Annotated in this window: 53 protein-coding genes and 1 pseudogene (1 of these 54 running past the window's edge); 34 read left to right on the forward strand and 20 right to left on the reverse strand. The window is 65.9% G+C overall.

All coding sequences use genetic code 11. The features are described 5' to 3' along the window. The 5 genes and pseudogenes from DMX06_RS17675 to DMX06_RS17695 form a co-directional block, all read left to right on the forward strand. A pseudogene (locus DMX06_RS17675) lies at positions 1–183 on the forward strand (catalase); the annotation flags it as partial. Continuing rightward, positions 180–713, forward strand: coding sequence for a cytochrome b (locus DMX06_RS17680; RefSeq protein WP_110738632.1), 534 nt, complete (start codon positions 180–182; stop codon positions 711–713). The pseudogene DMX06_RS17675 and the gene DMX06_RS17680, both read left to right, overlap by 4 nt. A gap of 78 nt (positions 714–791) precedes the next feature. Continuing rightward, positions 792–1,997: an MFS transporter gene (locus tag DMX06_RS17685; protein WP_110738633.1), complete on the forward strand. Its 1,206-nt coding sequence runs from the start codon at positions 792–794 to the stop codon at positions 1,995–1,997. A gap of 79 nt (positions 1,998–2,076) precedes the next feature. Continuing rightward, a complete protein-coding gene (locus DMX06_RS17690) occupies positions 2,077–2,622 on the forward strand; it encodes a cupin domain-containing protein (RefSeq protein ID WP_110738634.1) in 546 nt (181 codons plus the stop codon). 7 nt (positions 2,623–2,629) lie between these two features. Next, on the forward strand, positions 2,630–2,917 hold the full coding sequence (locus DMX06_RS17695) for a DUF7693 family protein (protein ID WP_110738635.1): 288 nt from the start codon (positions 2,630–2,632) through the stop codon (positions 2,915–2,917). Positions 2,918–3,163: 246 nt separating this feature from the next. On the opposite strand, the gene DMX06_RS17700 is transcribed toward DMX06_RS17695, so the two are convergent. Then, the gene (locus DMX06_RS17700; protein ID WP_110738636.1) at positions 3,164–3,763 is read right to left on the reverse strand and encodes a 2-hydroxychromene-2-carboxylate isomerase; all 600 of its coding nucleotides are present in this window, start codon (positions 3,761–3,763) and stop codon (positions 3,164–3,166) included. Between the two features lie 27 nt (positions 3,764–3,790). Further along, positions 3,791–4,522: an SDR family oxidoreductase gene (locus tag DMX06_RS17705; protein ID WP_110738637.1), complete on the reverse strand. Its 732-nt coding sequence runs from the start codon at positions 4,520–4,522 to the stop codon at positions 3,791–3,793. An 89-nt stretch (positions 4,523–4,611) separates the two neighbouring features. On the opposite strand from DMX06_RS17705, the gene DMX06_RS17710 reads away from it, so the two are divergent. From DMX06_RS17710 to DMX06_RS17730, 5 genes are all read left to right on the forward strand, one after another. Further along, positions 4,612–5,175, forward strand: coding sequence for a TetR/AcrR family transcriptional regulator (locus tag DMX06_RS17710; protein WP_110738638.1), 564 nt, complete (start codon positions 4,612–4,614; stop codon positions 5,173–5,175). Then, a complete protein-coding gene (locus tag DMX06_RS17715; RefSeq protein WP_110738639.1) occupies positions 5,162–5,755 on the forward strand; it encodes an eCIS core domain-containing protein in 594 nt (197 codons plus the stop codon). Before DMX06_RS17710 ends, DMX06_RS17715 begins: the two co-directional genes overlap by 14 nt. A 395-nt stretch (positions 5,756–6,150) precedes the next feature. Beyond that, positions 6,151–7,392 (forward strand): multidrug efflux RND transporter periplasmic adaptor subunit MexE, encoded by a 1,242-nt coding sequence (mexE, locus tag DMX06_RS17720; protein WP_110738640.1) that lies wholly within the window; start codon positions 6,151–6,153, stop codon positions 7,390–7,392. 12 nt (positions 7,393–7,404) lie between these two features. Then, complete coding sequence (locus tag DMX06_RS17725; RefSeq protein ID WP_110738641.1) at positions 7,405–10,584, forward strand: efflux RND transporter permease subunit; 3,180 nt, start codon at positions 7,405–7,407, stop codon at positions 10,582–10,584. Beyond that, the gene (locus tag DMX06_RS17730; protein WP_110738642.1) at positions 10,581–11,996 is read left to right on the forward strand and encodes an efflux transporter outer membrane subunit; all 1,416 of its coding nucleotides are present in this window, start codon (positions 10,581–10,583) and stop codon (positions 11,994–11,996) included. The genes DMX06_RS17725 and DMX06_RS17730 overlap by 4 nt, the downstream gene beginning before the upstream one ends. Before the next feature lie 243 nt (positions 11,997–12,239). Here DMX06_RS17730 and DMX06_RS17735 read toward each other — a convergent pair whose 3' ends face one another. Continuing rightward, entirely contained in the window at positions 12,240–12,479 is a 240-nt protein-coding gene (locus DMX06_RS17735) for a helix-hairpin-helix domain-containing protein (protein WP_110738643.1), read from the reverse strand. A gap of 88 nt (positions 12,480–12,567) precedes the next feature. Between DMX06_RS17735 and DMX06_RS17740 the strand changes: the two genes are divergently transcribed. Beyond that, on the forward strand, positions 12,568–13,185 hold the full coding sequence (locus DMX06_RS17740) for a LysE family transporter (RefSeq protein ID WP_110738644.1): 618 nt from the start codon (positions 12,568–12,570) through the stop codon (positions 13,183–13,185). Between the two features lie 3 nt (positions 13,186–13,188). On the opposite strand, the gene DMX06_RS17745 is transcribed toward DMX06_RS17740, so the two are convergent. Together DMX06_RS17745 and DMX06_RS17750 are read right to left on the reverse strand one after the other, a co-directional pair. Beyond that, positions 13,189–13,584 carry a hypothetical protein gene (locus DMX06_RS17745; RefSeq protein WP_028689374.1) on the reverse strand — a complete coding sequence of 132 codons (396 nt, stop codon included), beginning with the start codon at positions 13,582–13,584 and terminating at the stop codon, positions 13,189–13,191. A 57-nt stretch (positions 13,585–13,641) separates the two neighbouring features. Then, positions 13,642–14,343, reverse strand: a complete 702-nt coding sequence (locus DMX06_RS17750) for an NUDIX hydrolase (RefSeq protein ID WP_110738645.1) — start codon at positions 14,341–14,343, stop codon at positions 13,642–13,644. A 143-nt stretch (positions 14,344–14,486) separates the two neighbouring features. On the opposite strand from DMX06_RS17750, the gene DMX06_RS17755 reads away from it, so the two are divergent. From DMX06_RS17755 to pdxR, 10 genes are all read left to right on the forward strand, one after another. After that, positions 14,487–15,137: a nicotinamidase gene (locus DMX06_RS17755; RefSeq protein ID WP_110738646.1), complete on the forward strand. Its 651-nt coding sequence runs from the start codon at positions 14,487–14,489 to the stop codon at positions 15,135–15,137. After that, a complete protein-coding gene (gene pncB, locus DMX06_RS17760; RefSeq protein ID WP_110738647.1) occupies positions 15,134–16,333 on the forward strand; it encodes a nicotinate phosphoribosyltransferase in 1,200 nt (399 codons plus the stop codon). The genes DMX06_RS17755 and pncB overlap by 4 nt, the downstream gene beginning before the upstream one ends. Positions 16,334–16,519: 186 nt before the next feature. Beyond that, the gene (gene ppnN, locus DMX06_RS17765) at positions 16,520–17,893 is read left to right on the forward strand and encodes a nucleotide 5'-monophosphate nucleosidase PpnN (RefSeq protein ID WP_110738648.1); all 1,374 of its coding nucleotides are present in this window, start codon (positions 16,520–16,522) and stop codon (positions 17,891–17,893) included. A 241-nt stretch (positions 17,894–18,134) separates the two neighbouring features. After that, a complete protein-coding gene (locus DMX06_RS17770) occupies positions 18,135–18,785 on the forward strand; it encodes a TIGR04211 family SH3 domain-containing protein (protein ID WP_110738649.1) in 651 nt (216 codons plus the stop codon). A gap of 82 nt (positions 18,786–18,867) precedes the next feature. Then, positions 18,868–20,088: a M20/M25/M40 family metallo-hydrolase gene (locus DMX06_RS17775; protein ID WP_110738650.1), complete on the forward strand. Its 1,221-nt coding sequence runs from the start codon at positions 18,868–18,870 to the stop codon at positions 20,086–20,088. Positions 20,089–20,094: 6 nt separating this feature from the next. Beyond that, a complete protein-coding gene (glcD, locus tag DMX06_RS17780) occupies positions 20,095–21,594 on the forward strand; it encodes a glycolate oxidase subunit GlcD (RefSeq protein WP_110738651.1) in 1,500 nt (499 codons plus the stop codon). Continuing rightward, positions 21,594–22,640 (forward strand): glycolate oxidase subunit GlcE, encoded by a 1,047-nt coding sequence (gene glcE / locus DMX06_RS17785; RefSeq protein WP_110738652.1) that lies wholly within the window; start codon positions 21,594–21,596, stop codon positions 22,638–22,640. Before glcD ends, glcE begins: the two co-directional genes overlap by 1 nt. Positions 22,641–22,649: 9 nt before the next feature. Continuing rightward, positions 22,650–23,906, forward strand: coding sequence for a glycolate oxidase subunit GlcF (gene glcF, locus DMX06_RS17790; RefSeq protein ID WP_110738653.1), 1,257 nt, complete (start codon positions 22,650–22,652; stop codon positions 23,904–23,906). Between the two features lie 165 nt (positions 23,907–24,071). Next, entirely contained in the window at positions 24,072–24,413 is a 342-nt protein-coding gene (locus DMX06_RS17795) for a hypothetical protein (RefSeq protein WP_110738654.1), read from the forward strand. A gap of 256 nt (positions 24,414–24,669) precedes the next feature. Beyond that, positions 24,670–26,103, forward strand: coding sequence for a MocR-like pyridoxine biosynthesis transcription factor PdxR (gene pdxR / locus DMX06_RS17800; protein ID WP_110738655.1), 1,434 nt, complete (start codon positions 24,670–24,672; stop codon positions 26,101–26,103). Here pdxR and DMX06_RS17805 read toward each other — a convergent pair. Next, positions 26,096–27,289 carry a cyanate transporter gene (locus DMX06_RS17805; protein WP_110738656.1) on the reverse strand — a complete coding sequence of 398 codons (1,194 nt, stop codon included), beginning with the start codon at positions 27,287–27,289 and terminating at the stop codon, positions 26,096–26,098. The genes pdxR and DMX06_RS17805 overlap by 8 nt on opposite strands. Then, positions 27,286–27,744 (reverse strand): nucleoside deaminase, encoded by a 459-nt coding sequence (locus DMX06_RS17810; protein WP_110738657.1) that lies wholly within the window; start codon positions 27,742–27,744, stop codon positions 27,286–27,288. The genes DMX06_RS17805 and DMX06_RS17810 overlap by 4 nt, the downstream gene beginning before the upstream one ends. Positions 27,745–27,940: 196 nt before the next feature. Here DMX06_RS17810 and DMX06_RS17815 point away from each other — a divergent pair, with 196 nt between their 5' ends. Then, entirely contained in the window at positions 27,941–28,378 is a 438-nt protein-coding gene (locus DMX06_RS17815; RefSeq protein WP_050706207.1) for a carboxymuconolactone decarboxylase family protein, read from the forward strand. A 55-nt stretch (positions 28,379–28,433) separates the two neighbouring features. Here DMX06_RS17815 and argE read toward each other — a convergent pair whose 3' ends face one another. Together argE and DMX06_RS17825 are read right to left on the reverse strand one after the other, a co-directional pair. Beyond that, positions 28,434–29,594, reverse strand: coding sequence for an acetylornithine deacetylase (argE, locus tag DMX06_RS17820; protein WP_110738658.1), 1,161 nt, complete (start codon positions 29,592–29,594; stop codon positions 28,434–28,436). Beyond that, positions 29,587–30,264 carry a DUF1028 domain-containing protein gene (locus DMX06_RS17825; RefSeq protein ID WP_110738659.1) on the reverse strand — a complete coding sequence of 226 codons (678 nt, stop codon included), beginning with the start codon at positions 30,262–30,264 and terminating at the stop codon, positions 29,587–29,589. Before DMX06_RS17825 ends, argE begins: the two co-directional genes overlap by 8 nt. A 403-nt stretch (positions 30,265–30,667) precedes the next feature. On the opposite strand from DMX06_RS17825, the gene DMX06_RS17830 reads away from it, so the two are divergent. Next, a complete protein-coding gene (locus DMX06_RS17830; protein WP_110738660.1) occupies positions 30,668–31,984 on the forward strand; it encodes a flavin-containing monooxygenase in 1,317 nt (438 codons plus the stop codon). Beyond that, positions 31,984–32,400, forward strand: a complete 417-nt coding sequence (locus DMX06_RS17835) for a RidA family protein (RefSeq protein ID WP_110738661.1) — start codon at positions 31,984–31,986, stop codon at positions 32,398–32,400. The genes DMX06_RS17830 and DMX06_RS17835 overlap by 1 nt, the downstream gene beginning before the upstream one ends. Positions 32,401–32,495: 95 nt before the next feature. Here the strand turns inward: DMX06_RS17835 and DMX06_RS17840 are convergent, their stop codons facing one another. The 6 genes from DMX06_RS17840 to DMX06_RS17865 all read right to left on the reverse strand — a co-directional run bounded on the left by DMX06_RS17840 (position 32,496) and on the right by DMX06_RS17865 (position 42,006). Continuing rightward, a complete protein-coding gene (locus DMX06_RS17840) occupies positions 32,496–33,383 on the reverse strand; it encodes a pirin family protein (RefSeq protein ID WP_110738662.1) in 888 nt (295 codons plus the stop codon). A 183-nt stretch (positions 33,384–33,566) separates the two neighbouring features. Further along, the gene (gene pgm, locus DMX06_RS17845; RefSeq protein ID WP_110738663.1) at positions 33,567–35,204 is read right to left on the reverse strand and encodes a phosphoglucomutase (alpha-D-glucose-1,6-bisphosphate-dependent); all 1,638 of its coding nucleotides are present in this window, start codon (positions 35,202–35,204) and stop codon (positions 33,567–33,569) included. Positions 35,205–35,283: 79 nt separating this feature from the next. Next, entirely contained in the window at positions 35,284–37,539 is a 2,256-nt protein-coding gene (locus DMX06_RS17850; RefSeq protein WP_110738664.1) for an ATP-dependent DNA helicase, read from the reverse strand. Further along, entirely contained in the window at positions 37,536–39,188 is a 1,653-nt protein-coding gene (locus DMX06_RS17855; protein WP_110738665.1) for a VRR-NUC domain-containing protein, read from the reverse strand. The genes DMX06_RS17850 and DMX06_RS17855 overlap by 4 nt, the downstream gene beginning before the upstream one ends. Before the next feature lie 117 nt (positions 39,189–39,305). Continuing rightward, entirely contained in the window at positions 39,306–40,706 is a 1,401-nt protein-coding gene (locus DMX06_RS17860) for a hypothetical protein (protein WP_110738666.1), read from the reverse strand. A 277-nt stretch (positions 40,707–40,983) separates the two neighbouring features. Beyond that, positions 40,984–42,006: a zinc-dependent alcohol dehydrogenase family protein gene (locus DMX06_RS17865; RefSeq protein WP_110738667.1), complete on the reverse strand. Its 1,023-nt coding sequence runs from the start codon at positions 42,004–42,006 to the stop codon at positions 40,984–40,986. A gap of 207 nt (positions 42,007–42,213) precedes the next feature. Between DMX06_RS17865 and DMX06_RS17870 the strand changes: the two genes are divergently transcribed. The 3 genes from DMX06_RS17870 to DMX06_RS17880 all read left to right on the forward strand — a co-directional run bounded on the left by DMX06_RS17870 (position 42,214) and on the right by DMX06_RS17880 (position 44,050). After that, entirely contained in the window at positions 42,214–43,128 is a 915-nt protein-coding gene (locus DMX06_RS17870; protein ID WP_110738668.1) for a LysR family transcriptional regulator, read from the forward strand. 143 nt (positions 43,129–43,271) lie between these two features. Further along, positions 43,272–43,589 (forward strand): type II toxin-antitoxin system PrlF family antitoxin, encoded by a 318-nt coding sequence (locus tag DMX06_RS17875; protein ID WP_110738669.1) that lies wholly within the window; start codon positions 43,272–43,274, stop codon positions 43,587–43,589. Further along, on the forward strand, positions 43,589–44,050 hold the full coding sequence (locus DMX06_RS17880; RefSeq protein ID WP_110738670.1) for a type II toxin-antitoxin system YhaV family toxin: 462 nt from the start codon (positions 43,589–43,591) through the stop codon (positions 44,048–44,050). The genes DMX06_RS17875 and DMX06_RS17880 overlap by 1 nt, the downstream gene beginning before the upstream one ends. A gap of 363 nt (positions 44,051–44,413) precedes the next feature. On the opposite strand, the gene DMX06_RS17885 is transcribed toward DMX06_RS17880, so the two are convergent. The 3 genes from DMX06_RS17885 to DMX06_RS17895 all read right to left on the reverse strand — a co-directional run bounded on the left by DMX06_RS17885 (position 44,414) and on the right by DMX06_RS17895 (position 47,049). Further along, positions 44,414–44,923: a flavin reductase family protein gene (locus DMX06_RS17885; protein WP_110738671.1), complete on the reverse strand. Its 510-nt coding sequence runs from the start codon at positions 44,921–44,923 to the stop codon at positions 44,414–44,416. A gap of 86 nt (positions 44,924–45,009) precedes the next feature. Then, a complete protein-coding gene (locus tag DMX06_RS17890; RefSeq protein WP_110738672.1) occupies positions 45,010–46,038 on the reverse strand; it encodes a methionine synthase in 1,029 nt (342 codons plus the stop codon). A 27-nt stretch (positions 46,039–46,065) separates the two neighbouring features. After that, a complete protein-coding gene (locus DMX06_RS17895; protein WP_110738673.1) occupies positions 46,066–47,049 on the reverse strand; it encodes a DUF1852 domain-containing protein in 984 nt (327 codons plus the stop codon). Positions 47,050–47,197: 148 nt separating this feature from the next. On the opposite strand from DMX06_RS17895, the gene DMX06_RS17900 reads away from it, so the two are divergent. Further along, positions 47,198–48,127, forward strand: a complete 930-nt coding sequence (locus tag DMX06_RS17900) for a LysR family transcriptional regulator (protein WP_110738712.1) — start codon at positions 47,198–47,200, stop codon at positions 48,125–48,127. Between the two features lie 77 nt (positions 48,128–48,204). Here the strand turns inward: DMX06_RS17900 and DMX06_RS17905 are convergent, their stop codons facing one another. After that, complete coding sequence (locus tag DMX06_RS17905) at positions 48,205–50,106, reverse strand: potassium transporter Kup (RefSeq protein ID WP_110738674.1); 1,902 nt, start codon at positions 50,104–50,106, stop codon at positions 48,205–48,207. A 291-nt stretch (positions 50,107–50,397) separates the two neighbouring features. On the opposite strand from DMX06_RS17905, the gene DMX06_RS17910 reads away from it, so the two are divergent. The 4 genes from DMX06_RS17910 (at position 50,398) to DMX06_RS17925 (ending at position 53,507) form a co-directional block, all read left to right on the forward strand. Next, the gene (locus DMX06_RS17910; protein ID WP_110738675.1) at positions 50,398–50,931 is read left to right on the forward strand and encodes a DUF3455 domain-containing protein; all 534 of its coding nucleotides are present in this window, start codon (positions 50,398–50,400) and stop codon (positions 50,929–50,931) included. 91 nt (positions 50,932–51,022) lie between these two features. Continuing rightward, positions 51,023–51,562, forward strand: coding sequence for a sigma-70 family RNA polymerase sigma factor (locus DMX06_RS17915; RefSeq protein ID WP_110738676.1), 540 nt, complete (start codon positions 51,023–51,025; stop codon positions 51,560–51,562). Then, the gene (locus DMX06_RS17920; RefSeq protein ID WP_110738677.1) at positions 51,559–52,254 is read left to right on the forward strand and encodes an anti-sigma factor; all 696 of its coding nucleotides are present in this window, start codon (positions 51,559–51,561) and stop codon (positions 52,252–52,254) included. The genes DMX06_RS17915 and DMX06_RS17920 overlap by 4 nt, the downstream gene beginning before the upstream one ends. Before the next feature lie 323 nt (positions 52,255–52,577). Then, positions 52,578–53,507 carry a malate dehydrogenase gene (locus DMX06_RS17925; RefSeq protein ID WP_110738678.1) on the forward strand — a complete coding sequence of 310 codons (930 nt, stop codon included), beginning with the start codon at positions 52,578–52,580 and terminating at the stop codon, positions 53,505–53,507. Between the two features lie 7 nt (positions 53,508–53,514). Here DMX06_RS17925 and DMX06_RS17930 read toward each other — a convergent pair whose 3' ends face one another. Then, entirely contained in the window at positions 53,515–54,402 is an 888-nt protein-coding gene (locus DMX06_RS17930; protein ID WP_110738713.1) for a MerR family transcriptional regulator, read from the reverse strand. Between the two features lie 153 nt (positions 54,403–54,555). On the opposite strand from DMX06_RS17930, the gene DMX06_RS17935 reads away from it, so the two are divergent. Then, a complete protein-coding gene (locus DMX06_RS17935; RefSeq protein WP_110738679.1) occupies positions 54,556–55,002 on the forward strand; it encodes a PAS domain-containing protein in 447 nt (148 codons plus the stop codon). Between the two features lie 105 nt (positions 55,003–55,107). Beyond that, positions 55,108–55,514: the 5' portion of a nuclear transport factor 2 family protein gene (locus DMX06_RS17940; protein WP_110738680.1), read on the forward strand. 16 nt of this gene lie beyond the right edge of the window; 407 of the gene's 423 nt are visible here — the first part of the coding sequence; it begins with the start codon at positions 55,108–55,110; its stop codon lies off the right edge, out of view.

Here is a 55,514-nt window from a genome sequence, read left to right on the forward strand (position 1 = left end):
GTGCTGGAGCGGGTGGACGGCCCCGAACAGGGCGCCTGCCGCGACCTGAACTTCGACCCGCTGATCCTGCCCCACGGCATCGAGCCGTCCGCCGACCCGATCCTCGCCGCCCGTTCGGCCGCCTATTCGGTGTCGTTCAACCGCCGTAGCCACGAAACACTGAGCGAAGGAGCCCGCCCATGACCCCCACCGCCTTCCATCCCCTGGCCCGCCTGCTGCACTGGCTGATGGCCGCGCTGATCCTGGCCATGCTGTTCATCGGCGTGAACATGATCGGCGACCTGTCGCCACGGCATCCGCTGCTGGTCGAGCTGCACAAGGCGACCGGCTTGGCCTTGCTGGTGCTGGCGATCCTGCGCATCGCCCTGCGCCTGGGCCTGCCACACCCGCCGCTGCCCGGCGACCTGCCCCGGCTGCAACGGCTGGCCGCCGGCGCCTCGCACCTGTTGCTGTACGGCCTGATGCTGGCCATGCCGCTGCTCGGCTGGGCGATGCTTTCGGCCGGTGGCTATCCGCGGCCCCTGCAACTGCCCGCCATTGCGCCCCACGACTTGCAACTGTATGCCGTGCTGCGCCAGGGCCACGGCTGGGCAGGCTACCTGCTGTTCGCCACCGTGTTGCTGCACCTGGGCGCGGCTTTGGTGCATGCCCTGGTGCGCCGCGACGGCGTCTTGCGTAGCATGTGGCCAGGCCCGCTGCGCCGCGGTGAATGAGCACTGCCGGGGTCGACATATGTAAATAATTATTACTAACATTGGCGCTCATTTCGTCGAACTGCCCCGGACTGCCTAATGAACGTCGCAAAGGACCCTGCCGCTTTGACCCCGGCCAGCACGCTGGACCTGCGTCCACTGATGCTGGTGAACATGGCCTGCACCATGTCGATGATGGCCTTCGTCGCCCTGATCGGCCCCATCGCCCGCCTGCTGGGTATGGCCACCTGGCAGGCCGGCGCGGCGGTGACCGTGGCCGGCGTGGTCTGGGTGCTGCTGGCCCGGCCCTGGGGGCGCCTGGCCGACCGCTATGGCCGGCGCCGCGTGCTGCTGCTGGGCAGTGGCGGCTTCACCCTGGCCTATTGGGTGCTGTGCCTGTTCATCGACGGCGCATTGCGCTGGCTGCCTGGCGCGAGCGTGGCGTTCTTCGGGCTGATGCTGGCCCGCGGCCTGATCGGTGCCTTCTATGCTGCGCTGCCGGTAGGTGGCAACGCGCTGATCGCCGACCATGTCGAGCCCCAGCGCCGGGCCCGGGCCATGGCCTCGCTGGGCGCGGCCAATGCCGTCGGCCTGGTGGTCGGGCCGGCACTGGCCGCGCTGCTGTCGCGCTACAGCCTGAGCCTGCCGTTCTATGCCATGTCGCTGCTGCCGGCCACGGCGTTCGTGGTGCTGCTGTTCAAGCTCAAGCCCCAGCCACTGGCACACGTCCATGCGCCCAATCCGGTGCGCCTGTCCGATCCACGCCTGCGCCGCCCGTTGCTGGTGGCCTTCAGCGCCATGCTGAGCATCACCGTGTCGCAGATCGCCGTCGGTTTCTTCGCCCTCGATCGCCTGCGCCTGGAGGCCGGCGACGCCGCCCAGGCCGCGGGCATCGCCCTGACCTGCGTGGGCGTGGCGCTGATGCTGGCGCAGGTGTTCCTGCGCAGGCTCGAGTGGCCGCCGGCGAAAATGATCCGTGTCGGCGCCAGCATCTCCGGCCTGGGCTTCGCCGCCGCGGCGCTGGCGACCCACGCCCCCTGGCTGTGGAGCGCATTCTTCGTCGCCGCGTTTGGCATGGGCTTCGTCTTCCCGGCATTCTCCGCCCTGGCGGCCAACGCCATGCACGCCAGCGAACAGGGCGCCACGGCCGGCTCGATCGGCGCCGCCCAGGGCATGGGCGCGGTGATCGGGCCGCTGGCCGGCACCCTGGTCTACGCCCTCGACCCGCGCCTGCCGTTCCTCGCCGTCGGTGCCCTGCTGTTGCTGGTAGGGCTGTGGCCGGCAGCGAGCGACCAGCGTCACTGAGACGCACAGCGCGCAAGCCTGCAGAGTGTGTTTTAATGCCTCGCCCATTATTTTTGACACCTCTGCAAACAAGGCGGCTATGGACACGGGGACACGACTCAAACTGGTGCGTGAACGCAACAACCTCTCCCAACGGGAACTGGCCCGCCGCAGCGGCCTGACCAACTCGACGATCTCGCAGATCGAGCAGAACCGGGTCAGCCCTTCGGTCAGTTCCCTCAAGAAACTGCTCGAAGGGATCCCCATGTCCCTGGCAGAATTCTTCAGCTTCGACGAGCCGGTGCGCGAGGAGCGCTACGTGTTCCGTGGCGGCGAGCAGCCCGACCTGGGCCGCAACGGCCTGCGCATGCTGCTGGTCGGTGCCAGCGTCGAAGGCCGCCAGATGCGCATGCTGCGCGAGCTGTACGCACCGGGTGCCGATTCCGGCGAGCCGATCATCCACGCCGAAGGCGAGGAATGCGGCCTGGTCACCCGTGGCACGATGGAGCTGTGGGTCGATGGCCAAGTCAGCGTGCTTAACGCCGGCGATGGTTACTACATCCCCACCACCCTGCCCCACACCTTCAAGAACATCGGCCCCGACGAGGCCGAGATCATCAGCGCCAATACCCCGGCGAACTTCTGACCTGCCCGTGACCACCGTCGCCAGCCGCGAGGCTTACCAGTGCCTGCGCGACGCCGCACTCGGCGTGCGGCCGTTGGTGACGGTCGCCCGCCTACACGGTGAGCAGATCGAGGTGCAGGTAGACGACTGGTACCTGACCCTGGTGCTGGACGGCGAAGGCCTGGCCCACTGCAGCCACTGCCAGAGCCCGGATGGGCGCCAGGGCACGCTGGACGACTGGCACCGCTACGGCACCAATCCAGTGGATCACCTGAGCCTCTGGGAGCGCGTTCAGGTAGAACGACTGTTGATCTGACCCGTGAGCAATCCCTGTAGGAGACTGCCCAACCCCTCGGGCCACGCTGTCGCGCAGGGAACTGTCCCCCTGTGGGAGCGGCCTTGTGTCGCGAAAGGGCTGCGCAGCAGCCCCAGGATTCCAGCGCTCATGCAAAGATCGCCGGGGCCGCTTTGCGGCCCTTTCGCGACACAAGGCCGCTCCCACAGGGTCTAGCTAAATCAATGAGTTACGGATTGCTCCATGAGAGCGGCATGGCCCAGATCATCAAGCCTGCCTGACCAAAGCCTGCTCGACGAAATCCAGCCGGTCCTGGCCGAAGAACATCTGCCCGTCGACGAAGAATGTCGGCGCCCCGAACACGCCACGTTCGACCGCCTCCTCGGTAGCTTTGCGCAAGGCGTCCTTGACCTCGGGGCGCACGGCCAGCTCCTGGAACATCTCGGCCTCGAAGCCTCCTGCGGCCAAGGTCTCACCCAATACCGCAGGGTCTCCCAGATTGCGTCCGTGCACGAACAGCCCCTCGAACAGCACCTTCAACAGCGCCTCGAATCGCGCTTCGGCAAACAACTGGACGCCGATCAGCCCGCGCATCAGGTTCAGGGTGTTTACCGGAAACCCTGGCGGCAGGGTCAGGGGCACGCCATAGCGGTCGGCGTAGCGCTTGAGGTCGATGCGCATATAGCGCCCCTTGGCCGGCACCATGACCGGCGAGGCGTTGCCGGTGGCCTGGAACACCCCGCCCAGCAGAATCGGCTTGTACACCAACCGCGCCCCGTGACGCGCGCACAGGGCGGGTAGCTGGGTCGAGGCCAGGTAAGTGGCCGGGCTGCCCAGGTCCAGGAAGAACTCGACGGTCTTGCTCATGATTCGTTCCTTGTATGAGGGTGGGACTTACCAGCGCTCCATCCACGGGCGCAGGTCAAGTTCAAAGGTCCAGGCATCCCGTGGCTGGGCATGCAGGAACCAGTAGCTGTCGGCGATGTGCGCAGGGTCCAGGATGCCGTCCTGGTCCTTGAGCGCATAACGTTCGGGGAAGCTGTCGCGGATGAACGCGGTGTCGATGGCGCCGTCGACCACCACATGGGCGACATGGATGTTGCGCGGCCCAAGCTCGCGCGCCATGCTCTGGGCCAAGGCTCGCAAGCCGTGCTTGGCCCCGGCGAAGGCGGCGAAACCGGCCGCGCCACGGGTGCCGGCGGTGGCGCCGGTGAAGAGGATGGTGCCGCGTTCGCGGGTGACCATGCGCCGGGCGACCGCCTGGGCGGTGAGAAAGCCGGCGAAGCAGGCCATTTCCCAGATCTTGAAGTACTTGCGCGGGGTTTCCTCGAGAATGCTGCAGGGAACATTGGCGCCAATATTGAAGACAAACGCTTCGATCGGGCCGATATCACGCTCGATGGTCTCGACCAGCTCGACGACCTCTTCTTCCTTGCGCGCATCGGACCCGAAGCCATGGGCCTGACCACCCGCGGCGCGGATCTCATCGACCAGCGGCTGCAGTTTTTCCACCTGGCGCCGGGTCACACAGGCGACATACCCCTCGCGGGCGAAACGCTTGGCGATCTCGCCCCCGGTAGCGTCGCCCGCCCCGATCACCAGCACGACCTTTTGTTGTTCTGCCATGGACCGCTCCATTAATGAATGATCGTTTAGTAAACGAACGCTATGCTACGATCACGTTATCGTCAAGCCCGCGCCAAGAGGTTCCGCGCATGCGCTACAGCACCGACCACAAGCAACAGACCCGCGAGAAGCTACTGGCCAGCAGCGGCGCCCTGGCCAAGCGCGGGGGTTTCGCCGCCACCGGCGTGGCCGGGCTGATGAAGGCCATCGGCCTGACCGGCGGCGCCTTCTACAACCATTTCCCGTCCAAGGACGACCTGTTCAGCGAGATCGTCCGCCGCGAACTGGCCAACAGCCCGTTGGCGCGTCTGGTCGAGCGTGGCACCGATCGGCCCCGGCTCAAGCGCCTGCTCGAGCAATACCTGAGCCTGGCCCACCTGCACAATGCCGAGGGCGGCTGCCCACTGCCGCCACTGGGGGTGGAGATCGCCCGCGCCGAGCGACCGGTGCGCGAACAGGCCGAACACTGGCTGGTGGAGCTGCACCAGGCGTGGAGCGAGACCCTCGACGACTCCGAGCTGGCCTGGGCCTTGCTCAGTCAGTGCGTCGGCGCACTGGTGGTGGGCCGTATGCTGGCCAGCGAGCCGGTGCAGGCGCAGGTGCTGGACGCCAGCCGCAAACTGGTCGGACGGGCCTTCGATGAGGCTCGCTAGCACGCTGCTCGGACTGCTGTTGGCCCTGCCCGCCCTCGCCCAGGAGAGTTGCCCGGTCGGGCAATACCCGGTATGCCTGGTGGTGTGCTTCTGCGCGCCCATCGACCCCAACCAGGGCGGCCAGGTGCTGCAGGATGTCGAGCGTATGGCCACCGGCAGCCTGGTATTCGCCCTGCGCCAGGCTCGCGATGAGGCAACCGCCAGCGGCAGCCAGCCGATCCCCTTGCATATCCGGGCCCAGCTCGAGCCCTGGTACGACTTCGCCGTGCTCGACGCGGCGCGCTACCGGGTGGGCGATGAACAACAGATCAGCGCCGCCAACGCATTGCTGCAGAACCCGGACGTCAACGCTGTGACCCTGATCGACACCATCATCTTCCGCCGCAGCGCCGATGCCGAGGACAACGTGGCGCTGTGGGCCCATGAACTCAAGCACGTGCAGCAGTACCAGGAACTGGGGGTGGAGGAGTTCGCCCGGCGCTATACCCGGGATTACCAGGCGCTGGAGGGACCGGCGTACGAGATCGAGGCGAAAGTGGCCAAGGCGTTGCGCGAAAAGGCATCCGGCGGCCCGCGCTGACAGCCGTATCACACGGCTCTCATGGAACAACCCATAACTCATTGATTTAGCTAGTCTCTGTGGGAGCGGCCTTGCGTCGCGAAAGGGCTGCGCAGCAGCCCCGGCAATCTCGATGGTGGCCAAGAACCTGGGGCCGCTACGCGACCCTTTCCGACCGGTCCGACGCCTCGGCAAGGCCGCTCCCACAGGTGGACAGTTCTCTGCGCGACAGCGTGGCCCAAAGGGCTGGGCGATCTCCCACAGGGAATGAAGCTGCCTTGAAATCATGCGTCCGGATCGATGACATCCTTCGACCTATCATTGCGCGTGATAATAACCTTCGCTCCGTTTGATTCGTGCACCACGCGCAAGACACTCACACTCCGCCCACTACTAATACATTGGCGGAGTTCTCCATGGATCACTCACTCAAACCCTTGCGCTTTCCCCTCGCTGCCCTGGCAGTGGTGGTGCTCAGCGCTTGCGGCCGCACCCCCGACGCCGTGCAGGCTCCCGCCGCGCCAAAAGTCAGCGTCGCCAAGGTGATCGAGCAACCGATCAACGAATGGGACGAGTTCACCGGCCGCCTCGAAGCCCCGGAAACCGTCGAAGTGCGCCCACGGGTGTCCGGCCAGATCGACCTGGTGGGCTTCACCGAAGGCGCCCAGGTCAAGAAAGGCGACCTGCTGTTCCAGATCGACCCACGCCCGTTCCAGGCTGAGGTGCGCCGCCTCGAAGCCCAGTTGCAACAAGCCAAGGCCACCGCCATCCGCAGCGCCAACGAAGCCCGCCGTGGCGAGCGCCTGCGCGACAGCAACGCGATTTCTGCGGAACTGGCCGAGTCGCGCAGCAGCGCCGCCGCCGAGGCCCGCGCCGGGGTCGACGCGATCCAGGCCCAGCTCGACCTGGCCCGCCTGAACCTGAGCTTCACCCGCGTTACCGCGCCGATCAGTGGCCGCGTCAGCCGCGCCCAGTTCACCGCCGGCAACATCGTCAGCGCCGACGTCACCCCGCTGACCAGCGTGGTCTCCACCGACAAGGTGTACGCCTACTTCGACGCCGACGAGCGCGTGTACCTCAAGTACAGCCAGCTCGCCCGCGACGGCCAGCGCGGCCAGAGCACCCCGGTGTACCTGGGCCTGACCAACGAGACCGGCAACCCGCACCTGGGCCAGATGAACTTCGTCGACAACCAGGTCAACCCGCGCACCGGCACCATCCGTGGCCGCGCCGTGTTCGACAACCGCGACGGCCAGTTCACCCCGGGCCTGTACGCGCGCCTGAAGCTGGTCGGCAGCGCCCAGTACGACGCCGTGCTGATCAACGACGAAGCGGTCGGCACCGACCTTGGCAAGAAGTTCGTGCTGGTCATGGACAAGGACAACAAGGCCGCCTACCGCGCCGTGGAACTGGGACCCAAGCTCGAAGGCCTGCGCATCGTCCGTAGCGGCCTGGCCAAGGACGACCGCATCGTGGTCAAGGGCCTGCAGCGCGTGCGCCCGGGCTCGCCGGTCACCCCTGAGGAAACGCCGATGGCCAGCGAGCAGACCCTCGCCGCCCTCGCCCAGCAGCGCCAGGCCCTGGAGGCCAGCAACCCGGCGCCGAAGGTCGCCGGCGCCAATGTCAAAGTCGCCAGCGCCCAAGCGCCGCGCGGTTAAGGGACAACACCGATGAACTTTTCGAAATTCTTCATTACCCGGCCGATCTTCGCCGCGGTGCTGTCGCTGGTGCTGCTGATCGCGGGCTCGATCTCGCTGTTCCAGCTGCCGATCAGCGAATACCCCGAAGTGGTGCCGCCCACCGTGGTGGTGCGCGCCAACTTCCCCGGCGCCAACCCCAAGGTGATCGGCGAGACCGTCGCAGCGCCCTTGGAGCAAGCCATCACCGGTGTCGAGAACATGCTGTACATGTCCTCGCAGTCCACCGCCGACGGCAAGCTGACCCTGACCATCACCTTCGCCCTGGGTACCGACCTGGACAACGCCCAGGTGCAGGTGCAGAACCGCGTGACCCGCACCCAGCCGAAGCTGCCGGAAGAGGTGACGCGCATTGGTATCACCGTCGACAAGGCCTCGCCCGACCTGACCATGGTCGTGCACCTGACCTCGCCGGACAACCGCTACGACATGCTCTACCTGTCCAACTACGCCATCCTCAACATCAAGGATGAGCTGGCGCGCCTGGGTGGCGTGGGTGACGTGCAGCTGTTCGGCATGGGCGACTACTCGTTGCGGGTGTGGCTCGACCCGAACAAGACCGCTTCACGCAACCTGACCGCCAGCGACGTGGTGGCGGCGATCCGCGAGCAGAACCGCCAGGTCGCCGCCGGTCAGTTGGGCGCCCCGCCCGCCCCGGGCTCGACCAGCTTCCAGCTGTCGATCAACACCCAGGGCCGCCTGGTCAACGAGGAAGAGTTCGAGAACATCATCATCCGTGCCGGTGCCAACGGCGAGATCACGCGCCTTAAGGACATCGCCCGGGTCGAGCTCGGCTCCAGCCAGTACGCCCTGCGCTCGCTGCTGAACAACCAGCCGGCGGTGGCCATCCCGATCTTCCAGCGCCCGGGCTCCAACGCCATCGAGATCTCCGACGAAGTGCGGGCGAAGATGGCCGAGCTGAAGAAGGACTTCCCGGAAGGCATGGACTACAGCATCGTCTATGACCCGACGGTGTTCGTCCGCGGCTCCATCGAGGCGGTGGTGCACACCCTGTTCGAAGCGCTGGTGCTGGTCGTGCTGGTGGTGATCCTGTTCCTGCAGACCTGGCGCGCCTCGATCATCCCGCTGATGGCCGTGCCGGTCTCGCTGATCGGCACCTTCGCGGTGATGCACCTGTTCGGCTTCTCGCTCAACGCGCTGTCGTTGTTCGGCCTGGTGCTGGCCATCGGTATCGTGGTGGACGACGCCATCGTCGTGGTGGAGAACGTCGAACGGAACATCGGGCTTGGCCTGAAACCGCTGGAAGCGACGCAGAAGGCCATGAGCGAGGTGACCGGCCCGATCATCGCCACCGCCCTGGTGCTGTGCGCTGTGTTCGTGCCCGCCGCGTTCATTTCCGGCCTTACCGGGCAGTTCTACAAGCAATTCGCCCTGACCATCGCCATCTCCACCGTGATCTCGGCGTTCAACTCGCTGACCCTGTCGCCGGCCCTGGCCGCGGTACTGCTCAAGGAGCACCATGCGCCCAAGGATCGCTTCTCGCGATTCCTGGAAAAACTGCTGGGCAGCTGGCTGTTCGCCCCGTTCAACCGCTTCTTCGACCGCGCCAGCCACGGCTACGTCGGCGGCGTGCGCCGGGTCATCCGTTCCAGCGGCATCGCCCTGTTCGTCTATGCAGGTCTCATGGGCCTGACCTACCTGGGCTTCTCGTCCACCCCGACCGGCTTCGTCCCGGCCCAGGACAAGCAGTACCTGGTGGCCTTCGCCCAGCTGCCTGACGCCGCCAGCCTCGACCGTACCGAGGCTGTGATCAAGAAGATGAGCGAAATCGCCCTCAAGCAACCGGGCGTGGCCGATTCGGTGGCCTTCCCGGGCCTGTCGATCAACGGCTTTACCAACAGCCCGAACAGCGGCATCGTGTTCACCCCGCTCAAGCCGTTCGACGAGCGCAAGGACCCGAGCCAGTCGGCAGCGGCCATCGCGGCAGCCCTGAACGCACAGTTCGCCGATATCCAGGACGCCTACATCGCGATCTTCCCGCCTCCGCCGGTTCAAGGCCTGGGCACCATCGGCGGCTTCCGCCTGCAGATCGAAGACCGCGGCAACCTGGGCTACGAAGCGCTGTACAAGGAAACCCAGAACATCATCGCCAAGAGCCACAACGTGCCGGAGCTGGCGGGCCTGTTCACCAGCTACCAGGTAAACGTGCCGCAGGTCGATGCCGCCATCGATCGGGAAAAGGCCAAGACCCACGGCGTGGCGATCAATGACATCTTCGACACCCTGCAGGTCTACCTGGGCTCGCTGTACACCAACGACTTCAACCGCTTTGGCCGTACCTACCAGGTCAACGTCCAGGCCGAACAGCAGTTCCGCCTCGACGCCGAGCAAATCGGCCAGCTGAAGGTGCGCAACAACCTGGGCGAGATGATCCCGCTGGCGACCTTCCTCAAGGTCAGCGACACCTCCGGGCCTGACCGGGTGATGCACTACAACGGCTTCATCACCGCCGAGATCAACGGTGCCGCGGCCCCCGGCTACAGCTCCGGCCAGGCCGAGGCGGCAATCGAGAAGCTGCTCAAGGAGGAACTGCCCAACGGCATGACCTTCGAGTGGACCGACCTGACCTACCAGCAGATCCTCTCAGGCAACACCGCGCTGTTCGTGTTCCCGCTCTGCGTGCTGCTGGCCTTCCTGGTGCTGGCCGCCCAGTACGAAAGCTGGAGCCTGCCGCTGGCGGTGATCCTGATCGTGCCGATGACCCTGCTGTCGGCCATCACCGGGGTGATCGTCTCCGGTGGCGACAACAACATCTTCACCCAGATCGGCTTGATCGTGCTGGTGGGCCTGGCTTGCAAGAACGCGATCCTGATCGTCGAGTTCGCCAAGGATGAACAGGCCAAGGGCCTCGACCCGCTGGCCGCGGTACTTGAAGCCTGCCGCCTGCGTCTGCGGCCGATCCTGATGACCTCGATCGCGTTCATCATGGGCGTGGTGCCGCTGGTATTCAGCTCCGGCGCCGGTTCCGAGATGCGTCATGCCATGGGTGTGGCGGTGTTCTCGGGGATGATCGGGGTGACCGTGTTCGGCCTGTTCCTGACCCCGGTGTTCTTCTTCCTGATCCGCCGTTTCGTCGAGCGTCGCCAGGCCCGCAAGGCCGAGCACGCCGTCGCGCTGGAGAACCACGCATGAAGTTGCTCAAACCCCTGACCCCGAGCCTGCTGGCACTGGCCCTGGCGGCCTGCGCCGTGGGCCCGGACTACAAGACGCCGGACACCGCGCCGGCCAAGCTGGACAGCGGTCTGGAGGCCAAGGCCTTCGACCGCAGCCGCTTCGAAAGCGTGTGGTGGAAGCAGTTCGACGACCCGGTGCTCAACCAACTGGTGCAGGCGTCGCTGGACGGCAACCGCGACCTGCGCGTGGCCTTTGCCCGCCTGAAAGCGGCGCGGTCGATTCGCGAGGACGCGTCCAATGACCAGATCCCCGTGGTCACCAGCCGCGCCAGCAGCGATCTGGGCAAGGGCCAGGTGCCCGGCCAAACTGAACGCCGGGTCAACAGCGAGCGTTATGACCTGGGCCTGGACATGGCCTGGGAGCTCGACCTGTTTGGCCGCATCCAGCGCCAGATCGAGGCCAGCGAAGCCCAGGAAGCCGCCGCCGAAGCCGACCTGCAACAACTGCAGGTCAGCCTGATCGCCGAGCTGGTCGACGCTTACGGCCAGTTGCGCGGCGCCCAGCTGCGCGAGCAGATCGCCGTGGCCAACCTCAAGACCCAGCAGCAGTCGCGGGACATTACCGTGACCCTGCGCGACACCGGGGTCGGCAACGAACTTGATGTGGTCCGCGCCGACGCCCGCCTGGCGGGTGTCGAAGCCACCGTGCCGCAGTTGCAGGCCGAACAGGTGCGGGCGAAGAACCGTATCGCCACCCTGCTCGGCCAGCGCCCGGACGCCCTGAGCGTGGACCTTGCGCCCAAGGCCCTGCCGGCCATCGCCAAGGCCTTGCCGGTGGGCGACCCCGGCGAGCTGCTGCGCCGCCGCCCGGACATCCGCAGTGCCGAGCGCCAGCTGGCGGCGGCCACGGCCAACGTCGGCGTGGCCACCGCCGACCTGTTCCCGCGGGTCAGCCTCAGCGGCTTCCTCGGTTTCACCGCCGCGCGCGGCTCGCAGATCGGCTCCTCAGCGGCCAACGCCTGGGCGCTGGGCCCGAGCATCACCTGGGCGGCGTTCGACCTGGGCAGCGTGCGCGCCCGCCTGCGCGGGGCCAAGGCCGATGCCGAAGGGGCGTTGGCCAACTACGAACAGCAAGTGCTGCTGGCCCTGGAAGAGTCCTCCAACGCCTTCAGCGACTACGGCAAGCGCCAACAGCGCCTGCTGGCGCTGATGCGCCAGAGCGACGCCAGCCGCAAGGCGGCGGAACTGGCTTCGGTGCGCTATCGCGAAGGCACGGTGGACTACCTGGTGCTGCTCGACGCCGAACGCGAGCGCCTGAGCGCCGAAGACGCCCAGGCCCAGGGCGAGGTCGAGCTGTACAGCGGCATCGTCGCGATCTACAAGGCGCTGGGCGGCGGCTGGCAACCCGACGTGGTGGCCAGCTCGCGCTGACCGCCCCCTGATGTGAAGACTCCTTTGGTTGGTTCCTCCCCCAACCGTTTGCCCCGAAGGCCTTGGTCCTCGGGGCTTTTTTATGCTGCTCCACAGGCCCTGCACGCCCCTCTGTAGGAGCGGCCTTGTGCCGCGAAAGGGCTGCGTAGCAGCCCCAGGTTTCAGCATGGCGCAAAGATCGCCGGGGCCGCATGGCGGCCCTTTCGCGGCACAAGGCCGCTCCTACAGAGGGGCGTGAGCCCATCAAAAAGCAACCTCCCTGGCCCGCGCGATCGCCGCCTGAATCGCCCCCCGCGCCTGTGGGCTGTTCTTCCAGCAACTGCTGCCCACCAGCCCGGCCGCCTCGCTGACGATCTGCAGGGCATCGGCCCCGGCCAGTCGCGCCAGCGAGTCATAACCCAACTGCTCGAGCCGCTGCACCACGGTCGGCCCCACGCCCTTGACCGCCAGCAACACCGCCCGCTCATCCGCGCTGAACGCCATCTTCACCTCCCTGTGCCGTCGTGGCTTTGCAAGTGATGCGAATAATGGCATATATCCTGATCAGCCCGCCCTCCCCAGGAGACTAACCATGCTCGGCGTGACCGACTACGGCGCTTTCGTGATCGCGTTCCTTATCCTCCTGGCGATCCCCGGGCCCGGCAACTTCGCCCTGATCACCGCCACCGGCAAGGGCGGCATCAAGGGCGGCCTGGCCGCTACTTTCGGAGTGATCCTCGGCGACCAGGTGCTGATGTGGCTGGCAGTGGCGGGCGTCACCACCCTGCTGGCCGCCTATCCGGCCGCCTTCCATGTGGTGCAGTGGGCCGGCGCCGCCTACCTGGCCTGGCTCGGCCTGCGTATGGTGCTGAGCAAGCCCGGCGGCGCGCCGCGCGACAGCGGCATGGCCAGCGGCCGCTACCTGCGCCAGACCATGATGATCACCCTGCTCAACCCCAAGGCGATCATGTTCTACATGGCGTTCTTCCCGCTGTTCATCGACCCGGTGCGCCACCAGGGCGTGGTGACCTTCGCCTTCATGGCGCTGACCGTGGCTGGCCTGACCCTGCTCTACGGCCTGGTGGCGGTGCTGCTCACCCACCGCTTGGCCGAGCGCATGCGCGCCAGCCCACGCATCACTAACCTGCTCGAACGCCTGGCCGGCGCCTGCCTGGTAGGCTTCGGCATCAAGCTGGCGGCGATGCGTTGAAGTTCAGGCGTCACGCAGCAGGTCATGGGCGTCGAGCAGGCGGAAGGCCACCTGCGGATTGCGCTCCAGTCCCCGGCGGATAGCGGCGGGGATCGACTGGCGGGTCTTGCGGCACAGGCCCGGCTGCGCCGCAAGCTCTATGACGATGCCGCGCATGGTGCGCACTTCGTTGAAGCCCGGGGCGATATGCACGCGGATGCCCAGCTGTTCGTAGAGGCGTGACTGCAGGCGCTGCAGGTCCTCCAGATCTTTCAGGTTTTCCAGACGTTCGACCAGGCGCTTCTCCTCCTCGCGGGTGAGCAGCAGGATGCGTCGCTCGGGGCCATCGGCCAGGCGTTCGCGGCCGCAGTCGCAGGCGCCCGGTGGACAAGGATGGCGTAAAGGAGGCAGGTTGGTCATGGGGGCAAGGATAGTCGCTACTCGACGACTGCAGGAAGAGGCCGCGATCGGTCCTGACTATCCTCCCGCCAGCAGACTCCGGTCGAACATGAACGCCCCACTCCCCTGCGGGGTATGCCGGTACAGTTGCTGTGGCCGACCCAGCCTGGGCTGGTTCTTCTCTCCGGTGTCCTGCACCCAGCCTTCGCTCTTCATGCGCTCCAGACGTTTGCGCATCGAGGTGTTGTTGACCGGCTGCCCCAGGCACGCCTGCGCGGCGGCCAGCGCATCCAGCACGGTGAACCGCTCGGGTGCCAGGTACAACGGCAGGTTGGTGTAAACGGCCTTGGCCGCCAGCCGCTCATGGGCGCGCTCGACCAGCAGGCGATGATCGAACGGCAACGGCGGCTCGTTATCCAGGACGCGTTGCAGATCGAAGAAGGCAATCTGCGGATCCTCGACCACAACCGCAGGGTCGAGCAACGCCAGGTAGTAAGTGCTCAAGGTCCAGCCCCGCGGGTCGCGGGAAGCATTGCCCTCGGTGCCGACCTGCTCCAGGTGGCGCGGGCGCACCTTGGCCTTTTCCGAGAGCGCCCGGCAGGCGGCGGCATCCAGGTTGTTGTCCGCGGTACTGCCATTGACGATGACGCCCGGCAGAGCCCACTGGTCCTTGTAGGGCTCACGCTCTCGCGGGTGCAGCAACACCTCCAGGCGCTGGCTGTGCGGCGACAGGCGCAGGGCGACGATATCGACACTGGCCAGGACTTCTGCTGTGTTCACGCAACGGCTCCTCATCAAGATTCGCCTATATTCCACCAGGGCGATTAAATGGATCAAGCCTCATAGCCTGGCTAAAAATAATCTTGACACACTTAATACACCAGGTGAAATATATAACCATTCCAGCCGAGGAGCTTCCTCCGATGAAAATCGCCAGTTTCGATGTCGACGCGCAGAACGGCTTCACCGCCAACGCCCCCCATGAGTTGCCAGTGCCCGGCGGCCATCTGATCGCCCCCGCGCTCAACGCCATGGCCCAACGCGCCTCGCTGCGCCTGGGCAGCAAGGACGCCCACCCGGCCAACGCCGCTTGGGTGGTCGCCGAGCCGGGCCAGATGCTGCAACCATTGGCCCTGGCCAACGCCGACCTGACCTGGGTCAGCCACTGCGTTCCCGGCACGCCAGGCTTCGAGCTACTGCCCGGACTGCCCGCCCCCATCGACTACGACTACTTCGTCTGGAAAGGCGTCGAGCCCGACCTGCACCCCTATGGCGCGTGCTACCACGACCTGGCCGAGCGCCGTTCCACCGGCGTCATCGAGTTCCTCAAGGTGCAACAGGTGCAGGCGATCATCGTCGGCGGCCTGGCACTGGACTACTGCGTGCGCACCACCGCCCTGCAACTGCGCCGCGCCGGTTTCGAGGTGCTGCTGTACCTGCCGGCCTGCCGCGCCCTGAGCGCCGAGGGCGCACAGGCGGCCTGCACCGAAATGACCAGCACCGGCATCCACCTGTGTGCCGACGAACAGGCCCTCGATACCCGGCTCGACCAACTCAAGGAGGACCGCCCATGAGCGACAGCGTCTTCGGCCCAAGGATCATCCAGAACCTGCTGGACACCGATTTCTACAAGATCACCATGATGCAGGCGGTGCTGCACAACTACCCCAACGCCGAGGTGGAATGGGAGTTTCGCTGCCGCAACGACGAGGACCTGGCGCCCTACCTCGCCGAGATCCGCTACCAGGTCGAGCAGTTGGCCGATGTCTCGATCACCCACGACCAATTGGCCTACCTGGAGAAGATCCCGTTCATCAAGCCGGACTTCATCCGCTTCCTCAGTCTGTTCCGCTTCAACCTGCGCTATGTACAGGTCAGCCTGGACGATGCCGGGCAACTGGCGATCCGCGTGCGCGGCCCATGGCTGCATGTGATCCTGTTCGAGATCCCGTTGCTGGCGATCATCAGCGAGGTACGCAACCGCTACCGCTACCGCGAAGTGCTGATCGAGCAGGTCGGCGAGCGTCTGTACCAGAAACTCGACTGGCTCAGGGCCGAAGCCAGCGACGACGAGCTGGCCGGTCTGCAACTGGCCGACTTCGGTACCCGCCGGCGATTCTCCTACCGGGTACAGGAAGAAGTGGTGCATATCCTCAAGCGCGACTTCCCCGGGCGTTTCGTCGGCACCAGCAACGTGCACCTGGCCCGCGAATACCAGATCAAACCCATCGGCACCATGGCCCACGAATGGTTCATGGCCCACCAGCAGCTCGGACCGCGCCTGGTCGACAGCCAGGCCGCCGCACTGGAATGCTGGGTACGCGAGTACCGTGGCCAGCTGGGCATCGCACTGACCGACTGCATCGGCATGGATGCGTTCATGCACGACTTCGACCTGTACTTCGCCAAGCTCTTCGACGGCCTGCGCCATGACTCGGGCGATCCGCTGGCCTGGGCCGAAAAAGCCATCGCCCACTACCAGCGGTTGGGCATCGACCCACGTGGCAAGACGCTGATCTTCTCCGACGGCCTGGATTTCCAGAAGATGCTTGAGCTGTACCGTGCCTTGAATGGCAGGATCCATGTCAGCTTCGGCATTGGTACCAACCTCACCTGCGATATCCCAGGAGTAAAGCCGATGAACATGGTGATCAAGATGACTGCCTGCAACGGCGCGCCGGTGGCGAAGATCTCCGACAGCCCGGGCAAGACCCAGTGTCGGGACGAGAATTTCGTGGCATACCTGCGGCATGTGTTCAAGGTGGCATGATCTCCTCCGTGGGGGCGGGCTTGCCCCGCGAGGCACTGCCGGCCTCTTCGCGGGGCCGGCCCGCTCCCACAAAACCCACTCCTTCGATCGTCAGCCAGGCTTTTTCACCCTCCCCCTCGTTGCCACGCACATTTGCTTGTATGGTGTTGTCCAAGAAGGATGTTTTACCCGCACAGGAAAGACCAGATGCCCCAACGCAATGTCATCAACGCCTCCGTCAGCCCCAAGGGCAGCCTGGAGACGCTGTCGCAACGTGAAGTCCAGCAACTGAGCGAAGTCGGTACCGGCAGCCTCTACACCCTGTTCCGCCAGTGCGCCCTGGCCATCCTCAACACCGGCGCCCATGTCGACAACGCCAAGACCATCCTTGAGGCCTACAAGGACTTCGAGGTACGCATCCACCAGCAGGACCGCGGCGTGCGCCTTGAACTGCTCAACGCCCCGGCCGACGCCTTCGTCGATGGCGAGATGATCGCCAGCACCCGCGAGATGCTGTTCAGCGCCCTGCGCGACATCGTCTACACCGAGAGCGAGCTGGCCAGCCAGCGCATCGACCTCGAGAGTTCCCAGGGCCTCACCGACTACGTCTTCCACCTGCTGCGCAACGCCCGCACCCTGCGCCCGGGCGTCGAGCCGAAGATGGTGGTGTGCTGGGGCGGTCACTCGATCAGCAGCGAGGAATACCAGTACACCAAGAAGGTCGGCCACGAGCTGGGCCTGCGCAAGCTGGATGTCTGCACCGGCTGCGGCCCGGGCGTGATGAAAGGCCCGATGAAGGGTGCCACCATCGCCCACGCCAAGCAGCGCATGCACGGCAGCCGTTACCTGGGCCTGACCGAGCCGGGCATCATCGCCGCCGAGGCACCCAACCCGATCGTCAACGAACTGGTAATCCTGCCGGACATCGAGAAGCGCCTGGAGGCCTTCGTCCGCGTCGGCCACGGCATCATCATCTTCCCCGGCGGTGCCGGCACCGCCGAGGAGTTCCTGTACCTGCTCGGCATCCTCATGCACCCGGACAACCAGGACCTGCCGTTCCCGGTCGTGCTCACCGGACCGCGCAGCGCCGAAGCCTTCCTGCTGCAACTGCACGCCTTCGTCGGCGCCACCCTGGGCGAGGCCGCCCAGCGCCACTACCAGATCATCATCGACGATCCGGCCGAAGTGGCCCGGCAGATGGTCGAGGGGCTCAAGACGGTCAAGCAATTCCGCCGCGAACGCAACGACGCGTTCCACTTCAACTGGCTGCTGAAGATCGACGAGGGCTTCCAGCACCCGTTCGACCCGACTCACGAGAACATGGCCAACCTGGCCTTGCGCCGCGAATTGCCGCCCCATGAACTGGCGGCCAACCTGCGCCGGGCGTTCTCCGGGATCGTTGCCGGCAATGTCAAGGACAAGGGTATCCGCCTGATCGAGGAGCACGGGCCGTACCAGATCCGCGGCGACGCGGCGATCCTCGACCCACTCGGGCGTCTGCTGCAGGCGTTCGTCGACCAGCACCGCATGAAGCTGCCCGGTGGGGCGGCGTATGTGCCGTGCTATGAGGTGGTGGCCTGAGGCTTGCTTCCCCTGTGGGAGCGGGCTTGCCCCGCGATGGTGTCGGATCAGGTAAAGAAAATGTCTGAACCGATGCCATCGCGGGGACGCGGTACTGCCAGCAACATCCTGCAGACATTTCCTATGCCAGGCAGTGAACCTGCCTACAAAAAAACGGTCTTTCGCTGACGGTCAATCCACCCGACCGGATCGCCGGCCCAGTCATCGGGCCTTCATTCGTCCTGTTTCAGCGAAGACCAGCATGCCAGACATCCAGCCCGCTTCCCCTGCCCTCACCGCCCTGCGCGGCGGCCTGATCGCCGCCCTGATCGCCCTCGCCGCCCCGGCCCACGCCGAAGAGCCGGCCACAGACGCGCGCTGGGTCAGCGACAGCCTGAGCACCTACGTGCGCAGTGGCCCCACCGATGGTCACCGCATCGTCGGTACACTAAAGTCCGGGCAGAAGGTCAGCCTGGTGACCAGCCAGGGCAACTACAGCCAGGTGCGCGGGCAGAGCGGCGACCTGGTGTGGATCCTCAGCAACGACCTGCAGGCGGTGCCCGGCCAGAACGAGCGCCTGCCGCAACTCGACGCCCAGGTCGCCGAGCTGTCCGGCCAGCTCAAGACCATCGACGACAGCTGGAAGAACCGCGTGCAGGGCATGCAGGAAACCCTCGACTCGCGCAAGGCGCTGATCGACGAACTGGAAAGCCGCAACAAGGCGCTCAACGAGCAGCTGGCGCAGAGCCAGTCGACCCTGCGCGACACCCAGGCGCGCCTGGGTGACGAGAACAAACAGGTGATGATGCGCTACATGGTCTATGGCGGCAGCATCGCCGGGGCCGGCCTGCTGGCCGGGCTGATCCTGCCGGCGCTGACCCGCGGACGCAAGCGCAACGACCGCTGGTTCTGAGCACCGGGGCACAGTATCGCCTTGGCGGTGATCGTGTAGCAGGGTCTACGCTGAAGGGTTCACGACAACGAGATCCCTGCCCATGCCCTTGCGATTCTGCTCTTTGGCCCTTGCCCTGGCCTGCGCCACCGCCCAGGCCGCCGACCCGACGCCCCAGGAACTGTTCAGCCAGGCCCAGGCCGAACAACCCCATTACCTGAAAACCCTCGAGACCCTGGTGGCAGTGGACACCGGCACCGGTACCGAGCTCGGCCTGAAACAGGTCGGCAGCGAACTGGTGCAACGGCTCGAGGCTCTCGGCGCCAAGGTCACGACACAGCCGGCCACGCCCTCGGTGGGCGACAACATCGTCGGTACCCTCAAGGGCAGCGGCGACAAGGATTTCCTGCTGATGGTCCACTACGACACGGTGTTCGGCCCCGGCACCGTGGCCAAGCGCCCGTTGCGGATCGACGGCGACCGCGCCTACGGCCCCGGCGTGGCCGATGCCAAGGGCGGCGTGGCGATGATCCTGCATGCGCTGAAACTGCTGCAGGACCAGCAGTACAAGGGCTACCGCACCCTCACCGTGCTGTTCAACCCGGACGAGGAAATGGGCTCGGCCGGCTCGCGGCAACTGATCGCCGAGCTGGCGCGCAAACATGATTTCGTTTTCTCCTACGAGCCGCCGGACAAGGACGCGGTCACCGTCGCCACCAACGGCATCAACCGCCTCAAGCTCGAGGTCAAGGGCCGCGCCTCCCATGCAGGCTCCGCCCCGGAAGCCGGGCGCAACGCGCTGCTGGAGCTGGCGCACCAGTTGCTGCAGTTGAACGACCTCGGCGACAAGGGCAAGGGCACCACCGTCAACTGGACCCTGGCCAAGGCCGGGGAAAAGGCCAACATCATTCCCGCCCAGGCCAGCGCCGAGGCCGACATGCGCTATTCCGACCTGAGCGAGACCGAGCGGGTGCAGGAAGATGCCCTGCGGATCATCAAGAAACAGTTGGTGGCCGATACCCAGGTCGAGCTGGTCGTGGAAAAAGGCCGCCCGCCACTGGCGAAGAACGACGCCTCGACGGAGCTGGCACAAACGGCGCGGCAGCTCTACAGCAAGATCGATCGGCAGTTGCAGCCGATCGCCATGCGCTTTGGCACCGACGCCGGCTACGCCTACGTGCCCGACAGCGACAAGCCGGCGGTGCTGGAAACGCTGGGTGTGGTCGGCGCGGGCCTACATGGCGACGACGAGTACATGGAGATCGCCAGCGTGGCGCCACGCTTGTACCTGACGGTAGCGATGATCCGGCACCTGGCGCAGTAGGTCTGCATGAATATCCTTTACGACGAACGTGTCGATGGACCGTTGCCGGCCGTGGACAAGCCGGCGCTGCTGGCCGCCCTGTATGAGGCCTTGCCCGACCTGGAGATCCTGCACCGCAGCGAAGACCTCAGGCCCTACGAGTGCGATGGCCTTTCGGCCTACCGCACGCTGCCGTTGTTGGTGGCGCTGCCCGAACGCCTGGAGCAGGTGCAGGCGCTGCTGCGTCTGTGCCACCAGCGCGGCGTGCCGGTGGTGGCGCGCGGCGCTGGCACCGGCCTGTCCGGCGGCGCGCTGCCGCTGAGCCAGGGCATCCTGCTGGTAATGGCGCGTTTCAACCGCATCCTGGAGGTCAACCCGCAGGGCCGCTTCGCCCGGGTCCAGCCTGGCGTGCGCAACCTGGCGATCTCCCAGGCGGCGGCACCCCATGGGCTGTACTACGCGCCCGATCCCTCCTCGCAGATCGCCTGCTCGATCGGCGGCAATGTCGCCGAGAACGCCGGTGGCGTGCATTGCCTGAAGTACGGCCTGACCGTGCACAACCTGCTCAAGGTGCAAATCCTCACCGTCGAAGGCGAGCGCCTGGTACTGGGCAGCGACGCCCTGGACAGCCCCGGCTTTGATCTGCTGGCGCTGTTCACCGGCTCCGAGGGCATGCTCGGCATCGTCACCGAGGTCACCGTCAAGCTGCTGCCCAGGCCGCAGGTGGCGCGGGTGCTGCTGGCCAGCTTCGACAGCGTCGAGGACGCCGGGGGCGCGGTGGCCGAGATCATCGGCGCCGGGATCATCCCCGCCGGGCTGGAAATGATGGACAACCTGGCGATCCGTGCCGCCGAGGATTTCATCCATGCCGGCTACCCGCTGGATGCGGCGGCAATCCTGCTGTGCGAGCTCGACGGCGTCGAAGCCGACGTGCAGGACGACTGCGCCCGGGTCGATACCGTGTTACGAAAAGCCGGCGCCCGCGAGGTGCGCCTGGCCTGCGACGAAGCCGAGCGCGTGCGCTTCTGGGCCGGGCGCAAGAACGCCTTCCCGGCGGTGGGGCGCATTTCCCCGGACTATTACTGCATGGACGGCACCATCCCGCGCCGGGAGTTGCCGCAGGTGCTCAAGGGCATCAGCGCGCTTTCCCGGCAGTACGGCCTGCGGGTGGCCAACGTGTTCCATGCCGGCGACGGCAACCTGCACCCGCTGATCCTGTTCGATGCCAACCTGCCCGGCGAACTGGAGCGTGCCGAGGCCATCGGCGGCCAGATCCTCGAACTGTGCGTGGCCGTCGGCGGCAGCATCACCGGCGAACACGGCGTGGGCCGGGAGAAGATCAACCAGATGTGTGCACAGTTCAACAGCGACGAGATCACCCTGTTCCATGCGGTCAAGGCCGCCTTCGACCCCCGGGGCCTGCTCAACCCGGGCAAGAACATCCCCACCCTGCAGCGCTGCGCCGAGTTCGGCGCGCTGCATGTACACCACGGGCAACTGCCCTTCCCCGACCTGGAGCGTTTCTGATGGACAGCGACCTCGGCCAGGAACTGCTGGAGCAGGTCAACCAGGCGCTGAGCCAGCGCACCCCGCTGCGCATCCAGGGCGGCAACAGCAAGGCCATGCTCGGTCGCCCGGTAACCGGGCAGGTCATCGACATCCGCGGCCATCGGGGCATCGTTGGCTACGACCCCACCGAGCTGGTACTCACCGCCCGCGCCGGCACGCCCCTGCGGGAGGTCGAGGAGACGCTGCACGAGGCCGGGCAGATGCTGGCCTGCGAGCCACCGCACCTGGGCCCCGAGGCGACGGTGGGCGGCATGGTCGCGGCCGGGCTGTCGGGGCCACGCCGTCCCTGGGCCGGGTCGGTGCGTGACTATGTACTCGGCACCCGGCTGATCACCGGCCACGGCAAGCACCTGCGCTTTGGCGGAGAGGTCATGAAGAATGTCGCCGGCTACGACGTGTCGCGGCTGATGGCGGGCAGCTTCGGCTGCCTGGGGCTGCTCACCGAGGTGTCACTCAAGGTGCTGCCGCAACCGCGCCAATGCCTGGGCCTGCGCCTGGAGATGAGCACGCAGCAGGCACTCGCCGCACTCGCCGAATGGGGCCGACAAGCGCTGCCAGTCAGCGCCGCCTGCCATGACGGCGAGGCGCTGCATCTGCGCCTGGAGGGCGGCGAAGGTTCGGTGCGCTCGGCCCGTGAGCGCCTGGGTGGTGAAGCGTTCGACACAGGCTTCTGGCAAGACCTGCGCGAGCAGCGCCTGGCGTTCTTCACCGCACCCGCAACGCTGTGGCGGCTGTCCCTGCCCATGGCCTGCGGTGCACTCGAACTGCCGGGACAACAGTTGATCGACTGGGGCGGAGCCCAGCGCTGGCTCAAGTCCGACGCCCCGGCGTCCATCATCCGGGCGTTGGCGGCCGAGGCCGGCGGTCACGCCACCGCCTACGCGCCCGGCGACGACAGCAGCGCCCCGCTCGGTCCGCTGATGCTGCGCTATCACCAGGCGCTGAAACGCCAACTCGATCCCCAGGGTGTGTTCAACCCTGGCCGCCTGTACGCGCACTTGTGAGGCCACGGCATGCAAACCCACCTGAGCGAATCCGCCCGCCAGTTGCCCCGCGCCGACGAGGCCGAACGCATCCTGCGTTCCTGCGTGCACTGCGGGTTCTGCACCGCCACCTGCCCCACCTACCAGCTGCTCGGCGATGAACTGGACGGGCCTCGCGGGCGCATCTACCTGATCAAGCAGGTGCTCGAAGGCGAACCGGCGGGCACCAGCACCCAGGCGCACCTGGACCGCTGCCTGAGCTGCCGCAACTGTGAGACCACCTGCCCGTCGGGGGTGGAATACCACAACCTGCTCGACATCGGCCGCGCCGTGGTCGACCGGCAGGTCCCCCGGCCGTCGGGGCAACGCCTGCTGCGCGCGGGCCTTCGCGCCGTGGTGCCGAGGCCGGGCGCATTCAAGGCGCTTGTGCGCGCCGGGCAGGCCCTGTATCCCCTGCTCCCGGCCAGCCTCAAGGACAAGCTGCCGGCGCAGGTCGTCACCCCGGGCCAACGTCCGATGCCGCGCCACACCCGTCGCGTGCTGCTGCTCGAAGGCTGCGTGCAGCAGGCCCTTTCACCCAACACCAATGCCGCCGCCACTCGCCTGCTCGACCGGCTAGGCATCAGCGTCGAGCCGATCCACCAGGCCGGTTGCTGCGGCGCCGTGGACTATCACCTGGATGCCCAGGCACGAGGCCTCGACCGCGCCCGACGCAACATCGACGCCTGGTGGCCGGCCATCGAGGCCGGCGCCGAGGCCATCGTGCAAACCGCCAGCGGCTGCGGCGCCTTTGTCCGCGACTATGGCCACCTGCTTCAACAAGACCCACGCTACGCCGCCAAGGCCGCTCGGGTCAGCGCCCTGTCTCGTGACCTGGTACAGGTGCTGCAGGCCGAGCCACTGGAGCATTTGGGTCTATGCGCCGAGCAGCGCCTGGCATTCCACTGCCCCTGCACCCTGCAGCACGCCCTCAAGCTTGGCGGCGCGGTGGAAGGTCTGCTGGCCCGGCTGGGCTTCCATCTCACCCAGGTGCCGGATAGCCACTTGTGCTGCGGCTCGGCCGGCACCTATTCACTGACCCAGCCGCAGCTGGCGCGCCAGCTGCGCGACAACCGCCTCAATGCCCTGGAAAGCGACAACCCACTGGTCATCGCCACTGCCAACATCGGCTGCCAGCTGCACCTGGGCGGCGCCGGTCGCACGCCGGTGCGGCACTGGATCGAAATCGTCGAGGCGGCACTTGAGCCCGGCGCTGTCGAGGCCGCGGAAATTGTGCCCCGCACCTGACGCGGATCAAGGCGATGTTCAACCTGGTGCCTGTAATTTCGGAACCCTCCTACCGAAAGTACGGAAGCTTCTAGATTGTTGCCCCACCCTCGGCAAAACATCATCAGGACTGGAGACGTGACCGCCGCCCCGGCGCGGCCAACCCCATCCAGACGAGGCCATGCCATGCCCACAAATGCTCATCGCCCTACCCGCGAACTGCGCCACACCCTGCGTCAACTGTTGGCCCACGAGGTCAGCAACCCCGACGACAACCCGCACCTGTCCGGGGTGCGGTTCTTCTGCGCCACCGATGAACACACCCGCCAGCTGATCGAGCGTGTCGAGCTGCTCGCCAGCGAAGCCTTCTTCGATGCCAAGGGCCGCGCCATCCCCGCGCGCATGCGCGAAGCAGCGGTGGATGGCGTGTGCATCCAACAGAAACGCAAGGCCTGCGAGGACGAGACGGTGATCCGCATCGCATTGCCGGAAAAAGGCTACATCACCATCAGTACCGCTCGCCTGTGAACACGCCGTCCCTCTCATGGAACTGCACATGACTTGTTGATTTAGCAGGAACCTGTGGGAGCGGCTTTAGCCGCGAACACCGGCAAAGCCGGTGCCATCCACCGCGTTGCTTGCTTCGCGGGTAAACCCGCTCCCACAGGGTATGCCACTCGCTCTCGGGTATTATTCCCTGCGCGATCGTCAGTAGGGCCCCTTGCAGCTTTGTCGATAAAACCCGAAGCTTTTACACCCCCTGCGCTTCGGACCCCCTGCCCCGATGGAACTGCACATCCGCCTCGAAGGCCGCAAAGGCCTGGCCGACCAGCTCTACCAGCAACTGCGCGCCGGCATCGACAGCGGCCACCTGGCGGCCGGCACCCAACTGCCACCCACGCGCCTTTTGGCCGAGCAGCTGGGGGTTTCGCGCAAGACCGTGGCCGAAGCCTACTCGCGCCTGACCTACGACAACCTGCTCAGTGGCGTGGTCGGTCGCGGCACCTTCATCACCCCGCGCCACACGCCGCGCCAGAGCGACAGCGACAACATCCCCCTGGCCGCCGCCGAAACCCTCGAACGCTGGCGTCAGCGCGCCACGGTGCTGGGTCGGCGGGCGCTGGACGCGCCGTCGCGCTATGACTTCATCGGCGGCGCCTCGAGCAAGGCGCAGTTCCCCTACGACCACTGGCGCAGTTGCATGAACTATGCCCTGCGCCGCAGCCAGCGCCACCCCGACCGACAGTTTTCCGCCCAGGGCCTGCCCGAACTGCGCGAGGCCATCACCCACCAGATCGCCTTCACCCGCGGCATCCAGTGCGAGCCCAGCGATGTACTGGTGTGCAATGGCGCCCAGCAAGCCCTGGACCTGATCGCCCGGGTGCTGGTCGAGCCCGGATGCAAAGTAGCCATGGAAGACCCGGGCTACCCACCGGCGCGCCAGCTGTTCCTGGCCTTGGGCGCGCACCTGCAGTCAGTGCCGGTGGACGACCAGGGGCTGTGCGTCGAGCAGATCGAAGACGGCACCCGGCTGATCTACGTGACACCCTCGCACCAGTTCCCGCTGGGCATGCCCATGGCCGAGCCGCGGCGCCAGGCGTTGCTGGCGCGGGCCGCGGAGCTTGGCGCGCTGATCATCGAGGACGACTACGACTGCGAGTTCCGCTACCAGGGGCCGGCCGCCGAAGCCCTGCAGCGCCTGGACCAACATGGCCTGGTGGCCTATGTCGGGACCTTTTCCAAAACCCTGCTGCCGGAGCTGCGCCTGGGCTACGCGGTACTGCCGCCGGCCGTGCTGCAGGCCGCCTGCGTGGCCAAGCACCTGAGCGACTGGCACAGCCCGAGCCTGCAGCAGTGGGCCCTGGCGCGGTTCATCAGCGAAGGTCACCTGAACAAGCACATCCGCCGTTGCCACGAAGTGTACAGCGCCCGCCGCGAACGGATCCTGGCGCGCCTGGGCGGCGACCTGGCGCCGTGGTTCGAGGCGGTGCCGGCCAGCGCCGGCTTTCACCTGAGCGCGCTGGCCAAGCCCGGGGTGGATGTCGAGCTGCTGATCAACCTGGCGCGCAAGGTGGAGGTCGGCCTCTACTCCCTGGCGCCGTTCTTCAGCGAGGCGCCTGTCAGGCCGGGGTTGCTGTTCGGCTTTGGTGCCATCGAGTTGCTGGACATCGACCCGGCACTGGACCGGGTCGGTGACACCCTCCAGCGCCTCAGTTGAGCACTGTCGCAGCCGCCCGGCCATCACGGGCGATGGCCCGGGCATAGCCTTTCGGGGCGAACCGCACGGTCACCAGCAGCATCGCCAGCACCGTGCAGGTCAGCAGGGCCCAGGAGGCCTGGAAGTCGCCGCTGGCATCACGCAGCCAGCCGGTGATGTACGGCACGATACCGGTGACGATAAAACCCACGCCCTGGACGAAAGCCGCCAGGCTGCCGGCCTCGCCGGGTGTGCGCAGGTGCTCCAGGGTCAGCGTCAGGCTGAGGCTGAAGCATGCGCCCAGGCCCAGGCCGATCAGCGCCACCCACAGCCCCATGGCGCTGGCCGGCGCCAGCAGCAAACCGAGAAAGCCCGCCAGTTGGATCAGCAAGGCCAGCCACAACCCCGGCCGGCGATCGACCAGGCGCCGCAGCAGCAACGGCAGGCCCAGGGCGCCGCAGACCTGGAAGATGGTCATCAGGCCGACCAGCTCGCCACCGCCCTGGGCCGTGCCGCCGTGCTCGAGGTGATAGGCCGGCAACCAGGCGACCATGCTCGTGTAGCCGCCGTTGATCAGCCCGAAGTAGAGCGCCAGCAGCCAGGCCCGACGGTTGCCGAACCAGTGCCCGCCGCCGCCACCGGCCAGGGTCGGCGTGTCCTTTCGCGGGCGCAGGGCGATCCACGCCACGATAGCCAGCAGCGCCGGCAGCGCCCACAGGCCAAGGCCGAACTGCCAATGACCGAAGTGCGCGGTGATCGACGGGCCCATCACCGCCGCCAGGCCACCGCCGCTCATCAATGCCGCCGAATACAACCCCATGGTCGCCGCCAGGCGGCCGGGGAACCAGCGGTTGACCAGCCCCGGCATCATGCCCTGCACCACGGCAACGCCCAGGCCGGCGACCACCGCGCTGGCAATCAGCGCCCAAGCACTGTCCAGTTGCAGGCGCCACAGGCACGCCAGGGCAATGGCCGCCAGCCCCGCCAGCATGCCGCCATGCTCGCTCAGCCAGCGCCGCAGCCAGGGTTGCATAAGCGGTACCAGGCCCATGCACAGCACCGGCAGCGCGGTCAGCAGCGCCGCCTGCTGGTAACCCAGGCCGGTACTCTGGCGCATCGGTTCGAGTAGCGGGCCAATGCTGGTGAGGATCGGCCGCAGGTTCAGCGCCAGCAGCACCACCAGCAACAGGTTCAACGCGCCCCTCATGCTTCGCCGGCCTGCTGCCATTCACGGTACAGGCCACTTTCACCCGCCGGTTTCAGCGGGCGCAGGGGCAGGCTCTGCTGCTGAGGCGGGCGGGCCATCTGCGCATACACCGCGGCGGTGGACAAACCATAGGGTTCGCCCTCGTCGTTGTCATAGGCGAACCAGGCTCGCTCGATGCCGCACAGGTGCATGGCGGCCAGGCACATCGGACACGGATGGCCGCTGGCGTAGATTTCGGCACCGTCCAGGCGAGCCCGGCCAAGCACCTGGGAGGCCTGGCGGATGGCCTGCATCTCGGCGTGGCTGGTGGGGTCCTGGGTATTGTGGATCTCGTTGACGGCGCGGGCGATCACCTGCCCTTGATGGACCAGCACGGCGCCGAAGGGGCGGCCACCGGCCTGGATATTGGCACGGGCCAGCGCGAGGGCCTCGCGCATGAATCGATCTGCGGACATGAAACGGTTCTCCAGTAAAGACCCGCCCATTATCCCGGCTCGACCGCCCTGGCAGAAATGAAGAGATTGGATGCCTGTCAGTGCTCATCCGAATGACAGATTGGCCTCCTGGCAAAGCGCGGGATTGGCTATTCGGCGCCGCCCTGCCTGGCGCTAAGGTAGTGCCACTTTCCTCTTGTCGACCTGGAGTTTCACCATGCATGACCGTATCGAATGGGCCAAGCACTCGCCGGAAGCCTACAAGGCCATGATCGGCCTCGAGCAGGCACTGGTCGCCTCGGGCCTGGAGCACTCGCTACTCGAACTGATCCGCCTGCGCGCCTCGCAGATCAATGGCTGCGCCTACTGCGTCAACATGCACGCCAACGATGCGCGCAAGGCCGGCGAAACCGAGGCGCGCCTGCAGACCCTGAGCGTCTGGCGCGAGACCCGCTACTTCAGCGAACGCGAGCGGGCCGCCCTGGCCTGGGTCGAAAGCCTGACCCGCCTGGCCGAGCGTGGCGCGCCGCAGGACGAGTACCAGGCGCTGCTGGAACACTTCAGCGCCAAGGAGATCGCCAACCTGACCCTGGCCATCGCCACCATCAATGCCTGGAACCGGTTCGGCGTAGGCTTTGCGATGGTGCCGGCATAAGCCGCGAATGACGCCCGCTCCTGCCCGCTGGGTGGGAGCGGATGGGCATGTGCAGTCAATCCTGTCGCAAATGGTCCACCAGCCGACGCAACATGGCATCGCATCCCTGTAGCTGCTCGACACTGACAAACTCGTCGGGCTTGTGCCCCTGCTCCATGCTCCCCGGCCCGCAGACCACGGTGGGAATGCCGGCCTGGTCGAACAAGCCGCCCTCGGTGCCGAAGGCCACCGTCCCAAAGTCGCTCGAACCACTGATCAAGGCCACCAGGCGCGCCGCCTCGCTGTCGGCAGGCGTGGCCAGGCCTGGGTAGGCACTCAACGGTCGCAGGCGGATATCGCTCACCCCACTCACCGCCCGCATGCGCGGCAGCAACTGTGTCTCGGCGTAGGCCTGCAGCCGATCGGCCACGACCTGCGCCGCGAAGCCGGGCAAGGCGCGCACCTCGAAGTCGAACTCGCATTCGGCGGGGACGATGTTCAGCGCCCGGCCGCCCTTGATTACCCCGGTCTGCACCGTGGAGAACGGCGGGTCGAAGCGCTCGTCATGATGCTCGGGGCGCGCCAGGTCGTCACCGATCTCGCCCAGCTTGCCGATCAGCCGCGCCGCGTACTCGATGGCATTGACGCCGTAGGGGGCATAGGCCGAGTGGCAGGCGGCGCCCTGCACCTGGCAGCGCATGGCCAGCTTGCCCTTGTGACCGAGCACAGGCTTCAGCTCGGTGGGCTCGCCGATCAGGCACAGCCGCGGCTTGTGCTGGCGCTGTGCCAAGGCGGCGAGCATCGAGCGCACCCCCAGGCAGCCGACTTCCTCATCGTAGGAGAACGCCAGGTGCACCGGCAATTTCAGCGGCTGGGCGAGCAACGCCGGCACCGCCGCCAGCACCGAGGCGATGAAACCCTTCATGTCGGCCGTGCCGCGACCGTACAGGCGTCCTTCACGCTCAGTCAGCCGGAAGGGTTCGACGGTCCAGTCCTGGCCCTCCACCGGCACCACATCGGTGTGCCCGGAGAGCACCACGCCGCCACGGTCGGCGGGGCCGATGGTGGCGAACAGATTGGCCTTGGTGCCCTCTTCGTTGTGGAACAGCTCGCAGGCAACACCAAGCCCGGCCAGATAATCGCGGATGAAGGCGATCAACTCGAGGTTGGAATCGCGGCTGACCGTGGCGAACCCGACCAACCGCTCCAGCAGCGCACGGCTGGAAGCCTCACTCATTGCCCGGCACTCCATAGCTCGGCGCGGCGGTCGGGTTCAGGGCGCGGGTGACATAGTCCTGCATCTGTGGGCGGTAGGCCTGCCAGAGGCTGTCCAGCTCGCCGATCGGATCGTGCTCGGCCCAGTCCACGCGCAGGTCCACCAAGGGCCAGGTCAGCTCACCGGCGATCTTCAACGCCGCCGAGTGCACCGGCCCCGCCTCGCCACCGGCGGCCATGGCCGCGTGCATCGCCGCCAGCAGGCGGTCGGCCAGATGGCCACCGGCCTGCTCGAACGCCGCCACCATGGCCTCGATCACCGCCCGCGACGACAGCAGGTTGCCGGCCGCCGCGCATTGTTCGCCGGCCACGGCGTTGTGCACGCCCAGGGCCTCCTTGCCGGTGAACAGCGCCACCTGGCCCTGGCTGTCGATCACCGTGACCTGGCGATACTCGCTCCAGCCATTGGCGCTCAGCACCCGGTCCAGCGCCGCTGCGGGCGGCAACTGGCCCTGTTCGAGGGCGTCGAGGATCTGCGGGCCGAGGGCCGGCAGGGTGATGTTCTGGGTGGCCACGGCTCCGACCCCGGCCCGCACCCACGGGCAGCGGGCGCCAACGGCGATGCTCGATGAACTGATGGCGATGCCGACCTGGCCGGTTTCCTGGCAGCGGCCGATGATGGAGAAGGTCATGGTGCAGCTCCTGTGTTGAGGTTACCGGCATTCTCGGTGGGCCCCGGAAGCTGCGAAACCAACATTTTCCTCGGCACTGGGCAGGAAAAAACTATGGAGGCCCGAGTGCATTCTATGTAGGAGCGGCCTTGCGCCGCGAAAGGGCTGCAGAGCAGCCCCGGCAATATTTGCATCAACGCTGAAATCCCGGGGCCGCTGCGCAGCCCTTTCGCGGCACAAGGCCGCTCCTACAAGATCCTGCACAACCCTGAACATCCGCTCCACAACACTGGCCTTCGCCAATTTATCGGCAACCCCCAGCTAAATACTATTTTCGCGATTTCCCCCCCATCCCTAGTCTGGCCCCAGGCAAAGGCGGTCCCCACCGACCTGAACAAGAACGCCGCTGAAGAAGGGCTGGGACATGACACTGAACAACATCGAAATCGACACCCTCGTGGTCGGCGCCGGCCAGGCCGGCGTGGCCATGAGCGAACACCTGAGCAAGCTCGGCGTGCCGCACCTGGTGCTGGAGCGCAAGCGCATCGCCGAGGCCTGGCGCAGCGGACGCTGGGATTCGCTGGTGGCCAACGGGCCGGTCTGGCACGACCGCTTCCCGGGCCTGGAATTTGACCTCGACGCCGACGCCTTCGCCGGCAAGGACCAGGTTGCCGACTACTTCGAGCAGTACGTGCGCAAGTACAACCTGCCGGTGCGCACCGGGGTGGAGGTGAAGAAGGTGGTGCGCAACACCGACCGCCCGGGCTTCACCATCGACACCAACCAGGGCGTGATCCGCGCCAACCGCGTGGTGGCCGCCACCGGCCCGTTCCAGCGCCCGGTGATCCCGGCCATCGCGCCCAAGGACGAAAGCCTGCACCAGATCCACTCCGCCGCCTACTTCAACCCACAGCAACTGCCAGAAGGCGCGGTGCTGGTGGTCGGCGCCGGTTCCTCCGGGGTGCAGATCGCCGAGGAACTGATGCGTGCCGGACGCCAGGTGTACCTGTCGGTCGGCGCCCATGACCGTCCGCCGCGCAGCTACCGCAACCGCGATTTCTGCTGGTGGCTGGGCGTGCTCGGCGAGTGGGACGCGGAAATCGCCAAGCCCGGCCGCGAGCATGTGACCATCGCCGTGTCCGGTGCCCGTGGCGGCCACACCGTGGACTTTCGCGCCCTCGCCCACCAGGGCATGACCCTGGTCGGCCTGACCCAGTCGTTCGAAGGCGGCGTGGCCCGCTTCCAGGACAACCTGGCCGAGAACATCAACCGCGGCGACGAAAATTACCTGGCCCTGCTGGACGCCGCCGACGCCTATATCGAACGCAACGGCCTGGACCTGCCGCAGGAGCCCGAGGCGCGCAAGCGCCTGCCCGACCCGGCCTGTGTCAGCCAGCCCTTGCTGGAACTGGACCTGGCCCAGGCCAACGTCAGGAGCATCATCTGGGCCACCGGCTACGGCGTGGACTTCAGCTGGCTGCAGGTGGACACCTTCGACGCCAACGGCAAGCCGCAGCACCAGCGCGGTGTATCGAAGGAGCCGGGCGTGTACTTCCTCGGCCTGCCCTGGCTGTCGCGCCGTGGCTCGTCGTTCATCTGGGGCGTGTGGCACGACGCCAAGCACGTCGCCGGCCACATCGCCACCCAGCGCACCTACCTGGCCTACCGCGACCGCGAGCAGCGCGCAGCGGATGAGCAGCAACCCTCGATCAGCAACGTCAGCACCTTCGGAGCCCTCTGATGCCTACCCACACTCGCATCCGCATGTTCAACACCAAGGCCACCTACCCCAACCAGACCCTGGACAACGACCTGTGCCAGGCGGTGCGGGCCGGCAACACCATCTACGTGCGCGGGCAGGTCGGCACCGACTTCGAAGGCCGGCTGGTGGGCCTGGGCGATCCGCAGGCCCAGGCCGAGCAGGCGATGAAGAACGTCAAGCAACTGCTCGAAGAAGCGGGCTCTGACCTGTCGCATATCGTCAAGACCACTACCTACATCACCGACCCGCGCTTCCGCGAGCCGGTGTACAAGGAAGTGGGCAAGTGGCTCAAGGGGGTGTTCCCGATTTCCACCGGGCTGGTGGTGGCAGGGTTGGCCCAAGCCGAATGGCTGATGGAAATCGATGTGATCGCGGTGGTGCCGGATCAGGATTGATCCCCTGAAAAAGCAATCGCCGGCAAGCCGGCTCCCACAGGGATAGCACAGATCCTGTGGGAGCCGGCTTGCCGGTGATTGGAGTCAACGCGTTGTCATTGTCGGGCGCCGCGCTCGACGCCGCCCATCTGCCCGAACCGCCCGGCCTGGAAATCATCGAACGACTCGGCGATCTCCGCCTGGCTGTTCATCACGAACGGCCCGTAGCCAACGATCGGCTCGTCGATCGGCTCGCCGCTGAGCAGCAGCACGCTGATCTCCTCCTGCGCCTCGAGGCGCACATCGCTGCCATCGCGCTCCAGCAGTACCAGGCTGGCCGGGCCGGCCTCGCGCTCGTCGTTGACCCGCAGGTTGCCGCGCAGCACCACCAGCGCGGCATTGCGCCCGGCAACCAATGGCAGTTGCAACGAGGCACCGGCCTTCAGCCGCAGGTCCCAGACGTCCATCTCGGTGAAGGTGCGCGCCGGTCCCTGATGATCCAGGTAACGTCCGGCGATCACCCGCAGGCTGCCCGCCTCGCCTTCCAGTTCCACCAGCGGAATGTCGCTGGCCAGCAACGTCTGGTAGCCCGCTGCGGCACGCTTGTCCTTGGCCGGCAGGTTGACCCACAGTTGCACCATCTCCAGGGTGCCACCGCTGCGGGCAAAGGCCGGGGAATGGAACTCCTCGTGGATGATGCCGCCCGCCGCGGTCATCCACTGCACGTCGCCCGGCCCGATCAGGCCGCCGGCGCCGGTGGAGTCACGGTGCTCCAGCTCGCCCTGGTAGACGATGGTCACGGTCTCGAAGCCGCGATGCGGATGCTGGCCGACGCCGCGCCGGGCCGTGGTCGGGGTGAAGTCGTGGGGGCCGGCGTAGTCCAGCAGCAGGAACGGGCTTATGTGCCGGGCCAGATGGTCGTAGGTGAACAGGCTGCGCACCGGGAAGCCGTCGCCCACCCAGTGGGCGTGGGGGCTGCGGTGGATACCCTGGATCTTTTTCATGAGAAGCCTCCTGTTGATGGGTTACACCTTACAGATGAGGCCAATACTGCGGTAGATAGCTGAAATGGCATGGATCGTTCCATCAATGGAACAACCAAACCAATCGCGGGGCAAGCCCGCTCCCACGCCTGAATGAAGTAGGCAGTGGGAGCGGGCTTGCCCCGCGATGCGTATCAGCGTCGATCAGGCGATCGCCGCGTCCACCAGCACCTGGGCTTCGGCCACCAGGCGCGCCAGGTGCGCCTCGTCGATGAAGCTCTCGGCGTAGATCTTGTAGATGTCCTCGGTGCCCGAAGGGCGGGCGGCGAACCAGCCGTTCTCGGTCATTACCTTCAGCCCGCCGATGGCCTGGTTGTTACCCGGCGCGTGGCTGAGGATCTGCTGGATCGGCTCGCCGGCCAGCTCCGTGGACTTGACCTGCTCCGGCGCCAGCTTGCTCAGCAGCGCCTTCTGCCGCGCATCGGCCTTGGCCTCTACACGGGTGGCGTAGGGTTTGCCCAACCTGGCAGTCAGCTCGGCGTAGATCTGGCTCGGGTTGCGCCCGGTGCGGGCGGTCATTTCGGCCGCCAGCAGCGCAGGGATCAGGCCGTCCTTGTCGGTGGCCCAGACGCTGCCGTCCTTGCGCAGGAACGAGGCGCCGGCGCTCTCTTCGCCGCCAAAGCCCAGCGAGCCGTCGAACAGGCCCTGGGCGAAGAACTTGAAGCCCACTGGCACTTCGTACAGCTTACGACCCAACGCGGCGGTGACCCGGTCGATCAGCCCGCTGGAGACCACGGTCTTGCCCACGGCCGCGTCGCTGCGCCATTGCGGGCGGTTGCGGTACAGGTAGTCGATGGCCACGGCCAGGTAGTTGTTCGGCTGCAGCAGGCCGTCGGCGGTAACGATGCCGTGGCGGTCGTGGTCGGGGTCGCAGGCGAAGGCCACGTCGAAGCGCTCGCGCAGGCCGATCAGGCCCTGCATGGCGTACGGCGAGGAAGGGTCCATGCGGATCTGGCCGTCCCAGTCGACGGTCATGAAACGGAAGGTCGGGTCGACCTCGGTGTTCACCACTTCCAGGTTCAGCTGGTAGCGCTCGGCGATGGCCGACCAGTAGCGCACCCCGGCGCCGCCCAGCGGGTCGACGCCCAGGCGCAGGTTGGCGCCGCGGATCACCTCGAAGTCGATGACGTTTTCCAGGTCGGCGACATAGCTGCCGACGTAGTCATGACGCTGGGTGGTCGGTGCCGCCAGCGCCTGCTTGTAGTCCATGCGCTTGACGCCGGCCAGGTTCGCCGCCAGCAGCTCGTTGGCCTTGGCCTCGATCCACTTGGTCACGTCGCTGTCGGCCGGGCCGCCGTTGGGCGGGTTGTACTTGAAGCCGCCGCTCTGCGGCGGGTTGTGCGACGGGGTGATGACGATGCCGTCGGCCAGGCCCTGCTGGCGGCCACGGTTGTAGCAAAGAATGGCGTGGGACACCGCCGGGGTCGGGGTGTACTCGTCATCCTGGCTGAGCATCACCTGCACGCCGTTGGCGGCCAGCACTTCCAGGGCACTGGCGGCGGCCGGGGCGGACAGTGCGTGGGTGTCGGCGCCGATGAACAGTGGGCCGTCGATACCCTTTTCCTGGCGATACAGGCAGATGGCCTGGGTGATCGCCAGCACGTGGTACTCGTTGAAGCTCAGTTCGAACGACGTGCCGCGGTGACCCGAGGTGCCGAAGGCCACGCGCTGGGCCGCCACCGCGGCGTCGGGACGGCCGGTGTAGTAGGCGGTCAACAGGCGGGGGATATCGACCAGCACGCTGGCCGGAGCCGGCTTGCCTGCCAAAGGACTGAGCGTCATGCAAAACCTCGAAATCAACAGAAGTAGGTGTTGGAACGCGCAGTGTACTGGGAGTTTCAGCGCCAGGCGATGGCGGCGTTCACCCCAGCTGCCACCAGCTGGGGAACATCTGCCGCACCCGGGGCTCGGCGAAGCGCTCGTCGATCAGCATCAGCACGCCACGGTCCTGGTCGCCACGGATCACCCGGCCGGCGGCCTGGATCACCTTGCGCACCCCCGGGTACAGGTATGCATAGTCGAAACCGGCGCCGAACTGGCGGCCCAGGCGCTGCTTGAACTGCTCGTTGACCGGGTTGACCTGGGGCAGCCCGAGGGTGGCGACGAAGGCGCCGATCAGGCGCGTGCCCGGCAAGTCCACGCCCTCGCCGAAGGCGCCGCCGAGCACGGCGAAGCCCACCCCCTGCCCGTGCTCCACGAACCGCGCCAGGAAGGCCTCGCGCCCGGTCTCGTCCATGCCCGGCGCCTGGCACCAGATGGGCAATGCCGGATAGCGCTCGGCCAGCAGCCGCGCCACCTGCTCCAGGTATTCGAAGCTGCTGAAGAAGGCCAGGTAGTTGCCCGGCTGGCCGGCGAACTGGGCGGCGATCAGCTCGACAATCGGCGCCAGCGACGCCTGGCGCTGCTGGTAGCGGGTGGACACTTCGCTGACGATGCGCACCTGCAGCTGCTCGGCCCGGAACGGCGCGGCGACCTCCAGCCAGGCCGTGTCGGCGGGCATGCCCAGCAGGTCGCTGTAGAAATGCCGCGGATTCAGCGTGGCGGAAAACAGCGTGACGCTGCGCGCCGCGCTCATCCGCGGCCCCAGCAGCCGCGCCGGCACCACGTTGCGCAGGCACAGCGTGGCCAGGCGCCGCCCCTGTGGGCCGTTGCGCGGGCTGATATCGAACAGGAAGTGCTCGTCGAACAGCTCGGCGATGCGGCTGAACTGCAGTGCCTGGAAGAAGAACTCCAGCACTTTGGGCTCGACCTCGGCGGGCGCCTGGTTCATGCGCTCCTGGATCAGCCCGATGCACTGCTGCAGGGCGCGCAGGAAGGCGTCCGGCAGTTGTTCGCTGGCCTGGTATGGCGCCACCTGGGCCTTGTACAGCGCGTTCCACTGCCGGTTCAGCCGGTCCAGGGCACTGCCCAGCCCGGCCGGCTTGCTCTGGCGCAGCGCCAGCAACTGGCCCTGGTCGAGACTGGCGCTGTACATCTGCCGCCCCCGTTCCACCAGATTGTGCGCCTCGTCCACCAGCACCGCCGTGCGCCATTGGTTGGCCTGGGCCAGGCCGAACAGCAAGGCATGGGCGTCGAAGTAGTAGTTGTAGTCGGCCACCAGCAGGTCGACCCAGCGCGCCATCTCCTGGCCCAGGTAATAGGGACAGACCTGGTGCGCCAGGGCCACCTCGCGCAGGCTGGCGCGGTCGAGCAGCGGCACCTGCGCGGCGGCTTCGCGGGCAGCCGGCAGGCGGTCGTAGAAACCCCGCGCCAAGGGGCAGGACTCGCCATGACAGGCGTTCTCGGGGTACTCGCAGGCCTTGTCGCGGGCGATCAGCTCGAGGCTGCGCAGGGCCGGCTGCGGCGATGCCCGGGTGATCTGGCGCAACGCGTCGAGGGCCAGGGCCCGGCCCGGGGTCTTGGCGGTAAGGAAAAAGAGTTTGTCCAGCTGCTGCGGCACCACGGCCTTGAGCAGCGGAAACAGGGTGCCGAGGGTCTTGCCGATGCCGGTGCTGGCCTGGGCCATCAGGCAGCGGCCGGTGCTCACGGCCTTGTACAACGTCTCGGCCAGTTGGCGCTGGCCCTGCCTGAATTCGGGATAGGGAAATGTCAGCGCACCAAGATCCCGGTCCCGCTCGCTCAGCCGCCGCTCTTGCGCCTGCGCCCAGGCCAGGAAGCGCTGGCACTGGGTCTCGAAGAAGCGCTTCAGGTCATCGGCTTGGCAACGCTCGCTGATCACCGTCTGGTCGTCACTGTCGACATCGAGATAGACCAGCGCCACATCGACCGCCGGCAACTGTCGCGCCTGGCACAGTAGCCAGGCATAGACCTTGGCCTGGGCCCAGTGCAACTGACGATGATTGTCGGGCTGCCGGGCCAGGTCGCCGCGGTGGGTCTTGATTTCCTCCAGGCGGTTGCGCGCCGGGTCGTAGCCATCGGCGCGTCCGCGCACCCGCAGCCCCTGGTACTCGCCCTCCAGCGCCACCTCCGACTCATAGCCGGCAGCGCGCCGCGCCACAACCCGGCGGTGCCCGGCAATGCCCTCCTGGGCGGTGGGCGACGGGGTGAAGCGCAGGTCGAGGTCGCCATCCTTGGCACTGAACTCGCACAGGGCGCGCACGGCCACGGTGTAGCTCATGTCGGCACATCACTCCAGCGCACATGGCAGACCGCGACCGGCAGCCCGTGGGCATGGCAGAACTCGAGCCAGCGCAGTTGGTTGTCCTGTAGTCGGTCGCCCGGTCCCTTGACCTCTACCATGCGATAACCGCCCTGCCCCGGCCAGAACTGGATCAGGTCGGGCATGCCGGCGCGGTTGGCACGGATATCCTGCAGCAGGCGCAGGAAGCAGGCTTTCAGGTGCGCGGGCGGCAGGTGCTCGAGTGCCTGTTCGAGCAGCGGCTCGTCAAGCATCTGCCAGAACACGAAAGGCGACTGCAGGCCTTGCTTGGCCTGGAAGCAGTCGCGGATGGCCTGGCGATGGCTGCCATCGTCCAGGCGCCCGAGGCAGGCGTCGAACAGTGCCGAGCGGCGCTGCTGGAAATCGACGTCGTGCAGGTCCTGCGGGCCGCTCTGGAACGGGTGGAAGAACGCCCCCGGCACCGGGGCGAAGATCGCCTCCCAGCACAGCAGGCCGAACAGGCTGTTGAACAGGGTGTTCTCGACGTAATGAACGCTGCCGCCATCCTGTTCCAGGCGCTGGCGCACCGCCTCTTCCACCCCCAATGGCGCCAGGTCGGCCGGCAGTTCCAGCTCGATGAGCGTCACCGCCTCGCTGCGCCGACGCGGCTGTGCCGGGCCGCCGAGCTTGCGCACCAGGCGTGGCAGCAGGCGTTCCAGGGCCTGGCGTTCCAAGGCGTTGGCAGGCGCCTGGGCCATGTGCTGGGCCAGGGCATGAGCCTCTGGCCATTGCTCGCTGCGCTCGTGGACCCGGACCTGACGAATACGTGCCTCGGGGTGCGCGCAGTCGGCGTAGATCCGCAGTGCCAGGTCCCAGTCCCCCAGGCGCTCGCACTGCTGTCCAAGGCTGAACAACAGGCGCGCCCGGCGTCGGGCCAACCAGGGGTTGCTGTCGTCAAACCCGTCCAGTGCGGCGAGCAGCTCGGCGGGCGCGGCGCCTTGCTCCAGACGCTCGGCGCACTGGTGCAGGGCCATGGCCAGGTCGACCTCGGCGCGCTTGCGCAAGGCCCGCGAGTCGTCGCTGAACGCCACCTGCTCGTAGCGGAACACCCCCAGGTCGGCGAGCACAAAGTCCGACCAGCTCTGGTAGAGGTTGCCGAAGAACAGCAGGCGCAGCCGGTCGCACAACGGCTGCAGGCACCAGTGCAGGGTTCGCAATGGCAAACCGGGGCACCACTGGACCAGCGGGCCAGACGGCAAGTTCAGCGCCTGCAACTGCTCCAGCAACTCGGCCTTGCCGGCGCGCGGTCGGGGAAGCCGCCCGGCGAAGCATACCGCCAGTTCGTCCTTGCGCAGCAACGCCCACAACTGCTCGATGGTCAACGGCGCGTCGTCGGCCACCCATCCCAACGCCAGCAACGGCGCCAGGGCCACCGCGGTGTCGCCAATCTCGGCATAGTCGAGCTTGTCACTGCGAAACAGCTCGCCCTTGCGCATGACCATGCGTACCAGCAGGGCCTGGCTGGGCACCGGCAGTTCGCTGAAGACCTGGATGAAACCGTGCTCGTCGCGGTCCAGCAGGTCGGCGTAGCGCTGCCCGACCCAGCTCAGGACCTGACGGAAGTTATGCAGGTAGTACAGGGGGTCATCGACGGAATGGGCGATCACGGTGCGAGTCGGGTGTTGGGAAACAAGCACTGGTTATACATACAGACCCCATGCCTGGGCAAGTGTACTGGATCGACGGTCACGCAATCCCTACAAGCGTTCGCCCAGGCAGCAGGCCTAATCGGCGGCGCGCAATAGCGGATAGCCACCGTCCGCGCTGGCCGGCAGGAGCCGCAATCCCTGGTCGCGTCGCCCCAGCAGCTGGAACAGGCGCCGGGCCTGGTGGCTGAGCGTACCGGCATAAAGCCCCCGTAACTGCACAAGCTGCAGGCCGCTGGTTTCAACCAGCCACTGGCTGACCGGCTCCGGGCAGGGTCGCCCCTGCAAGGCACAGTGCAGGTACGGCAGTGCGACGCGCATGCCCGGATGACAACGCAGCACGAAGCTCTCGAGGTTGTACCCTCCCGCCTCGAACGGGGTGAACAGCTGGCAGACCAGTTGCGCCTCGCTCACGCCATAGGCACCAAGCAGGCGCGCCTGCGCCTCGCCGCGCAAGGCCCGGCCCTGGGGCCAGGCGACCGAGGGCTGGCGCAAACGCTGGAAGTACGCCTGCGTACCGTCGCGATAGCTACGCAGGTCCAGGTACTGCGACTTGAGCCCATGCAGGTGGGCCAGCGGCAAGGGATCGAACAACCCCGACGGCCCCTGGGCCTGACTGCCCTGGGCATCCTGCCGGCCGAGCATGCGGTCCAGCGGCCCACCGTCGTCCGGGTGGCGCAACAAGTCCTCGACCATCACCAGGCGCGGCTCGCCGCCGCGCTGGCGGAGTACGGGTGAAGTCGGCGGTTGCCAGGGATCGGCCAGCACCTCGCCCAACTGCTCGAGGCCCGCCGCCAGCACATTGTGGGGCGTCAGGGCCTGCGCCACTTCCACGGTGTGGCGCAGGCAGCGCCGCCCCCAGGCCAGCAGGCGGTGGCGCTGGGTGAACGGCACTGCGCTGATCAGGATCTGTTCCCCGGCCTCCCCCGCCAGCGCCTGGCCCAGGCTGTTGGCCAGCTCCAGGTAGCCCCTGGCGCCGAGCAGCGCGTCCGGCTGGCCGCCGACCAGGTGACCGAACAGCAACCAGGCGTTGCCCGAGTCGGCCAGTTGCTCGGCCGAGCAGGCCTGGCGTGCGCCGAACGGGCCGAGCTGCCCGCCATCGGCACGCAGCAGTTCCACCCGCGGATCGTCGTGCAGGAACAGCGCGCTGAAGCAACGGTCGTGAAGGGCCAGGGCGGTATCGTCGAGGGTCGGCAGACGGGCCGCCAGCACGCGCAGGCGGAAGGTCGCGCCATGGCGCAGGGCGATGCTCAACTGCGCGGCACGCAGGCAGGCCAGCAGGTACGCGCTGCGCCGGTCGACGCCGTGCAAGACCAGCACCCGGACGTTGCCGACGTATTCCTGGCCGCCGGCGATGACCAGCAATCGCTGGACCAGCAGTTGCACCGAGGCGCGCTGGGCCTGGGTCATGTGCTCCAGCAGGCGCTGCAGGACTTGCTGGTAGACATAGTGCATGGCTTGGTCGTGGGTCTCGGTCATGCTATCGCTCCATCTCCCTGACGGCTTCGAATTGAAGTCCGATTCTGGCAGATGAATAGCAAACCGAGCTTGAAGGAAACTTCCTAAAGCCTAGTAGGACATTTAGCTAAATTTGGCTGGCGTCCCTGTGGGAGCGGCCTTGTGTCGCGAAAGGGCCGCGCAGCAGCCCCAAGATCTCAGTGTTGACGCATCAATCGCGGGGCCGCTTTGCGGCCCTTTCGCGACACAAGGCCGCTCCTACAGGGACCGCGAATGACCTGGGAGCTTCATAGCCCGATCAGTGCACACCCATATCCAGCACCACCCGCCCGCCACACGGACACTCGTCCATGTGCCGGTGCGCCTCGACCACCTGCTCGAACGGATACACCTTGATGATCTGCGGCGTCAGCAGCTGGTCGGCGGTGAACTGGTTGATGTCGCGCAACGCTCGCTGCAGGGCCACCTGGTCCTGGGCGATGCCCAGCTCGGGCTTGCCGGTGAAGTTGCCGATGCAGTGCACGTGGAACTGGATGTTCTTCTGGAACGCCGCGCAGGCCGGGAACGGCGTCTGATTGCCGCCCTGCAGGCCGTAGAGCACCAGGCTGCCACGCGGCGCCAGGACATCGCCGAGCAGCGACATCTGCGGGCCGCCCATGCCGTCGAGGACCATGTCCACGCCACGGCCATCGGTGTACTTGCCGATCTGCATCAGCAGGTCCTGTTCCTCGGTGACGATCACCTTGTCGGCGCCCAGGCCCAGCAGGTACTCGCGCTGTTCGGGCTCCTTGGTGGCGGCGAACACCTTCAGCCCCAGGGCCTTGCCCAGTTGCACGAAGGCCGGCCCCGCGCAGTGGCTGGCGTCGGTGACCAGCGCGGTCTGCCCGGCCTTGGCCCGCGCCAGGTCGACGAAGGCGAAGTAAGCGATCAGCAGCGGCGTGTAGTGCACGCTGGCCTCGATCGGGGTCAGCACATCCGGGTAACGGGTGATGGCGCTGCGCGGCAGGACGATCACATCGCCATACACAGGGTGGTCGTTGGCGCTGGTGGCCGGGAAGCTGGCAACCCGGTCGCCCACCGCGATATCGTCCACACCCTCGCCCACGGCGGTGACCACGCCGGCCATCTCGTGACCGATGCCGGCCGGCAGCCGCGCCTGGGACGGCGCCAGGTTCTGCCGCCAGAGCACGTCGTACCAGCTGACGCCGATCGCCTCGACGCGAATCTGCACCTCGCCGGTAGCCGGGGACGGTTCGGCCTGCTCCTCGCATCGGAGCACATCGGCCTGGCCGAACTTGTGGAAACGGATCATGCGGGACATCGCATACCTCGCCTGTGTGAATCTCGTATTACCACGGACTTTATCCGGGCTTTCACGGTTGGACCATCAGTGGCTGTTAATAGTCGACATGCCTGTCATTGATTGGGCCCCCGACAAATCTGTGCATTGGCACCCGGAAATCGGTGCAGGGTACCAGCCTTTGGCCTTAAGATTCACCCCTGCCCCACTTCAGGCGAGCCGCATCGAATGAATCGTAACGACTTGCGTCGCGTAGACCTCAACCTGCTGATCGTGTTCGAAACGCTCATGCATGAACGCAGCGTGACCCGCGCCGCCGAGAAACTGTTCCTCGGCCAGCCGGCGATCAGCGCCGCGCTGTCGCGCCTGCGCAACCTGTTCGACGACCCGCTGTTCGTGCGCACCGGCCGCAGCATGGAGCCCTCGGCGCGCGCCCACGAGATCTTCGCCCTGCTGTCGCCGGCGCTGGACTCGATCTCCACCGCCGTCAGCCGCGCCGCCGAGTTCGACCCGGCGACCAGCAACGCGGTGTTCCGCATCGGCCTGTCCGACGACGCCGAATTTGCCCTGCTGCCGCAGCTGCTCAAGCGCATCCGCGCCGAAGCCCCCGGCATTGTCCTGGTGGTGCGCCGGGTCAACTACCTGCTGATGCCCACCCTGCTGGCCTCGGGTGAAATCTCGGTGGGCGTGAGCTACACCAGTGAACTGCCCGCCAACGCCAAGCGCAAGGTGCTGCGCCGCAGCATGCCCAAGCTGCTGCGCGCCGACAGCATGCCCGGCAGCATCACCCTGGATGACTTCTGCGCCCGGCCCCATGCCCTGGTGTCGTTCGCCGGCGACCTCTCGGGGTTCATCGACGAGGCGCTGGACGAGATCGGCCGCAAGCGCCACGTGGTGTTGGCGGTGCCGCAGTTCAACGGATTGGGGAGTTTGCTGGCGGGGACCGATATCGTCGCCACGGTGCCGGACTACACGGCCGATGCGCTGACTGCGGCGGGTGGGTTGCGGGCAGAGGACCTGCCGCTGGAGGTGCGCACCTTCGAGCTGCACATGGCCTGGCGTGGGGCGCAGGACAATGATCCGGCGGAGAAGTGGTTGCGGTCGCGGATACAGATGTTCTTTGGGGACCCCGATAGTCTTTAGGGATCGTGTCCCAGGAATTGGTGTAAAGCTTCCTGCGGCGCTACTGAGCGTCCTACCCGCCTATGCTTGACCAGCAGAAAACCAAGATTGACCATGTAAGGATTATTCCTTACCATTCAATCAGCACATCCGGGAGAACGCTCATGCCTGCCATCCACGAAATCGCCACGTTGACCTCGAAGGGGCAGGTCACGCTGCCAAAATCCGTTCGCCAGCTACTGGGCATTGACACAGGTGGCAAAATTGCATTCGACGTACGCAACGGTGAAATCGTGGTCAGCCGCGTAGAAACCACCCACGAAGACCCTGCCATCGGTGCATTCCTGGGTTTGCTGGAGGCTGATATCCGAGGCGGCCGCAACCTCACCACTCTGCCGGAAGACTTGGCGCAAACCATGCTCGCCAACGCAAACCACTCCGTAAACCTGGACGAAGATATCGACGGTGAGGTCGCGATCTGATGCTGCGACATGGCTGGACACTGTTGTTCCAGGAAGGTGTGACGTTACAGCTACGCAAATTGCAAGAAGCGGCCGCCCGGGCCGAGCAGAACGACCCGCAAGGTTTTGAGAGCAACGCCAACGTCAAGCTGTTTCGGGCATTGAGCCATCTGATCATGGAGGCTGTGCCTGCCGATCCGGGCCGTGATGAGTTCCGCCAAGGCAATACGCTGGGCACCGCCTACCGACATTGGCGCCGTGCAAAAATCGGCAGGCGCTTTCGGCTGTTCTTTCGCTACGACTCAAGATCCAAGGTCATCGTCTATGCATGGGTCAACGACGAAAATACCCTACGCTCCGCAGGCAGCAAATCCGATCCCTACGCCGTATTCGAGAAGATGCTGGGCCGCGGCAACCCTCCTGATGACTGGGATGCGCTGACTGCTGCGACGCGTAGCGACTGGGACGAGCCCAAAGCATAAATTACGCAAGTGAGTGAGAGATTGCACGTTTGAAACCGATCCCTCCTCGTTGCGTCCACTGGAATCCACTCGTAGCTGCTGTTGAAAGGGGTACATCTGGGGTACAAATCCAGTTTCCCGTTCATAACCTTTTGACTTATATGAATGTCAAAATGTTCTTAGGGGATCCGGACAGCCTGTAGGTCGAAAGTCCCATTCGCGTGATCAAGCGCCGGTTCGGTAACGCGGTGCAACGCGGATCACGCTTCTTGCGGTTTCGAGTCTGTGGATGGGGGGCAGCATTTTGTGGGTGCTGTACACCACCCTAGGCGCAACCTTTGTACCTGACGCAGTAACATGATCGCGCGCATGATGAATGAAGACTCAAGCCGCATCCGCTGCGGCGAGACTACGATACTGTCCCTTGAAATACAGCAGTGGCTGCGCGGCGTCGGCGTCCTGCACGTTCAACGCCTTCACCTCGCCAATCACGATCAGGTGATCACCGGCAGCGTGTTCGGCGTGAATCTCACAATCAAGCCAGTGCAGGCTGCCGGCAATGATCGGGTTGCCCAGCGGCGACGTCTGCCACTCGATGCCTTGCCACTTGTCCGTGCCACGCCGGGCGAACTGGTTGGAAATCCCGACCTGCTCGCCTGACAGGATGTTGACCGCGAAACGGCCGGCCTGGCGAATCCCGGGATAGCTGGCCGAACTGGACATGACGCTGAACGACACCAGTGGCGGATTCATCGACACGCTGTAGAACGACTGGCAGGTAAAGCCAAGCGGTTCACCATCACTGTGCGAGGTGATCACCGTGATGCCGGAGGCGTAGTGCCCAAGCGCTTCGCGAAAGCGCAACGGCTCGATAGCCGTACAGGGGAGCGACATAGTAAGTCCTGAAGGTTAGGTGAAAGCCGCCAAAAATGGGAAAGGGCTGAAGCTGCACGCCCCGCCCTCCCACCTCGCGCTCGGTCTTACTTCGCGAGCTCTCGGCGTACGATCTCTGCACCTGCACTCAGTGCATTGAGCTTGCCGCGTGCCACGGCGCGTGGCAGCGGTGCCATGCCGCAGTTGGTGCACGGATAGAGCTTGTCGGCATCGACGAACTGAAGGGCCTTGCGCAAGGTATTGGCCACCTCCTCCGGGGTCTCGATGGCGTGGTTGGCCACGTCGATGGCGCCGACCATCACCTTCTTGCCGCGGATCAGCTCGATCAGGTCCATCGGGACGTGGGAGTTATGGCACTCCAGTGAGATGATATCGATCTTCGATTGCTGCAGTTTAGGGAACGCCTCCTCATATTGCCGCCACTCCGAGCCCAGGGTCTTCTTCCAGTCGGTGTTGGCCTTGATGCCGTAGCCATAGCAAATGTGCACCGCGGTTTCGCACTTGAGGCCTTCGATGGCCCGCTCCAGGGTGGCGACGCCCCAGTCGTTCACCTCGTCGAAGAACACGTTGAAGGCCGGTTCATCGAACTGGATGATGTCGACACCGGCAGCCTCCAGTTCCCGAGCTTCCTCATTGAGGATCTTGGCGAATTCCCAGGCCAGCTTTTCGCGGCTCTTGTAGTGGCTGTCATACAGGGTGTCGATCATGGTCATGGGACCTGGCAGCGCCCATTTGATCGGCTGTGTGGTCTGCTGACGCAGGAACTTGGCATCTTCGACGAACACGGGCTTCTGACGAGAAACCGCACCGACCACAGTCGGCACGCTGGCATCGTAGCGGTCGCGAATGCGGACGGTTTCGCGCTTCTCAAAATCAACGCCACTCAGGTGTTCGATGAAGGTCGTCACGAAATGCTGACGGGTCTGCTCACCGTCACTGACGATATCGATACCGGCGAGTTGTTGTTCATGCAACGACAGGCGCAGCGCATCCTGCTTGCCCTCGACCAACACCTCGTCTTGGAGTTTCCAGGGTGACCAGAGGGTTTCCGGCTGTGCCAGCCAGGACGGTTTGGGCAAGCTGCCGGCAGTAGAAGTGGGGAGTAGTTTTTTCATGACGCAAGGCCTTGTGTATTCGATCAATCAAACAGCGTAATGAGCGGACCACTGCTGCAGCACAGCGTGGTACGGCTTGATGAATTGTTCTTCGGCATACTTGCCTTGCTCAATGGCCAGACGGCTGCGCTCTTCGCGGTCGTAGACAATTCGAGTCAACGAGTAGTCCTGGTGCTTCAGGCTGGGTTGATAGGATTTGCCGGCCGCGGAGTTCGCGTTGTAGATCTCGGGACGGTAGATCTTCTGGAAGGTGTCCATCGTGCTGATGGTGCTGATCAGCTCGAGATTGGTGTAATCGCCCAACAGGTCGCCGGCAAAATAGAACGCCAACGGCGCGACACTGTTCGGCGGCATGAAATAGCGCACCTTCAGGCCCATCTTGGCGAAGTACTCATCGGTCAATGAGTACTCATCCTGCTGGTATTCATAACCCAGGACCGGGTGCTGGTTTTCAGTGCGGTGATAGGTCTTGCTGCTCGAAACGCTCAGGCAGATGACCGGCGGCTTGTTGAAATGCTCCTTGAAAGCGCTCGAGTTCACGAAGCACTTGAACAGTTTCCCGTGCAGCTCGCCAAACGCCTCTGGCGTGCTGAAGCCGGACTGCCCCTTGTTGTGGTCCAGCAACAGCACGCTGAAGTCATAGTCCCGCACATAAGAGGAGAAATTGTTCCCGACAATGCCTTCGATGCGCTCGTTGGTCTGGCGATCGACAATGTTGGTTTTCAGGATTTCAATCAACGGCAGGGCATCGCCCGACTGTTCACCGGCGATCTTCATCTCGACGGAAACGATATCGAGCTCTACGCAATAACGGTCACCCTTGGGGTTGTCCCAATGCGCCAGGGCATTGAAGCGATTGTCGATCATCGCCAGCGTGTTACGCAGGTTCTGCTGACGGCTCGCGCCCCTGGCCAGGTTGGCAAAGTTGGTGGTGATGCGCGTGTTGTCCGCAGGCAGATAGTCCTCGTCGAAACGAATACTTTTAATGGCGAACGTGAAATCTCTATTCATTGTGACCCGGCACCCTGATTCCCGAAGTAGATCCTGAAAATATTTCCTGCTCGCCTGGCTTCGAAGGAAAAATTCAATGGGGGGATTGTCAATAAACGGCCTTCATGAGACAAACTCATTTTTTTTGCGCTGATCTGTAACTTTGCTCATGATCGATCTAAGGCACCTGCGCACCATCCACGCCCTGCGCGATACCGATAGCCTGCACGACGCCGCTGAACGCCTGCACCTCACCCAATCCGCCCTGTCGCACCAGTTCCGCGAACTGGAGGAGCGCATCGGCATGCAGCTGTTCGTACGCAAGTCCAAACCGGTGCGTTTCACCAGTGCCGGCCTCAAGCTGCTGCAGCTGGCCGAGCAGGTCCTGCCGCTGATCCGCGGCACCGAGCGCGACCTGGGCAAGCTCGCCAGCGGCACCGCAGGGCGTCTGCATATCGCCATCGAATGCCACAGCTGCTATCAGTGGCTGATGCCTTCGGTGGACGAGTTCCGTGGTGCCTGGCCGGAGGTGGAGCTTGACCTGGCCTCAGGCTTTGCCTTCGCCCCGCTGCCCGCGCTGGAGCGCGGCGACCTCGACCTGGTGGTGACTTCCGACCCGGTTACCCTCCCGGGCATCAGCTACGTGCCGCTGTTCGGCTATGAAGCGGTGCTGGCCGTCGACAACCATCACCCATTGCATGGCAAGCCCTACCTGGAGCCCGTCGACCTGGCCAGCCAGACGCTGATCACCTACCCCATCGAGCGCCACCGCCTGGACATCTTCACCCGCTTTCTCGAACCCGCGGATATCGAGCCCGCGCAGGTACGGACTTCGGAGCTGACGGTGATGATGATGCAGCTGGTCGCCTCGGGCCGGGGCGTGTGCTGCCTGCCCAACTGGGCACTGCATGAATACAGCTCGCGTGGTTATGTGACCGCCAAGCGCCTGGGCGAGAATGGGTTGCAGGCCCGACTGTACGCCGCGATCCGCAGCGACATGCTGCAAGTGCCCTATGTCAGCGATTTCCTGCTGACGGCCAAGGACATTTCGTTTGCAACGCTGGAGGGGGTGAATGTCGTGTCGGGAACAGCGACATGAGGGTGTCGAGGCATGACCGTTGTTCGCTGCCGGGGATGGAGACCGGCCTGGGCTGCCGGTCCATCCCCTGAGCGCTCTCACATCTCGACCTGGGTCCCCAGTTCGATCACCCGGTTCAGCGGCAGCTTGAAGTACCGCAAGTTGCTGTTGGCGTTCTTCAACAGGAAGGCGAACAAGTGCTCGCGCCACTTGGCCATGCCGATCCGCTTGGTCGGCACCACGGTTTCCCGGCTCAGGAAGTAGGTGGTGCGCATGGGGCTGAAGTCCAGCGCCGCCGTGCTGCTGTGGCTGAGCGCAAGGGGCACGTCAGGTTCCTCCATGAAGCCGAAGTGCAGGTTGACCCTGAAGAAACCCTGGCCGAACGCCTCGACCTCGAAGCGCTTGTCCTGCGTCACCCGTGGCGAATCCTGCGACACCACCGTCAGCAGCACCACCTGCTCGTGCAGCACCTGGTTGTGCAGCAGGTTGTGCAACAGCGCGTGGGGTACCGCATCGGAACGGGCGGTGAGGAACACCGCCGTGCCCTGCACGCGATGGGGCGGCTGCGCCTGCACGCTGGCGATGAACAAGGGCAGCGGCAAGGCGGTTTCATCCAGGCGCTCGACGATGATGCTGCGCCCGCGCTTCCAGGTGGTCATCAGCACGAACAGCGCCAGGCCGGCGATCACCGGGAAGGCACCGCCCTGCAGGATCTTCGGCGCGTTGGCGGCGAAGTACAGGCCATCCACCAGCAGAAAGCCCAGCAGCAAGGGAATCGCCAGCCAGCGCGGGGTCTTCCACAGCAACAGCACCACCGCCGAGGCCAGCAGCGTGGTGATCAGCATGGTGCCGGTCACCGCGACACCGTAGGCCGCCGCCAGCGCGCTGGACGACTCGAAGCCGACCACCAGCAGCACCACGCCGACCATCAACGCCCAGTTGACCATGCCGATGTAGATCTGCCCCTGCTCTTCACTGGAGGTGTGCTGGATGAACATGCGCGGCACATAGCCCAGCTGGATGGCCTGGCGGGTCAGCGAGAAGGCGCCGGAGATCACCGCCTGCGAGGCGATGATGGTGGCCAGGGTGGCCAGCGCGACCATCGGCAGCAGCGCCCACTCCGGGGCCAGCAGGTAGAACGGATTGCGCACCGCCGCCGGGTTGTCGAGGATCAGCGCGCCCTGGCCGAAGTAGTTCAGCACCAGGCCCGGCAGCACCAGGATGAACCACGCGCGGGAAATCGGCTTGCGGCCGAAGTGCCCCATGTCGGCGTAAAGCGCCTCGGCACCGGTCAAGGCCAGCACCACGGCACCCAGAATCGCCACGCCGATGCCCGGATGGGCGACGAAGAAGTGCGCCGCCCACGACGGGTTCAGCGCCTGCAGCACCTCGGGCCGCTGCACGATGCCATGGATGCCGAGCGCGCCCAGTACCACGAACCACAGCACCATCACCGGCCCGAACAGGATGCCGATGCGCGCGGTGCCGTGCTTCTGGATGATGAACAGCCCGACCAGCACCACCACCGCCAAGGGCACGACCCAGTGCTCGATGCCGTCGATGCCCAGTTGCAGACCCTCCACCGCCGACAGCACGGAAATGGCCGGGGTGATCATGCTGTCGCCGTAGAACAGCGCCGCGCCAAACAGCCCCAGCAGCACCAGCACCTTGCTCAGTCGCGGATAAGGACGCGCCGCCCGCCTGGCCAGTGCGGTCAGCGCCATGATCCCGCCCTCGCCCTGGTTGCTGGCGCGCAGGATGAACAGGACGTATTTCACCGAGACCACCCAGATCAGCGACCAGAACACCAGCGACAGGATGCCCAGCACCCCCTCGAGGTTGGCCTGCACCCCGAAATGGCCGGAGAACACCTCCTTGAGCGTGTACAGGGGGCTGGTGCCGATGTCGCCATAGACGACGCCGACGGCGGCGACCAGCAGGCCGACACCCGTGCTCTTGCTGGCGTGGGAATGGTTTTCAACGATTGCGGATTGGCTCACAGGTAACGTCTCGTCAGTATCGCGTAAACACTGAATGTGGGCAGGCAGGCTGGGGGGCAGAAAAACCGCGCCAGTATCATCTCAAGCTGCAAAGGCCGGCATAAAGAAAGCGTAAAGAAACGCCATTGCCCGATGAACGCTCGACTTCGGAGGAAGACTGCTGGCCACCTTGCGCTCCGTCGGCCAGGTCTCTCTTTTTACGCTTGAGTGCATCCAGATCCCGTTCTGGTGGGTATTCACCTAAGGGCAACACTTGAATGCCCTGCCATGCCCCCACCAGGAGATCGCTCGATGAACATCGCACACGTTTCGTTCCTGCCCGCCTGCGGCCTCGCCCTGGCCATGCTGCTGCAGACCGCCCACGCCCAGACCGGGGTCCCCGATGCCGTCAAGGTGCCGGACGGCCACAAGGTGGCGCTGGAAACCGTCGGTGTCGGCGAGATCACCTACGAATGCCGCGACAAGGCTGACGCCCCCGGCCAGACCGAATGGACCTTCGCCGGACCGAAGGCCGTGCTCAAGGACCGGACCGGCAAGGCCGTGGGCGACTACTTCGGCCCGCCCGCCACCTGGCAGGCCAAGGACGGCTCGAAGATCACCGGCACCCAGCTGGCCATCGCCCCGGCGGCCAAGGGTGACCTACCGTTCCAGCTGGTCAAGGCCAACCCCGCCGAGGGCAAGGGCGCCATGAGTGGCGTCAGCTTCGTCCAGCGCCTGGCCACCCGCGGCGGCGTCGCCCCGCAAACCGCCTGCACGGTGCAGAACAAGGGCGAGAAGCAGATCGTCAAGTACCAGGCTGACTACATCTTCTGGGCCGCCAACTGAGGCCCTGCGCGCCAGCCCCCTTGAGCTACGCTCATCGACAGTCCCCGGCCGACCGGCCGGGGCTCCCGGTAGCATGAGGATCGGCCCGACCTTGAACCTGCCCACGACGCCATTTGACTACGAGCGCTGTCTCCAGGCCTGTGCCAGGGGCGATCGCGGAGCCCTGCAGGCGCTTTACAACCAGGAAGGTGCCCGCCTGCTCGGCGTGGCCCGGCGCATCGCCCGCGACCACGCCACCGCCGAGGACATCGTCCATGACGCTTTCATCCGCATCTGGACCCGTGCGGGCAGCTTTGATCCGGCCCGAGGCTCGGCGCGTGGCTGGGTGTACAGCCTGACTCGGCACCTGGCCCTGAATTTCATACGCGACAGCCGCCGAGAAGTGGTGATCGACGATGTTGCCACCGTCGATATCGCGCCCTATCACGATGACATGACCTTGCAGGCCGATGCACCGAGGATTCACCGCTGCCTCGACCAGCTCGACGCCGCGCCGCGCAAGTGCATCCTGCATGCCTACGTCGACGGCTGCAGCCATACCGAGATAGCCCGCCTGCTCGACACCCCGCTGGGCACGGTCAAGTCGTGGATAAAACGCAGCCTCAAGGCGCTGCGGGAGTGCATGGGATGACCAACGAGCCGGGTAACGAAAGCACCGATGACCTCGAGCAACTGGCCGGGGAGTACGTGCTAGGCACGTTGTCGGCCGAACAGCAGGAGACTGTGCTCAAGCGCCTGGACAGCGACCGTGCCTTGCGTGACGCCGTGGACGCTTGGGAGCAGCGACTGCTGGGCTTGAACGCGCTGGCCACGCCACTTGCGCCCAGTCCCCGACTGTGGCAACGGATCAACCGTAGCCTGGGCGACCTCCCCGCCCAGCCCTCATGGTGGCGACGCCTGGGGCTGTGGCAAGGGCTGGCCGGTGCCGGCCTTGCAGCCAGTCTGTTACTGGGTCTTGCACTGCTGACGGTACAGTCGCCTGCCACCACCTATATGGTCGTGCTGGTGGCGCCTGCCACCCAGGCACCTGGTTGGGTGGTCCAGACCCGTGGCGCTGGCCAGGTCCAGCTGATTCCCTTGGGTAAGTCCGAGGTCCCGGGAGGCAAGGTTCTGCAGTTCTGGACCAAGGGTGAACAGTGGCCGGCACCGATCTCGCTCGGGCTGATCAAACCTGGGGAGCAAGTCACCGTGCCGCTGGAGCGCCTGCCTGCGGTAGAGCCCAACCAGTTGTTCGAGCTGACCCTGGAGAATGCGGGTGGCTCTGCAAGCGGACGTCCGAACGGGCCTGTACAGTTCATCGGGCGGGCGGTCAAAGTGCTCTGAGGGGCAGGCCTTTCAAGGTGATGAGAATTGGCGTCCGGCTTCGAATTGCCGGGGCTGCTTTGCAGCCCTTTCGCGGCACAAGGCCGCTCCTACAGGGGTGCGCGATCGCCTGTAGGAGCGGCCTTGTGCCGCGAAAGGGTCGCAAAGCGACCCCGCCAATCTTGAACTAGAGCGGCCATATCCCAAAAATCGCAAAACCTTGAGAGAGATGGTTCCAAGGGCCCACAGGGCTCCACCTCGGGTAGCCTTTTCGCCCGGGCAGGCAATACTTCCCTGTACAGGCGAGCGTGTTGCTGATGACGCGAGCCGCGAGGAGGTGCGAGGTGAACAAACTATCTATCGTGGGTGCCGGTATCGTCGGTGAGGCTGCAGCCCAGGCCATCGCCCGGGATGCGCTCTGCCGTGAACTGGCGTTGATCGACGTCCAGGGTGAGCTGGCCCAGGGCAAAGCGCTGGATATCTGGCAGGCGGCAGTGGAGTCCGGGTCCGACACCAAGGTGTACGGCGGGTCGGATGCCCGGTTGCTGCAGGGTTCCGACCTGGTGGTTATCACGGCGGGCGTGCCGCGCAAGCCTGGCCAGTCGCGGCAGGATGTCCTGGCCATCAACCTGCCGATACTCGACGGCATCATGCATGATGTGAAACAGCATGCGCCGACCGCGACGGTGTTGGTGGTGTCGAATCCGGTCGATGTGCTCACCTACCGGGCCTGGAGCCTCAGTGGCCTGGGCCGCGACAAGGTGTTCGGCCAAGCGGGGGTGCTGGATACCGCGCGCATGAAGTGTTTCATCGCCGAGCAGACCGGGTTTTCGGCACGGGATATTACGGCGCTGGTCCTGGGCGGGCACGGCGACAGCATGGTGCCGTTGATGCGCTACTGCACGGTCGGTGCGGTGCCGCTGGCGCACTTGCTGTCCAGTGAGCAGATCGAGCAGATCGTTGAGCGTACCCGTAAAGGTGGCGGCGAGATCCTTGCCCTGAAGAAGGTCGGCAGCGCCTGCGATGCGCCGGGCGTGGCGATCGCGCAGATGGTGGATGCGATTGCCAATGGGCGCAGCCGTATCCTGCCGGCGGTCGCGATTCTCGAGGGCGAGTACGGACGCACGGATATCGCCATGGGTGTTCCCTGCGTACTCTCGGACGAGGGCATTACGCGGGTGATCGAGCTGCCGCTGGATGCGCAGGAACAGGCGATGTTCGACCGCTCCGCGGATCAGGTGGCGCGGGATATTGCGGAGATGAAGGCGTTGTAGGTAGCCGTCACAGGTCCAGGGCGCCCCTGAGCAGAGCATCGAGCATGCCGGGCGCCTGCGGGTCGCGCTCGTCCAGCAAGCACACCGGAATACCCTGCAGCACCGCCTGCGAAGCGCTCAGCCCCTCCCCCACCAAGGCCAGCGGGCAAGGTATCTCCATCTGCAGCGAACGCAACCGTTTGCCCAGGGAGGCGCTTACCGGCCCCTGCACCGCAACCACCAGCACCGCCGGCTGGATCGCCCCGCACACCAGCGCCAGTTCCTCCAGCGGCTGACCACACCCCAGCACCTCGATGCGTTGCCGCCGGTCGCTCAGCAGCAGGCCGGTACACAGCAACTGCAGCTCGGCCAGGCCCTCGGCGCCGGCCAGCAGCACCCGTGGCGCATCGGCCTGGTTCATGTGCAGGCGCAGCAGCAGGCGGGCGCGCAGGAAGGCATCCAGGAACAGCCACTGGCTGCGCTCGCCGAAAGCCTCGCCTTCGGCCAGTTCGTGCCACACCGGCATGAACACCTCATGCATCACCGTGGCCTTGGGCAGCAGCGTGAACAGCTGCCCGTGAATACCTTCAAGTGCCTGCGCATCAAATGCCTTGGTCGCCCGGACAACAGCCAGGCGCCAGTCGTGAAAGGCATCGTCCTGCGCAGGGGGCGCGTCGGGCTGGCCGGCGAGCAGCCCGCCGACCTTGCTGATGGGCACGCCATTGCCGGTCCAACGCAGGATGTCGCGAATACGCTGGACATCCCTGGCCGTGTACAGCCGGTGCCCGCCTTCGGTACGCTGCGGGCTGATCAGCCCATGGCGGCGCTCCCAGGCGCGCAACGTCACGGGGTTGATGCCAGTCAGGCTGACCACGTCCCGCATGGGCAGCAAGTCGAAGGAAGGGGCGTCGGTCATGGCCAAGGTTCGCATGGGTGAAAGCACATTCTAAACCCATGGGCACCTGTTGCGGCGAGCCTCCTTGGGTCATCATGGTCGGCAGGGGCGCCCGAGGTTCTCGCACGGAGCTACGCTGCGCATTCGGCACACACGATCCGACAGGTGAGTTCCATGATCAACGCGAAACTCCTGCAACTGATGGTCGAACACTCCAACGATGGCATCGTCGTCGCCGAGCAGGAGGGCAACGACAGCATTCTCATCTACGCCAACCCGGCCTTCGAACGGCTCACCGGTTACGCCACGGACGACATCCTCTACCAGGACTGCCGATTTCTCCAGGGTACCGACCACGACCAGCCGGGCGTCGCCGCCATCGGCCAGGCGATCCGCGCAGGCCACCCCTGCCGCCAGGTGTTGCGCAACTACCGCAAGGATGGCAGCCCGTTCTGGAACGAGCTGTCGATCACCCCGGTACGCAACGAAGCCGACCAGCTGACCTACTACATCGGTATCCAGCGCGATGTCACGGCCCAGGTGACCGCCGAGGAAAAAGTGCGCGAACTGGAAGCGGAGGTCGCGCGCTTGCGCGAGGCGCTGGCGGCAGCCGAACGCTGACGGCAAAAGCTGTACAAGAGGATTGTATTTGTACAATTTTAGTTCTAGGCTTCAGTCATACCTGTACAACTTGCCATCGTTGTACAGGATTGCCCGGAGCCGCGCATGTCAGACTACCTGCAGCATTTCGCCGAATGCTTCGCCCGCCTGCACCGGGGCAATCTGGACTCGCTGGAAAACCTGTACAGCGAAGATGTCATCTTTCGCGACCCGCTACACCGGATCGATGGGCTGCCCGCCCTGAAGGCGTACCTCGCCCAGCTCTACGCCAACGCCCATGACATCCGCTATGCCTTCACCGGCGCCGACGAGGTCCGGCCCGGGCAGGGCTACCTGCGCTGGACCCTGCACTTTCGCCATCCACGCCTGGCTGGCGGTCGGCCCATCAGCCTGCAGGGCTGCAGCCATCTGCAATGGCAGCAGCGGGTGCAGGTTCACCAGGATTACTTCGACGCTGGCGCCCTGCTGTATGAACATGTCCCGGTCATGGGAGGCGCCATTCGCTGGCTCAA

The organism is Pseudomonas mosselii, assembly GCF_003205295.1.
Lineage (GTDB): Bacteria > Pseudomonadota > Gammaproteobacteria > Pseudomonadales > Pseudomonadaceae > Aquipseudomonas > Aquipseudomonas mosselii_B.

Coding starts and splice junctions, on each gene's coding strand:
- pgm (WP_110738663.1), bottom strand. CDS start 35,204: ATGACGCTCAGTCCTTTGGCAGGCAAGCCGGCTCCGGCCAGCGTGCTG.
- DMX06_RS17795 (WP_110738654.1), top strand. CDS start 24,072: ATGCCCACAAATGCTCATCGCCCTACCCGCGAACTGCGCCACACCCTG.
- DMX06_RS17745 (WP_028689374.1), bottom strand. CDS start 13,584: ATGACCAACCTGCCTCCTTTACGCCATCCTTGTCCACCGGGCGCCTGC.
- pdxR (WP_110738655.1), top strand. CDS start 24,670: ATGGAACTGCACATCCGCCTCGAAGGCCGCAAAGGCCTGGCCGACCAG.
- DMX06_RS17775 (WP_110738650.1), top strand. CDS start 18,868: ATGCCCTTGCGATTCTGCTCTTTGGCCCTTGCCCTGGCCTGCGCCACC.
- DMX06_RS17715 (WP_110738639.1), top strand. CDS start 5,162: ATGAGGCTCGCTAGCACGCTGCTCGGACTGCTGTTGGCCCTGCCCGCC.
- ppnN (WP_110738648.1), top strand. CDS start 16,520: ATGCCCCAACGCAATGTCATCAACGCCTCCGTCAGCCCCAAGGGCAGC.
- glcF (WP_110738653.1), top strand. CDS start 22,650: ATGCAAACCCACCTGAGCGAATCCGCCCGCCAGTTGCCCCGCGCCGAC.
- pncB (WP_110738647.1), top strand. CDS start 15,134: ATGAGCGACAGCGTCTTCGGCCCAAGGATCATCCAGAACCTGCTGGAC.
- DMX06_RS17730 (WP_110738642.1), top strand. CDS start 10,581: ATGAAGTTGCTCAAACCCCTGACCCCGAGCCTGCTGGCACTGGCCCTG.
- DMX06_RS17755 (WP_110738646.1), top strand. CDS start 14,487: ATGAAAATCGCCAGTTTCGATGTCGACGCGCAGAACGGCTTCACCGCC.
- DMX06_RS17840 (WP_110738662.1), bottom strand. CDS start 33,383: ATGAAAAAGATCCAGGGTATCCACCGCAGCCCCCACGCCCACTGGGTG.
- DMX06_RS17710 (WP_110738638.1), top strand. CDS start 4,612: ATGCGCTACAGCACCGACCACAAGCAACAGACCCGCGAGAAGCTACTG.
- DMX06_RS17700 (WP_110738636.1), bottom strand. CDS start 3,763: ATGAGCAAGACCGTCGAGTTCTTCCTGGACCTGGGCAGCCCGGCCACT.
- argE (WP_110738658.1), bottom strand. CDS start 29,594: ATGAGTGAGGCTTCCAGCCGTGCGCTGCTGGAGCGGTTGGTCGGGTTC.
- DMX06_RS17885 (WP_110738671.1), bottom strand. CDS start 44,923: ATGTCGCTCCCCTGTACGGCTATCGAGCCGTTGCGCTTTCGCGAAGCG.
- DMX06_RS17685 (WP_110738633.1), top strand. CDS start 792: ATGAACGTCGCAAAGGACCCTGCCGCTTTGACCCCGGCCAGCACGCTG.
- DMX06_RS17690 (WP_110738634.1), top strand. CDS start 2,077: ATGGACACGGGGACACGACTCAAACTGGTGCGTGAACGCAACAACCTC.
- DMX06_RS17880 (WP_110738670.1), top strand. CDS start 43,589: ATGCTGCGACATGGCTGGACACTGTTGTTCCAGGAAGGTGTGACGTTA.
- DMX06_RS17935 (WP_110738679.1), top strand. CDS start 54,556: ATGATCAACGCGAAACTCCTGCAACTGATGGTCGAACACTCCAACGAT.
- DMX06_RS17870 (WP_110738668.1), top strand. CDS start 42,214: ATGAATCGTAACGACTTGCGTCGCGTAGACCTCAACCTGCTGATCGTG.
- DMX06_RS17725 (WP_110738641.1), top strand. CDS start 7,405: ATGAACTTTTCGAAATTCTTCATTACCCGGCCGATCTTCGCCGCGGTG.
- glcD (WP_110738651.1), top strand. CDS start 20,095: ATGAATATCCTTTACGACGAACGTGTCGATGGACCGTTGCCGGCCGTG.
- DMX06_RS17835 (WP_110738661.1), top strand. CDS start 31,984: ATGCCTACCCACACTCGCATCCGCATGTTCAACACCAAGGCCACCTAC.
- DMX06_RS17895 (WP_110738673.1), bottom strand. CDS start 47,049: ATGAATAGAGATTTCACGTTCGCCATTAAAAGTATTCGTTTCGACGAG.
- DMX06_RS17805 (WP_110738656.1), bottom strand. CDS start 27,289: ATGAGGGGCGCGTTGAACCTGTTGCTGGTGGTGCTGCTGGCGCTGAAC.
- DMX06_RS17815 (WP_050706207.1), top strand. CDS start 27,941: ATGCATGACCGTATCGAATGGGCCAAGCACTCGCCGGAAGCCTACAAG.
- DMX06_RS17740 (WP_110738644.1), top strand. CDS start 12,568: ATGCTCGGCGTGACCGACTACGGCGCTTTCGTGATCGCGTTCCTTATC.
- DMX06_RS17680 (WP_110738632.1), top strand. CDS start 180: ATGACCCCCACCGCCTTCCATCCCCTGGCCCGCCTGCTGCACTGGCTG.
- DMX06_RS17910 (WP_110738675.1), top strand. CDS start 50,398: ATGAACATCGCACACGTTTCGTTCCTGCCCGCCTGCGGCCTCGCCCTG.
- DMX06_RS17890 (WP_110738672.1), bottom strand. CDS start 46,038: ATGAAAAAACTACTCCCCACTTCTACTGCCGGCAGCTTGCCCAAACCG.
- DMX06_RS17810 (WP_110738657.1), bottom strand. CDS start 27,744: ATGTCCGCAGATCGATTCATGCGCGAGGCCCTCGCGCTGGCCCGTGCC.
- DMX06_RS17735 (WP_110738643.1), bottom strand. CDS start 12,479: ATGGCGTTCAGCGCGGATGAGCGGGCGGTGTTGCTGGCGGTCAAGGGC.
- DMX06_RS17900 (WP_110738712.1), top strand. CDS start 47,198: ATGATCGATCTAAGGCACCTGCGCACCATCCACGCCCTGCGCGATACC.
- DMX06_RS17850 (WP_110738664.1), bottom strand. CDS start 37,539: ATGAGCTACACCGTGGCCGTGCGCGCCCTGTGCGAGTTCAGTGCCAAG.
- glcE (WP_110738652.1), top strand. CDS start 21,594: ATGGACAGCGACCTCGGCCAGGAACTGCTGGAGCAGGTCAACCAGGCG.
- DMX06_RS17865 (WP_110738667.1), bottom strand. CDS start 42,006: ATGTCCCGCATGATCCGTTTCCACAAGTTCGGCCAGGCCGATGTGCTC.
- DMX06_RS17875 (WP_110738669.1), top strand. CDS start 43,272: ATGCCTGCCATCCACGAAATCGCCACGTTGACCTCGAAGGGGCAGGTC.
- DMX06_RS17825 (WP_110738659.1), bottom strand. CDS start 30,264: ATGACCTTCTCCATCATCGGCCGCTGCCAGGAAACCGGCCAGGTCGGC.
- DMX06_RS17920 (WP_110738677.1), top strand. CDS start 51,559: ATGACCAACGAGCCGGGTAACGAAAGCACCGATGACCTCGAGCAACTG.
- DMX06_RS17860 (WP_110738666.1), bottom strand. CDS start 40,706: ATGACCGAGACCCACGACCAAGCCATGCACTATGTCTACCAGCAAGTC.
- DMX06_RS17830 (WP_110738660.1), top strand. CDS start 30,668: ATGACACTGAACAACATCGAAATCGACACCCTCGTGGTCGGCGCCGGC.
- DMX06_RS17705 (WP_110738637.1), bottom strand. CDS start 4,522: ATGGCAGAACAACAAAAGGTCGTGCTGGTGATCGGGGCGGGCGACGCT.
- DMX06_RS17770 (WP_110738649.1), top strand. CDS start 18,135: ATGCCAGACATCCAGCCCGCTTCCCCTGCCCTCACCGCCCTGCGCGGC.
- mexE (WP_110738640.1), top strand. CDS start 6,151: ATGGATCACTCACTCAAACCCTTGCGCTTTCCCCTCGCTGCCCTGGCA.
- DMX06_RS17930 (WP_110738713.1), bottom strand. CDS start 54,402: ATGACCGACGCCCCTTCCTTCGACTTGCTGCCCATGCGGGACGTGGTC.